The organism is Haematobacter sp., assembly GCF_032102465.1.
Lineage (GTDB): Bacteria > Pseudomonadota > Alphaproteobacteria > Rhodobacterales > Rhodobacteraceae > Haematobacter.
In genome coordinates this window covers 1-56996 of sequence record NZ_DAMDHB010000024.1, presented here as the reverse complement: position 1 = coordinate 56996, position 56996 = coordinate 1, and the positions used below count along the sequence as shown (strand labels likewise).

Annotated in this window: 51 protein-coding genes (1 of these 51 running past the window's edge); 18 read left to right on the top strand and 33 right to left on the bottom strand. The window is 64.1% G+C overall.

The window, feature by feature from the left end; genetic code table 11:
- A protein-coding gene (locus RT513_RS14410) for an MFS transporter (protein WP_290686820.1) crosses the window boundary here: on the bottom strand, positions 1 to 146 show its beginning. Its footprint begins 1273 nt before the window's first position; 146 of the gene's 1419 nt are visible here — the first part of the coding sequence; its start codon is at positions 144 to 146; the stop codon falls past the left edge of the window.
- 214 nt (positions 147 to 360) lie between these two features.
- Positions 361 to 1293 carry a dihydrodipicolinate synthase family protein gene (locus RT513_RS14405; RefSeq protein WP_290686822.1) on the bottom strand — a complete coding sequence of 311 codons (933 nt, stop codon included), beginning with the start codon at positions 1291 to 1293 and terminating at the stop codon, positions 361 to 363.
- Positions 1294 to 1567: 274 nt separating this feature from the next.
- On the opposite strand from RT513_RS14405, the gene RT513_RS14400 reads away from it, so the two are divergent.
- On the top strand, positions 1568 to 2563 hold the full coding sequence (locus RT513_RS14400; RefSeq protein ID WP_290686824.1) for a LacI family DNA-binding transcriptional regulator: 996 nt from the start codon (positions 1568 to 1570) through the stop codon (positions 2561 to 2563).
- A 382-nt stretch (positions 2564 to 2945) separates the two neighbouring features.
- Here RT513_RS14400 and RT513_RS14395 read toward each other — a convergent pair whose 3' ends face one another.
- The gene (locus tag RT513_RS14395) at positions 2946 to 3314 is read right to left on the bottom strand and encodes a hypothetical protein (RefSeq protein WP_290686826.1); all 369 of its coding nucleotides are present in this window, start codon (positions 3312 to 3314) and stop codon (positions 2946 to 2948) included.
- Positions 3315 to 5437: 2123 nt separating this feature from the next.
- Between RT513_RS14395 and RT513_RS14390 the strand changes: the two genes are divergently transcribed.
- On the top strand, positions 5438 to 7021 hold the full coding sequence (locus tag RT513_RS14390) for an SLC13 family permease (RefSeq protein ID WP_290686828.1): 1584 nt from the start codon (positions 5438 to 5440) through the stop codon (positions 7019 to 7021).
- A gap of 23 nt (positions 7022 to 7044) precedes the next feature.
- Here the strand turns inward: RT513_RS14390 and RT513_RS14385 are convergent, their stop codons facing one another.
- Positions 7045 to 7722, bottom strand: coding sequence for an AIM24 family protein (locus RT513_RS14385; RefSeq protein ID WP_088214587.1), 678 nt, complete (start codon positions 7720 to 7722; stop codon positions 7045 to 7047).
- Positions 7723 to 7734: 12 nt separating this feature from the next.
- Complete coding sequence (locus RT513_RS14380; RefSeq protein WP_088214588.1) at positions 7735 to 8535, bottom strand: DUF4239 domain-containing protein; 801 nt, start codon at positions 8533 to 8535, stop codon at positions 7735 to 7737.
- A gap of 131 nt (positions 8536 to 8666) precedes the next feature.
- Between RT513_RS14380 and RT513_RS14375 the strand changes: the two genes are divergently transcribed.
- From RT513_RS14375 to RT513_RS14355, 5 genes are all read left to right on the top strand, one after another.
- A complete protein-coding gene (locus RT513_RS14375) occupies positions 8667 to 9635 on the top strand; it encodes a TAXI family TRAP transporter solute-binding subunit (RefSeq protein WP_290686831.1) in 969 nt (322 codons plus the stop codon).
- 227 nt (positions 9636 to 9862) lie between these two features.
- Positions 9863 to 10681, top strand: coding sequence for a pyrroline-5-carboxylate reductase (locus tag RT513_RS14370; RefSeq protein WP_290686833.1), 819 nt, complete (start codon positions 9863 to 9865; stop codon positions 10679 to 10681).
- Positions 10682 to 10755: 74 nt separating this feature from the next.
- Positions 10756 to 11754, top strand: a complete 999-nt coding sequence (locus RT513_RS14365) for an ABC transporter substrate-binding protein (protein WP_290686835.1) — start codon at positions 10756 to 10758, stop codon at positions 11752 to 11754.
- A 72-nt stretch (positions 11755 to 11826) separates the two neighbouring features.
- Positions 11827 to 12714: a proline/glycine betaine ABC transporter permease gene (locus RT513_RS14360; RefSeq protein WP_290686837.1), complete on the top strand. Its 888-nt coding sequence runs from the start codon at positions 11827 to 11829 to the stop codon at positions 12712 to 12714.
- Entirely contained in the window at positions 12707 to 13729 is a 1023-nt protein-coding gene (locus RT513_RS14355) for a glycine betaine/L-proline ABC transporter ATP-binding protein (protein ID WP_290686842.1), read from the top strand. The genes RT513_RS14360 and RT513_RS14355 overlap by 8 nt, the downstream gene beginning before the upstream one ends.
- Before the next feature lie 18 nt (positions 13730 to 13747).
- On the opposite strand, the gene iolB is transcribed toward RT513_RS14355, so the two are convergent.
- The 10 genes from iolB to iolG form a co-directional block, all read right to left on the bottom strand.
- Positions 13748 to 14545, bottom strand: a complete 798-nt coding sequence (gene iolB / locus RT513_RS14350; protein WP_290686844.1) for a 5-deoxy-glucuronate isomerase — start codon at positions 14543 to 14545, stop codon at positions 13748 to 13750.
- Complete coding sequence (gene iolE / locus RT513_RS14345) at positions 14542 to 15474, bottom strand: myo-inosose-2 dehydratase (RefSeq protein ID WP_313534122.1); 933 nt, start codon at positions 15472 to 15474, stop codon at positions 14542 to 14544. Before iolE ends, iolB begins: the two co-directional genes overlap by 4 nt.
- A 3-nt stretch (positions 15475 to 15477) precedes the next feature.
- On the bottom strand, positions 15478 to 17310 hold the full coding sequence (gene iolD / locus RT513_RS14340) for a 3D-(3,5/4)-trihydroxycyclohexane-1,2-dione acylhydrolase (decyclizing) (protein WP_290686848.1): 1833 nt from the start codon (positions 17308 to 17310) through the stop codon (positions 15478 to 15480).
- Positions 17307 to 19217, bottom strand: coding sequence for a bifunctional 5-dehydro-2-deoxygluconokinase/5-dehydro-2-deoxyphosphogluconate aldolase (gene iolC, locus RT513_RS14335; protein WP_290686850.1), 1911 nt, complete (start codon positions 19215 to 19217; stop codon positions 17307 to 17309). Before iolC ends, iolD begins: the two co-directional genes overlap by 4 nt.
- Positions 19204 to 20322, bottom strand: a complete 1119-nt coding sequence (locus RT513_RS14330) for a Gfo/Idh/MocA family protein (RefSeq protein WP_290686852.1) — start codon at positions 20320 to 20322, stop codon at positions 19204 to 19206. The genes iolC and RT513_RS14330 overlap by 14 nt, the downstream gene beginning before the upstream one ends.
- A complete protein-coding gene (locus RT513_RS14325) occupies positions 20322 to 21101 on the bottom strand; it encodes an ATP-binding cassette domain-containing protein (RefSeq protein WP_290686854.1) in 780 nt (259 codons plus the stop codon). Before RT513_RS14325 ends, RT513_RS14330 begins: the two co-directional genes overlap by 1 nt.
- Complete coding sequence (locus RT513_RS14320; protein WP_088214598.1) at positions 21101 to 22210, bottom strand: ABC transporter permease; 1110 nt, start codon at positions 22208 to 22210, stop codon at positions 21101 to 21103. The genes RT513_RS14325 and RT513_RS14320 overlap by 1 nt, the downstream gene beginning before the upstream one ends.
- 64 nt (positions 22211 to 22274) lie before the next feature.
- Positions 22275 to 23198, bottom strand: coding sequence for a sugar ABC transporter substrate-binding protein (locus tag RT513_RS14315; RefSeq protein WP_290686861.1), 924 nt, complete (start codon positions 23196 to 23198; stop codon positions 22275 to 22277).
- Positions 23199 to 23255: 57 nt separating this feature from the next.
- Entirely contained in the window at positions 23256 to 24113 is an 858-nt protein-coding gene (locus tag RT513_RS14310; RefSeq protein ID WP_290686863.1) for a sugar phosphate isomerase/epimerase, read from the bottom strand.
- Entirely contained in the window at positions 24106 to 25113 is a 1008-nt protein-coding gene (iolG, locus tag RT513_RS14305; RefSeq protein WP_290686865.1) for an inositol 2-dehydrogenase, read from the bottom strand. Before iolG ends, RT513_RS14310 begins: the two co-directional genes overlap by 8 nt.
- 134 nt (positions 25114 to 25247) lie before the next feature.
- Between iolG and RT513_RS14300 the strand changes: the two genes are divergently transcribed.
- Entirely contained in the window at positions 25248 to 26255 is a 1008-nt protein-coding gene (locus tag RT513_RS14300) for a LacI family DNA-binding transcriptional regulator (protein ID WP_290686868.1), read from the top strand.
- Between the two features lie 2 nt (positions 26256 to 26257).
- Here the strand turns inward: RT513_RS14300 and RT513_RS14295 are convergent, their stop codons facing one another.
- The 7 genes from RT513_RS14295 to RT513_RS14265 all read right to left on the bottom strand — a co-directional run bounded on the left by RT513_RS14295 (position 26258) and on the right by RT513_RS14265 (position 34542).
- Positions 26258 to 27067: an IclR family transcriptional regulator gene (locus tag RT513_RS14295; protein ID WP_290686869.1), complete on the bottom strand. Its 810-nt coding sequence runs from the start codon at positions 27065 to 27067 to the stop codon at positions 26258 to 26260.
- 85 nt (positions 27068 to 27152) lie between these two features.
- Complete coding sequence (locus RT513_RS14290; RefSeq protein WP_290686871.1) at positions 27153 to 28001, bottom strand: sugar phosphate isomerase/epimerase family protein; 849 nt, start codon at positions 27999 to 28001, stop codon at positions 27153 to 27155.
- Positions 28002 to 28027: 26 nt separating this feature from the next.
- Complete coding sequence (locus RT513_RS14285; protein WP_290686873.1) at positions 28028 to 29734, bottom strand: FAD-dependent oxidoreductase; 1707 nt, start codon at positions 29732 to 29734, stop codon at positions 28028 to 28030.
- Positions 29724 to 31505, bottom strand: a complete 1782-nt coding sequence (locus RT513_RS14280) for an FAD-dependent oxidoreductase (protein WP_290686875.1) — start codon at positions 31503 to 31505, stop codon at positions 29724 to 29726. The genes RT513_RS14285 and RT513_RS14280 overlap by 11 nt, the downstream gene beginning before the upstream one ends.
- Positions 31506 to 31515: 10 nt before the next feature.
- On the bottom strand, positions 31516 to 32871 hold the full coding sequence (locus RT513_RS14275) for an MFS transporter (RefSeq protein WP_088214606.1): 1356 nt from the start codon (positions 32869 to 32871) through the stop codon (positions 31516 to 31518).
- Between the two features lie 230 nt (positions 32872 to 33101).
- A complete protein-coding gene (locus RT513_RS14270) occupies positions 33102 to 33923 on the bottom strand; it encodes a sugar phosphate isomerase/epimerase (protein ID WP_290686877.1) in 822 nt (273 codons plus the stop codon).
- A 7-nt stretch (positions 33924 to 33930) separates the two neighbouring features.
- The gene (locus tag RT513_RS14265; protein WP_290686879.1) at positions 33931 to 34542 is read right to left on the bottom strand and encodes an NIPSNAP family protein; all 612 of its coding nucleotides are present in this window, start codon (positions 34540 to 34542) and stop codon (positions 33931 to 33933) included.
- 129 nt (positions 34543 to 34671) lie between these two features.
- On the opposite strand from RT513_RS14265, the gene RT513_RS14260 reads away from it, so the two are divergent.
- The 3 genes from RT513_RS14260 to RT513_RS14250 all read left to right on the top strand — a co-directional run bounded on the left by RT513_RS14260 (position 34672) and on the right by RT513_RS14250 (position 38730).
- On the top strand, positions 34672 to 35484 hold the full coding sequence (locus RT513_RS14260) for a shikimate dehydrogenase (RefSeq protein ID WP_290686881.1): 813 nt from the start codon (positions 34672 to 34674) through the stop codon (positions 35482 to 35484).
- Between the two features lie 90 nt (positions 35485 to 35574).
- Positions 35575 to 36504, top strand: a complete 930-nt coding sequence (locus tag RT513_RS14255; protein WP_290686883.1) for a helix-turn-helix domain-containing protein — start codon at positions 35575 to 35577, stop codon at positions 36502 to 36504.
- Positions 36505 to 36552: 48 nt separating this feature from the next.
- The gene (locus RT513_RS14250) at positions 36553 to 38730 is read left to right on the top strand and encodes a TonB-dependent siderophore receptor (protein ID WP_290686885.1); all 2178 of its coding nucleotides are present in this window, start codon (positions 36553 to 36555) and stop codon (positions 38728 to 38730) included.
- Positions 38731 to 38818: 88 nt separating this feature from the next.
- Here the strand turns inward: RT513_RS14250 and RT513_RS14245 are convergent, their stop codons facing one another.
- The 8 genes from RT513_RS14245 to RT513_RS14210 form a co-directional block, all read right to left on the bottom strand.
- Positions 38819 to 40195 carry a PAS domain-containing protein gene (locus tag RT513_RS14245; RefSeq protein WP_313534121.1) on the bottom strand — a complete coding sequence of 459 codons (1377 nt, stop codon included), beginning with the start codon at positions 40193 to 40195 and terminating at the stop codon, positions 38819 to 38821.
- Between the two features lie 212 nt (positions 40196 to 40407).
- The gene (locus RT513_RS14240; protein WP_290686892.1) at positions 40408 to 40707 is read right to left on the bottom strand and encodes a CcdB family protein; all 300 of its coding nucleotides are present in this window, start codon (positions 40705 to 40707) and stop codon (positions 40408 to 40410) included.
- Complete coding sequence (locus RT513_RS14235; RefSeq protein WP_290686894.1) at positions 40707 to 40940, bottom strand: type II toxin-antitoxin system CcdA family antitoxin; 234 nt, start codon at positions 40938 to 40940, stop codon at positions 40707 to 40709. Before RT513_RS14235 ends, RT513_RS14240 begins: the two co-directional genes overlap by 1 nt.
- Positions 40941 to 40999: 59 nt before the next feature.
- A complete protein-coding gene (locus RT513_RS14230) occupies positions 41000 to 42052 on the bottom strand; it encodes a nitronate monooxygenase family protein (RefSeq protein ID WP_290686895.1) in 1053 nt (350 codons plus the stop codon).
- Between the two features lie 59 nt (positions 42053 to 42111).
- The gene (locus RT513_RS14225) at positions 42112 to 43524 is read right to left on the bottom strand and encodes a cryptochrome/photolyase family protein (RefSeq protein WP_290686897.1); all 1413 of its coding nucleotides are present in this window, start codon (positions 43522 to 43524) and stop codon (positions 42112 to 42114) included.
- Entirely contained in the window at positions 43521 to 44690 is a 1170-nt protein-coding gene (locus RT513_RS14220; RefSeq protein WP_290686899.1) for a cyclopropane-fatty-acyl-phospholipid synthase family protein, read from the bottom strand. Before RT513_RS14220 ends, RT513_RS14225 begins: the two co-directional genes overlap by 4 nt.
- Entirely contained in the window at positions 44687 to 45466 is a 780-nt protein-coding gene (locus RT513_RS14215; RefSeq protein ID WP_290686901.1) for a DUF1365 domain-containing protein, read from the bottom strand. The genes RT513_RS14220 and RT513_RS14215 overlap by 4 nt, the downstream gene beginning before the upstream one ends.
- Positions 45466 to 46749, bottom strand: a complete 1284-nt coding sequence (locus RT513_RS14210; RefSeq protein WP_290686903.1) for an NAD(P)/FAD-dependent oxidoreductase — start codon at positions 46747 to 46749, stop codon at positions 45466 to 45468. The genes RT513_RS14215 and RT513_RS14210 overlap by 1 nt, the downstream gene beginning before the upstream one ends.
- 249 nt (positions 46750 to 46998) lie before the next feature.
- Between RT513_RS14210 and RT513_RS14205 the strand changes: the two genes are divergently transcribed.
- Genes RT513_RS14205 through RT513_RS14195 form a run of 3 tightly spaced genes read left to right on the top strand, consistent with a single transcriptional unit; the run spans position 46999 to position 48881 of the window.
- A complete protein-coding gene (locus RT513_RS14205) occupies positions 46999 to 47520 on the top strand; it encodes a sigma-70 family RNA polymerase sigma factor (RefSeq protein WP_088214719.1) in 522 nt (173 codons plus the stop codon).
- A complete protein-coding gene (locus RT513_RS14200; RefSeq protein WP_290686906.1) occupies positions 47517 to 48149 on the top strand; it encodes a ChrR family anti-sigma-E factor in 633 nt (210 codons plus the stop codon). The genes RT513_RS14205 and RT513_RS14200 overlap by 4 nt, the downstream gene beginning before the upstream one ends.
- A gap of 3 nt (positions 48150 to 48152) precedes the next feature.
- Positions 48153 to 48881, top strand: a complete 729-nt coding sequence (locus RT513_RS14195) for an SDR family NAD(P)-dependent oxidoreductase (RefSeq protein ID WP_088214621.1) — start codon at positions 48153 to 48155, stop codon at positions 48879 to 48881.
- Positions 48882 to 48883: 2 nt separating this feature from the next.
- Here the strand turns inward: RT513_RS14195 and RT513_RS14190 are convergent, their stop codons facing one another.
- Positions 48884 to 49285 carry a DUF2177 family protein gene (locus RT513_RS14190; protein WP_290686909.1) on the bottom strand — a complete coding sequence of 134 codons (402 nt, stop codon included), beginning with the start codon at positions 49283 to 49285 and terminating at the stop codon, positions 48884 to 48886.
- 527 nt (positions 49286 to 49812) lie between these two features.
- On the bottom strand, positions 49813 to 50685 hold the full coding sequence (locus RT513_RS14185) for a rhodanese-related sulfurtransferase (protein ID WP_290686911.1): 873 nt from the start codon (positions 50683 to 50685) through the stop codon (positions 49813 to 49815).
- A 109-nt stretch (positions 50686 to 50794) separates the two neighbouring features.
- On the opposite strand from RT513_RS14185, the gene RT513_RS14180 reads away from it, so the two are divergent.
- The 4 genes from RT513_RS14180 to RT513_RS14165 all read left to right on the top strand — a co-directional run bounded on the left by RT513_RS14180 (position 50795) and on the right by RT513_RS14165 (position 55696).
- A complete protein-coding gene (locus tag RT513_RS14180; protein WP_290686913.1) occupies positions 50795 to 52561 on the top strand; it encodes an SLC13 family permease in 1767 nt (588 codons plus the stop codon).
- A 145-nt stretch (positions 52562 to 52706) separates the two neighbouring features.
- Positions 52707 to 53750, top strand: coding sequence for a TRAP transporter substrate-binding protein DctP (gene dctP / locus RT513_RS14175; protein WP_290686915.1), 1044 nt, complete (start codon positions 52707 to 52709; stop codon positions 53748 to 53750).
- A 79-nt stretch (positions 53751 to 53829) separates the two neighbouring features.
- Positions 53830 to 54393, top strand: a complete 564-nt coding sequence (locus tag RT513_RS14170; RefSeq protein WP_290686918.1) for a TRAP transporter small permease subunit — start codon at positions 53830 to 53832, stop codon at positions 54391 to 54393.
- Complete coding sequence (locus tag RT513_RS14165; protein ID WP_290686920.1) at positions 54383 to 55696, top strand: TRAP transporter large permease subunit; 1314 nt, start codon at positions 54383 to 54385, stop codon at positions 55694 to 55696. The genes RT513_RS14170 and RT513_RS14165 overlap by 11 nt, the downstream gene beginning before the upstream one ends.
- 120 nt (positions 55697 to 55816) lie before the next feature.
- On the opposite strand, the gene RT513_RS14160 is transcribed toward RT513_RS14165, so the two are convergent.
- Positions 55817 to 56680 (bottom strand): fumarylacetoacetate hydrolase family protein, encoded by an 864-nt coding sequence (locus RT513_RS14160; protein WP_088214627.1) that lies wholly within the window; start codon positions 56678 to 56680, stop codon positions 55817 to 55819.
- Positions 56681 to 56996 lie beyond the last annotated feature (316 nt).

The window sequence follows — 56996 nt, the reverse complement described above, 5'->3', positions numbered from 1 at the left end:
TTTCGGGTCCAGAATACCCGGCGGGTGATCGGCAGGCGTTCGATCCGCGCCGCAATGTCGGCCTGGGGGTCGGCGGGGGGCGGGGAAGGCGCGCGGGGCGTGACCGGCACCCCCTCCAACGCTTCGACAGACAGATGCGTGACCATGGGTTTCCTCCGGTATTCGATCATGAGCACCCGCAGCCAATATTGCCAGCGGGGTTGACAGGGCCCTGGTCCTGCACTCGCCCTCAGCCGCATCTCCTCCGGGCTGTGACGTAGCGGGGTCGGACCGTGGACTGCGACGCCGTGCGGGTTGATCCGCCAGCGGCATCGCGGGTCCGGTCTGGCCGCCCGGAAAGGCCGGGCGGCTGCTTCAGGCTCAGGCCGGGACTCGGTCGCCCACATAGGTCAGGCCGGAGGCCTTGACGGCCGCCCGGATTTCCTCGTCCGCCCCGTTGCCAAGCGCCTTCAGCGGTTCGCGCACGTTGACGTTGTCGATGAGACCACGGGCGCGCAGCGCATGTTTGAGTGCGACGGAGCCCTCCATATGCGAGCCGCGGTGATAGACGGCGCGGGTGATCGGAAGGAGTTGCTCATGGTATTTGCGGGCCAGCTTGTAGTCTTGGGCCTTGCCGGCCTTCAGGTATTCAATCAGCAGTTCCGGCGCCATGTTGCCATAGCCCACCAGCAGGCCATCCACGTCGAACATCGTCGGCAGCAGCCATTCGTCATGGCAGGACATGATGGCGAGGTTCGGGAACGCCTTCTTCAGCGCCGGGATTTCGTTGTACCAGCGCTTCATGTCGCGCACGCCGTTCTTGGTGGCGGTCACGCCAGGAATGGCGGCGATTTCCAGCTGGGTGTCGAGGTCGTAGTTGGCCTTGGTCACCGCCGGATACTGGAACAGGATGCATTCGAGACCGGATTGCGCGATGGCCTTGTAACGGTCCTGCGGCGCACCCTTCTGGTAGCCGAAGCGCAGCCAGCCATGGTTCGGATAGACGAGCGCGGCAGAGGCGCCGGCGGCGATCTTTTCCTTGGCCTCCAGTTCGGCCACCTTGGTGCCCTCACCCGTGATGCCGGCCACGACCGGAAGGGGCGTCGCATCCTTGTAGACGCGGATCAGTTCCAGTTGCTCGTCATGGGTCAGGAAAGTGCCTTCGCCAGCGTGTCCGAGGATGACAAGCGTTTTCACGCCGTCGATGCCCGCCAGCCATTTCGCCAGCTTGGCGTTGGCGTCGTAGTCGACATCGCCATTGTCCTTGAACAGCGTCACCGGGGCCGGATTTAGGCCCTTCCAGTCGATTGCCATGTGAATTTCTCCTTGCTGACTGAGCATTTCGCGAATTCCGGCCAACCGAACCTAGCGCTTGGTATCGTTGCCGGGAACGTTCCCATAAATACGGGAGTCATTCTCTCACGTCAAGCCTGCCTTGCATTAGATGCTCATCCCGCGATTTTCTGGGAACGTTCCCGCAAATCTTTGCATTGTCGGCGGTTTTGGTGCAATCGTCGGCCTCGCGCATAGCCAGAAGGGACAGCAGGTGACGCAGAAAGAACGAACTCCGGTATCGCGTGTGATTCGCGTGACGTTGAACGACGTCGCCGAGGCGGCCGGTGTGTCGAAATCCACGGTCTCGCGCATTCTCGATGAACGTCTTCCCCGGTCTGAAAGCGAAACTGCGCGGAAGGTGCGCGATGTCGCGGCTCGTATGGGCTATATGCGCGATGTGGCGGCCGCGAGCCTGCGGCGCGGCAAGACCCTGACCATCGGGGTCATCGTGCCCCGGCTGACCGATACCGTCATGGCGATGCTCTACGAGGAACTGGCCGCCGCCTGCGCGCGCACCGGCCGCAGTGCAATCGTGGCCACCAGCGGCGACGACCCCACGGCGGACCGCGCGGCGGCGGAATCGCTGCTTCAACGCGGAGTGGACGGGTTGGTCCTGTCCACCGCCCGCACCGACGACGCCTTTCCCGAGGAGCTGGCCTTCCGTGGTGTGCCCTATGTGCTGGCGCTGCGCACCGACGGGAGGAGCCTTTCCGCGGTCGGGGATGACCGGCTGGGCGGCTATCTGGCGACCCGACATCTCATTGACCTTGGCCATCAGCGGATCGCGATCATTGCCGGCCCCGACTATGCCTCGTCGAGCCGCAAGCGGCTCGACGGCTATCGGGATGCGCTGGCAGAGGCCGGGATCGCAGAGAATCCCGCGCTGATCATGCCCTCAACCTTCGGTATCGATTCCGGCGCAGATGCGGCGGAGCGCCTCCTCGCCTTGCCTGCCAAGCCAACCGCGATCTTCGCGGTGAATGACAACACCGCCATCGGGGCGCTTTCCGCGCTGGTCCGCGCCGGGCTTTCGGTGCCGAAGGATATCTCGCTTGTTGGTTACAACGACATCCCGATCGTCAGCCGCCTTCCGGTGCCGCTGACCACCCTGCGCGTGCCCTTCGACCAGATCGCCGCCGCCGCGCTCGAGCTGCTGGATTCCGAAGCGCACCCCCACACACCGATCCGCCGCATCGCGCCGACCCTCATCCCAAGGCAATCCACCGCACGCCCTCCGTCTGGCACATAGGGCCCCGGCCGGTAAGAGGCGGAGCTGTGTGCAAGGCGCCCGGTCTGCCGGGTCGGCACGCGGCAACCTTCCGCCTTTCTTATCATTCTCTGTTTGAGACGTTTCGGGGTGCCGCTTCTGCAGGAGTTCCGAAGGTGACGTGTCTGTTGAAGATCGCGAGCCGGCCTGATTTCACGCTGATCGTGCTTGGTCGGTCCCGACACAAATGCCGCACGTTCGCGAGACAGATTCCCGACACCGGCATTGGGTGAGAGAATTAAATCCCGGGTGCTTCCGCCGGAAAGGCGTTTCACCGCGGCGCGGCACTGGCCTGCCAAGTATCGCCGAAGATAAACGATAGGGAGTGGAAAATGCGCGTTGAAGGCGGAAAGTCCCTCTTTCCTCAAGAGTCTGGATTATCAACTACGCATCCTATGCCGCGGCACCCGATGTAATTACCTTGGGTATCGAAGTTCGGATTGCCATCGGAATCGAATTGCGGGCGAGTGTCGATGGCATCGCCTCTGCTGCGATCCCGATCCCGATCGGAGCGGCGGTAGGAGCGATCATCGTCACCTGAGAGCTGCCGCTCCCTCTGCCGGTCCATTCGCATCATGCAATCAGCAAATGCATTGGTTCCCTGAACAAATCCGTAGGAGTTGCATTGTGACCTGTCCGAATCTTTGTTTATCCTGTCAATTTCGTCCACGGCACCGCAACCGCTTAATACTGCCAGACAGATACCCAAGGGAATGAATTTCCAGGCAAACATGCTGTTTCCTTTTTCTCGATCACGAAATTCATCAAATCGCAGGTAATATGGACGAAGCCACGACACGTCTTTGCGTGCTCACCCCCCATGGTGATAGTCTCAATATAGTACCTGCAGCTGGCGATACTTTGTCTCAAGCAGCTATACCGATCTTCAACCACGTCAATGCGAAAAGCGGATTTCCGGGACTTTATCCCTAGCGGCATTCTTAACAGGCTGCTGAAGGCGCATTCCAGGGTTGTGCGCGGGCGGACATCTTCCTCACAGCGTTGAAGGGCGCCACGAAAGCCGCAAGCTTTGGCTCGTGAGTGAACCGCTTTTCTGGCTTTCAACGCAAGCCCGGGTAGATGCCCGACTTTCCAGCAGCCTGTTGAATGGCGTCCCAAGCCGCTCGCCCTGACGGGAACCCGCGCCGGAACGGGTGTGTAAAAGGCACACGCGTCGCTCGGTAGACCCGCACGCTTGCCGCTGCGGACCTCAGGCCCTCCGGCTTCAGGACTGCATTCTCACGCCACAGACTCTTCAACACGGCATGCGGATCGACAGGGGCTTCGCTCGGCTCACTGACATCGCGATCATGTCCCCGCGAACCACGTCATTGTAGTGACCCATTGAAAATCTGCTCATGCTGCAAATGAGAACGTTGCAATGAATTTGAACATGGACGATAGCATTAAGCGCCGGACAGCGAAGCGTAAGACCGCGTGCTGGAGTTACGTGCCCGAAAAATACCAGTCCCTGCTGGATGGATAGGATGAGAAATGATCCGGAGCATCCAGCAGGACCTTCTTGCTTAGCAGGCTGCTGAAAAAGTCGTGAAGTGTCATACCTATGTGCCGGAAATCGGAAAATCGGTCCGGAAACGCCGGAAGCATATAGATTTTCCGCTGGATTTCGTCAGATTGCGACCGATTTCCGCTCCAACACAAGACAAAAAGCATTTTGCAGCAGCCTGATATGGTATTGCAGTTCCGCTGACCAAGCTTTGTGTCTGATTTGAGGGTCCCGCACCGGACGGTGTATTACCGGCCAACCAAGGCGGCTCCGAAGGTCGATCAGCGCTTTGCCGAGCCCCTCAAGGCCATGATCGGGCAGGAACCGTCCTTAGGCTACAGAACCGTGGCTTGGCTCCTCGACTTCAATAAGAACACGGATCAGCGGGTTTTTCAGCTCAAGGGCTGGCAGGTACGCAAGCGTCCCATCGCGGCAATCCCGCCCGTAGCGAGTGCCCCGAACAAACGTTGGTCGACCGACATGTGTCGGATTTGGGCAGGGTCGGGATGACTGGGCCAAGCTGGCGCTGGTCATCGATGGCCACACCCGCGAGCTGTTGGGCTGGGATCTGTCGCGCACTGGCAAGGCTTCGAGCGCCGCCAGCGCGTTGGAGCACGCCCTGATCAGCCGCTTCGGCACTCTTGGCCGCGTCAACCGCGAGTTTCTGCTGCGGTCGGACAATGGCCTGGTTTTTACAGGTCGCCACTATCACTATACTGGTCCGCAGCTACGGCCTTCGGCAGGAGTTCATGCGCCACCTTGCCCGCGAGCCGGAACGATAGGGTTGAGCGCGTGATCCGGACGCTGAATGAGAAAAGGGTCCATCGTCAGCGCTTCGACAGCATCCGTGCGCAAACGGGCAATCGGCGACTGGATCAGTTTCTACAATACCCGCCCACGGCATCAGGCGCTTGCCATGCGCACGCCAGCACAGGCATTCAGATTTGCGGCTTAACCTGAGCAGATTCCGCTGGGTCAATACAGCAGCACCGACTACCTGATCCCCGGATCCTCTGCGATCTCCCGTTGCGCCCCGATGCTTGGAGCCAGCCGCACCGCGCCACGCCGAAATCGGGCCCTCCCGGGGTCCGTCCATGTGTCGAGTGCAGACCGCGAGGACTCCTGCTGTAAAGGGTCGTGCCCTGCGCGAAAGGTCGCTGCCTCCTGCCAGTAGCTTCCACCGGTGAAACTAGTCGCGACAGAATGGTCGCAAGCGGCGGTATTGCGTCCATTCGCCACATATTGCTGAGCTTATCGGGACGTTTTGCAACATTGACCGTGCTTGCTGAGCACTATTTCCGTCGGGATCCACGCCGCTCGCGGCGGCAGGTTTTTTACGGGAGGATCATATGGCTGGAGAAAAGCCGGAACTCAGTCATCAGGGTCAGTTCAACGAGCAACGCGGGTGGCGGCAGTATAACGTCTGGATCATGCGCGCGCTCGGTCTGATTGCGGCGCTTGTCGTCTATGCTCTGCTCGGGGGTTCGGAGGGATTGAGCGCGGATGGTCGTGCGGTTGCGGCTATTGCAACGCTCATGGCGATCTGGTGGATGACGGAGGCCATACCGCTGGCCGCCACGTCGCTGATCCCCATCGTGCTGTTTCCAGCGCTTACGGGGCAGAGCGTGTCGCAGGCGACTTCGCCCTATGCAAATCCCATCGTTTTCCTTTTTCTGGGTGGATTTCTCATCGCGATCGCCATGGAGAAATGGAACCTGCACCGGCGTATCGCGCTGCTCACCATCGCGCGCATCGGGGTGGAGCCGCGCCGCATTGTCCTTGGCGTGATGGTCTCCACAGCGTTTCTGTCGATGTGGGTTTCCAACACCGCGACGGCGCTGATGATGCTGCCCATCGGCATGTCGATCCTCGCGCTGTTCACCAGCGGGGGCAAGTCCGCTGGATCGGTCGAGGACATCGGGAACGGCCAGACGATCACGGAAGCGATCCGCGATCCCAACGTGGCGACTTTCGGCGTCTGCCTGATGCTCGGCATCGCATGGTCGGCCTCCATCGGAGGGCTCGGCACGCTGCTCGGAAGCCCGCCCAATGCCATCGTGGCGGGGTATGCGGCGGATACGCTGGGCGCGCCGATCAGCTTCTTCCAGTGGATGATGATCGGCCTGCCGCTCGCCGCAGTGTTCATCCTGCTGGCGTGGTGGGTGATGACCCGGGTCATCTATCGCTTCGAGCTGCCGGAAATCCCCGGGGGCCGCAGCATGATCGACAAGGAGATCGATGCTTTGGGGCCAATGAGCCAAGGGGAAAAGGTGGTGCTCGCCGTGTTCGTGAGTGCGGCCTTCCTGTGGATCGTTCCGGGCTTGCTCGGCAACATTCCGTTCGTCGCTGCCGCTCTGCCCTGGCTGGGCGGTTTCAACGACACCGTCATCGCCATTGCGGCGGGGCTTGCCATGTTCATCCTGCCTGCGGAGGGCAAGACGAAGATGGTCCTGAACTGGAAAGATGCGGAGGACGGGCTGCCGTGGGGCGTTCTGCTGCTGTTCGGGGGTGGCCTGAGTCTCGCCGCTGCCGTGGGGTCGTCCGGGCTGGATGACTGGTTCGGCGCGCAGGTGTCCGGTCTGGGGGCGCTGCCCGCAATCCTGCTCGTCGCTTCGGTCGTCGGTATCATCCTTTTCCTGACGGAGGTGACCTCCAATACCGCGACGGCTGCGACGTTCATTCCGATCCTCGGAGGTGTGGCTCTGGGCCTTGACGTCAATGCGATGATGCTGATCGTGCCCGCGGCGCTGGCGGCGACTTGCGCCTTCATGCTGCCGGTAGGCACGCCCCCGAACGCGATCGTCTTCGGCTCTGGGGCGGTCACGATCGCCCAGATGGCGCGGGGCGGGGCGGTGATGAACCTGATCGGTATCCTGCTCATCACCTGCGCGATCTATGCGATCGGCGGGATGGCGCTCGGGATAGACTTCTGATCTTTCTTCTGCGGCGGAGGGGGTTACTGGACCCCTTCCATTGCGGCCTGTTCGGCGATCGTCCTGTAAAGGCGCTCGTTCCAGTAGGGCACCCAGCAGACCAGCGCGCGGCCCGTCCCATGGAAGGCGCGCAACCGCCTCTGACCGGAGATCAGGCTGCGGGGCCATCTCGCCGGTGCGCGGGATGAAAACTTCAGCCCGCCCGTCCGGCCCAGGACGAGCCGCCCCTGAACCCGGAAGTCGCTGTCATCGACATCGATGGTCTCCACCGGGCCGGGGGCGTTGATGGCGACCTTGCCTGTGCCTGAAACGGTTGTCTTCCATGACAGAAACCCATCGCCCGCCCAGAAGCTGGACCAGGCGGGTTCTCGCGTCATGCCAAGCTGCACCGATCCTTCGGAGGCCCAGTACGCCCCCGGTTCCAGTATCCACCGCTCACCCGGTGTCACATCCAGAAGATGGTAGCCGCCGAGCGTCGGCTGAAGAAGAACGGAGCCGGTTCCCGTGTAAAAGGGCCGGATACGGGCATCCGAGGTAAAGAAGGATCGGAAGATGTCGCGCGGTCCGGGCAGACGGGGCGTCATGACCACGTTGCCCTGCATGGTGGACATTGCGCCATGGCGGGCGCGCACCGTTTCCTCTGCGATATCGATGCGGATCTGGCGCATCCCTTCGACCTCACGGACACTGAATTCCGCCATAACCGTCCCCCTTCAGTAACGCGGCTCGTCCCATGACATCGAACGCTCCCATACCATGATGAGGGATTCCGGCCGCAGCCCGGCTGCCCCCCGCAGCGGTGCGTCCAGCGTGGACATCACGAACAGAATGACGGCAAGAAAGACCGAGGTGACGGCGCCCAGAAAGAACTGCCGCAGCGGCCGCATACGCAGCAGGCAGATCAGCAGAACGCTGATGACCGCGCCGCCGAACACGGCGTACCACATCGCCTGCGGGATCCGTACGAAGACGGCAGCGATGCGCTGCTGCCGGGCGGCGACGAAATCGCGGAACGCGGAGAGCACCTCGGCATGCACGATCTCCTGCCCCGGTGTCTGCGGCTCGAATTCCGCCAGACGCTGGCGCATGGCATTGGAGCGGTTGTTGCCTCCGTCGAGGAAGTCGCCGCGCTGATGTGCGGCCCAGTCCTTGTGGATGGTGAACAACACATAATCGCGCAGCATATCCTTCATGTCGGATCGCAGCGGCTCGGGATACACGTTCACATCGGCATAGAGCGCGGAGATGGAGTTCGCCTCATCCAGCATGGCAGTGCGGACGCGGTCATTGTTCTGATAGGCCGATACGGTGAGAAGGCCGAGCAGCAAGCCGTAGAACAGGCTGAAACCCGAGGTCGCGTAATTGATGGATTCGTTCAGATCCGGGCCGGAGCCGATCAGGACACGCATAACCGGCTTGAATACCAGCATCCCCAGCAACATGCCGATGATCGCCAAGGCGAGGAAGCCGATCGCCAGTTGCTGCTGGGGAATATCGTAGACAAAATCAAACATGAGCACGTGACCGTAGATGTCACCGCGAAGCTATCGCGCGAACGGAGAAGCGCGAAGGGTAAAATGCAAATTGTCGCATGTGGAACGCTCGATTATTCTTCCCTTGCAGATGCTGGTACAGGGCGCTCACTATGATCTCGTTCGTTCGGCTCCTTTTCGCCCTGTCGGCTGTGATCGCCTCCCCGGCGATGGCAGCGGACCAGGCTTCCCCGGATCTGCGATTCTTCTCGATCGGAACGGGGGAGGTGACCGGGAACTACTATGCTGCGGCCAAGGCGATCTGCGGTGCCGTCAACCGTCACTCCGACGGCACGATCCGATGCAGCGCGGAGGCGACCCAAGGAACGATCTACAATCTCGCCGCGCTGAAGTCCGGCGATCTGGACTTTGCAATCGTGCAGTCGGACTGGTTGAGATATGCCTATCAGGGCGCGGGTCTTTTCGAGGCAGAAGGTCCGATGACCGAGCTTCGGACGGTCATGGCGCTCTATCCCGAAACGCTCACCCTCCTTGCCGCGCGCGGCCGTGGGATCGACAGTCTGCTGGCACTGCGGGGCCATCGGATCGATATCGGCGCGCCGGCCTCCGGTCGGCATGCGACGGCTCTCAGCGTGCTCGATGCAGTCGGGTTGAGCAGCAACGACTTTCCCATGGTGCTCGAACTCCCGATCGCGAGCGCCTATGAAGAACTCTGCGCCGGGCGGATCGATGCCTCCATTCTCGTGATGGGTCATCCCAATGCGGGTCTGGCCAGTGCCATTTCACGCTGCAACCTTGAAATCGTGGGGATTTCGGCGCCGACGCGCGAGAGCATTCTCTCCCGGCATCCGGATTTCCGCGCCATTTCCATCCCCGCCTCGGACTATGGCACGGTGGCAGATATCGCGTCCCTCGCCGTCACCGCGACGGTCATCACCTCGGCCGCGCAGCCTGATGATCTGGTGAAGACGCTGGTCGAACAGACGCTTGCGGCCTTGCCCGCCCTGCGGATAGAGGCACCGATTTTCGGCGCGGTCGAAGCATCGCGGATGGAGGAGGGGGCAGAGATCGCGCCGCTTCATCCGGGTGCTGCGGCAGCCTACAAAGCGCTGTCTCCCTGACCATCACGATAATCTGCGACCGCTAACGCCGCTCTACAGCATCGAAATATGCAGTATGGCGGAAATGAGAGATATATGGTCGTAAACCGTACTCCGCCCGACGCGGCTTCCGCCATTTTGGAGGGAGGTTTTGTAGAGGCGTGAAAAGCTGTGAAAGGCGCGGCAGACCGGAAATTAGGCCTTTGTGCGGTTAGGGTTCTCCGTCCGCTTCCCTCCTTGGCGGTAAGATGAGCGGAGCGGCCCCGCGATCGGCGGACATGCGGATCGGTTTGATCGGCGCGACCGGCTGGATCGGCGCGGCGCTGGGGACGCGGCTTTTGACATCGGGGATCGTCAAGCCCTCCGGGCTGGTCGCGATGAACCGCAGCGGCAACCCCGGCCCATACAAGCCATACGCAATCGGCTGGGCCGGCGATCCTGCGGAACTGGTGGCGCGGGTGGATGTGGTCATCGTCGCGGTTCGCCCCGAGACATGGCCGGGGCTCCGGCTGCAAGCCCCAGGCAAGCTGCTCATTTCCCTGATGGCTGGCGTGGGAAGCGGCGATCTTGCCCGTAGCGGGGCGCGCGTCGTGCGCGCAATGCCGAATGCCGCGGCCGAAACCGGCAAATCCTACTCGCCCTTCTGGGCAGGTGCCGATGTGACAAAGGCGGATCGTACTACGGTTCACCGTATTCTGGGCGCGATCGGCACCTTTGATGAGCTGCCGAAGGAGCGACAAATCGACATGATGACCGCCGTTTCCGGCTCTGGCGCGGCCTATCCCTCCCTGATGATGGTTGCGATGGTTGACGTGATGAAGCGACACGGGATCCCGGACGGCATCGCATGGCACGCCGCGAAAGCTGCCGTCTGCGATGGTGCTGCCCTGCTGGCCGGGCACCCGCAGCGGGCGCAGAGTTTCCTCACTGCCTATCAGGACTACGCAGGCACTACCGCGACCGGATTGGACGCGGCGGAAAGAGGAGGGTTTTCCACCGCGCTGCGAACAGCGCTTGAAGCCGCTGCGGAAAGGGCACGGACTATGGCCGGTGCAGGCGCCGTCTAACGTATCTCAAGGTGCCCGACGTGCAAAAGCGGCAGCTCGCGGGCAGATCACAAAAGCCGCAACAGGGAATGGAAATGAAAAAGCTAGCGTGTCTCATCGCGGTTGCCCTTCCGGCGGCAGCGTTTTCGACGGCTGCCAGCGCAGCTTGCGGCAGCTTCACCATCGCGAGCATGAACTGGCAGAGCGCCGAGGTGCTGGCGAGCCTCGACCAGTTCATTCTGAATAAGGGCTATGGCTGCAGTGCAGAGATCACCACCAGCGACACGGTGCCGGCCATCACCTCTCTGGTAGAGAAGGGCAAGCCCGAGGTGGTGCCGGAATCCTGGGTCGATCTCATGCCCGAGGTGGTCGCGGGCGGCCTGAAGGATGGCAAGATCGTCGAACTGTCCCGCTCGCTTTCCGATGGTGGGCAGCAGGGCTGGTTTATCCCGCGCTACATGCTCGACGAGCATCCCAACCTCAACAAGATCGAGGAGATCCTTGCCCATCCCGAACTCTTCCCGGCACCGGAGGATAAGTCGAAAGGTGCCGTTTACAACGGCCCGCAGGGCTGGGGTGGAACGGTGGTGACGACACAGCTCGCCAAGGCCTTCGATATCGAAAGCAAGGGCTTCACCCTTGTCGATACAGGCTCCGCCGCAGGGCTCGACGGCTCCATGGCCAAGGCCTATGAACAGAAGGCGCCATGGCTCGGCTTCTACTGGTCGCCCACGTCGATGCTGGGCAAATACGATATGGTCGCCGTGGATTTCGGCATTCCGAATGACCCTGCGGAATGGAAGCGCTGCACCTCTTCGGCCGATTGCGCCGATCCAAAGCCCAATGCCTTCCCCCGGGACAATGTCTTTACGCTCGTGTCGAAGAAATTCGCGGACGAGACCGATCCCGCGGTCATCGACTATCTGAAGAAGCGCAGCTGGACCAACGATACCGTGAACCAGCTCATGGCCTGGATGACGGACAATCAGGCGACGGGAGAGGATGGCGCGCGGCAGTTCCTGAAGGAACATCCCGATATGTGGAGTGCGTGGGTCAGCCCCGAAGCGGCCGAGCGCATCAAGGCGGCACTCTGATCCGCTGGCGGAGCCGCCCCTGCGGCTTCGCCGCCTCCCGCATGTCATAGCCCATCCGATCAGGAGGTCGCCATGGCCTGGTTCGACAGGTTCCCACAGCTCGATGACTCGACCCTCCGTGATCTCAAGAAGGTCATCGATGAGGGCTTTCGCACCTTCACACGCTCCTACGGCGATGCGATTGAAGGCTTTTTCGAGCCGCTCCGGCAGTTTCTGGTGTGGTCGGAGGCGCTGTTGACGAGCACGCCCTGGCCCATCATCCTTGCGGCCATTGCCGCTCTTGCATGGTTCGCCAGCCGCAGCCTGCGCATCGTGATCGCCAGCGTGGCGACCCTCGTGCTGATCGGGGCGTTCGGGATGTGGGACGATACGATGAAGACGATCTCCATGATCCTGACATCGACACTTCTTGCCATCGTCATCGGCTTGCCCATCGGCATTTTCATGTCGCGCTCCGACCGGGTTCAGTCTTTCGTTAACCCCGTGCTCGACGTGATGCAGACCATGCCATCCTTCGTGTATCTGATCCCGGTTGTCATGCTGCTGGGCATCGGCAAGGTGCCGGGCCTCATCGCGGTGGTGATCTATGCCATTCCGCCCATGATCCGGCTGACGAACCTTGGTATCCGCGAGGTGGATGGCGAGGTGCTGGAGGCGGCGGATGCCTTCGGTTCTTCCCGCTGGCAACGGCTGGTGAAGGCGGAGCTTCCACTCGCGCTGCCGACGATCATGGCGGGCATCAACCAGACGATCATGATGGCGCTGGCGATGGTCGTCATCGCGTCGATGATCGGCGTGCAGGGCCTGGGCCAGCCGGTGCTGAAGGCGATTTCCAACCAGTATTTCACGCTGGGCCTGTTCAACGGGCTGGCCATCGTCGGTATCGCCATCGTCTTTGACCGGATAAGTCAGGCTTGGGGCTTCCGGCTTCAGAAGCATCGCGGCGGTCGTCGTGTCTGATCCCATCAGCATCGAAATCCGCCATCTCTTCAAGATCTTCGGCCCTCGCCCTGCCGACTACATAAAAGCGGTTCAACGCGGCCTGTCGAAGCAGGAGCTCAACGAGCGGTATCGCCATGTCCTCGGGCTGCGCGATATCAACATTTCCATCGCCCCGGGCGGCATACAGGTGGTGATGGGCCTGTCCGGCTCGGGGAAATCCACGCTGATCCGCCATATCAACCGGCTTATCGAGCCGACTGCCGGAGAGATACTCGTGGAGGGGGAGGATGTGGTGAGGATGTCTCCCACTGCTCTCCGCGACTTCCGGCGCCACCGGACGGCGATGGTATTCCAGAAGTTCGGCCTGCTTCCGCATCGAACCGTGCTCGACAATGTGGGTTATGGGCTGGAGGTGCAGGGCATGGACGCCGCCGAACGGAACCGCATCTCTGCCCGCTGGATCGACAGGGTGGGTCTCGCCGGGTTCGAACGGAAATATCCCGCCCAGTTGTCGGGCGGGATGCAGCAACGGGTGGGTCTGGCCCGTGCGCTGGCCAATGATGCGCCGATCCTGCTGATGGACGAGGCCTATTCCGCGCTGGACCCGCTGATCCGCTACGACATGCAGACGGTGCTGCTCGATCTTCAGAAGGAGGTCCGCAAGACCATCGTGTTCATTACGCATGACCTTGACGAAGCCCTGCGCCTCGGGGATCGCATTGCGCTGCTCAGGGACGGTGCGGTCATCCAGCAGGGGACGGGGCAGGAAATCGTGCTGCACCCTGCCGACGACTACGTCGCGAATTTCGTGCAGCATGTGGACCGTGGCAAGGTGGTGCGGGTCGCCTCCGTTATGGAAGCGGCAGGGCCTGACACTGCGGGCCCGACCGTGACGGTGGAAACCACCCTGACCGATGCCCTTCGCGAGATGATGGGGCACGGCGTCCAGTGCCTCGCTGTGTGCGACGGGGCGGGCAGGACGGTGGGGCGGCTGTCGTTGCAGCGTGCCATTGCGGTTTCGGCGGGAGTCTGACGGGCGAGAACGCGCGATTTATCTTGTGAGGCTCTCCATTTCCGGCGCGACGATGAAGCGCCAGTTCCGCCGCGGCCCTGCCATGACGTTGAGATAGTAGAGTTCGAAACCGAAGGGGGCGCCGCAGGGATGATGGCCGCGCGGCACAAGTACGACATCGCCATCCCGAACTGTCATGGTTTCGTTCAGGGCCCCGTCATCTGTATAGACGCGCTGCACCGCCCAGCCCTCCGCCGGGCGAAGTCGATGGTAGTAGGTTTCTTCCAGATAGGTGATCCGCGGGAAGTCGTCTTCGTCATGCCGGTGGGAGGGGTAGGACGACCAGTGGCCCGCGGGGGTAAAGACCTCCGTCACCAGCAGGCTGTCGCAGAAATCTTGCGCTTCCATGGCGATATTGTTGATGTAGCGGGTGTTGGTTCCGTCGCCGCGCGGGGTAAGCTCGATCCCGTCGGGCCCGATGCGCCGCGGCGGATGGCCACCCTTGCCCGGTGCCGTGCAGAGTGCGATCGTGCAGCCCGTCACCGCCTCCGCCGCCCAGTCCGATCCGTTCGGCAGGTAGAGAGAATGCGGCGGTGTGCGGTCGAAAACGTCCATCCGATCGCCGAGCACCCCCCAGTCCTGCCCCGCGGCCCGGAACGCGGCCTTGCCCTCCACCATGACGAAGATCGCCTCCCGGTCTCCCGTCGCACCGGAAATACGGTCGCCGGGGCGCAGGCGGTGGAGCGTGAAGCCCACGTAACGCCATCCGGCGTTTTCGGGTGTGATGCAATGGACCTCGCCATGATGACCGAAGGGACGGCGGAGAAGGGCGCTCATGGCCGCGTCTCTGCAGCGACGGCCCGGTCCAGCCCCGCCTCCCGCGTAGCGGCGCGCAGAGAGTCGAGACCGAGGGTCTGGTAGATGAGCGGATCGTAGCGGTCGGGATCCTGCTCCGCTTCAATGACCAGCCAGCCCTGATAGCCTGCCGTCGCGAGTATCCGCAGCAGCGGCAGGAAGTCGATCGCTCCCTCCGGGTCGCCCGGCACGGTGAAGGCCCCCGCCAGAACGCCCTGAAGGAAGGAGAGGTTCTCCATCCGCACGCGCTCCGTCACCCCGCGGCGGATATTCTTGGCATGGACATGCGCCACGCGCGCGACATGGCGCGCCAGCACCGTCTCCGGGTCACCGCCTCCAAAGGCGCAATGGCCCGCGTCGAACAGCAGATGTGTCGCAGGCCCTGTCGCGGCCATGAAGGCGTCGATATCCTCGGGGCTTTCGACAACCGTGCCCATGTGGTGATGATAGGCGAGCGTCACGCCCTCATCCGCCAGATAGCGGGCGAATTCCTCCACTCGCGCGCCGAAGGCCGTCATCTCCGCCGCTGTCAGTCGGGGCCGATCGTTCACGGGCGCCAGAGGATCGCCATGCACGGTGTTGGAGCATTCGCACACGATGCAGACCTTGCAGCCGTTCACCTTGAGCTTCGCGAGATGGGGCTGAGCGGCACGGATTTCCTCATCCACACCGCGGGTGAGCAGGGCCATGGAATACCAGCCCGAGATGAAGCGAAGGCCATAGCGCGCCAGCAATGCCTTCAGCGCCTCGGGGTCTTCGGGCCAGCGATGGCCATTCTCGATTCCGTCGAAGCCGATGACTTCGCCCGCTTCGTGCAGAATGCGGTCCGTCGGAATGTCAGCGCCGATGGAGCGGTCGTCGTCATTGGCCCAGGCGATAGGGTTGGTGCCGTAAAGGATCATCTTTGCCATCCGTCAGTTGACCAGGTTCTGCCGCGCCAGCGCCTCGAGATAGCGGGCGCGGGCCTGCTGGAGTTTCTCGCCGTCGCCGGTGTCCGGGACGGCCACGTCCCACCAATGTCCCGCCTCGCCGAAACCGGGGCCATGGCTGGGGTCGGTCTCGATCACGATGACGGTGGGCAGATTGCGGAGACGCGCGGCAGCGACCTGCGCCTCCAGATCGGCGATGTCCGCGGCTTTGACCGCATGGGCGCCCATGCTGCGGGCATGGGCAACGAAGTCGATCTCCGGCTGTGCTTCGACCGCGCAATCGGCATAAAGGTTGTTGAAGGCTTCGCCCCCCGTGCCCTGCTGGAGACGGTTGATACATCCATATCCGCGATTGTCCGTCAGGATGACCGTGAAGGGGATGCGCCGCATCACAGCGGTGGCGAGTTCGGAGTTGGCCATCATGTAACTGCCATCGCCGACAAAGCAGAGCACCTCCCGCTCCGGCTGCGCGAGCTTCAGGCCCATGGCGCCGGCGATCTCGTAGCCCATGCAGGAATAGCCGTATTCCATGTGATACCCGCCCTGAGAGGCCTGCCACAGCAGTTTCAGCGCTCCGGGCATGGTGCCCGCGGCAGACATGGCGATGCTGGCCTCTGTCGCGGCACGCTGCACGGCGCCGATGACCTGCGCATCGGTGGGCAACAGGTTGGTGTTCCGGGGGCGCGCGCAATGCGCCTCCACCGCCGACAGCCAGCGGCTGCGCGCCGCCGCATCGGCATTCGTGGCGCGATAGGTCCCGAGCAGACCTCCCAGCCGGTCGAGCGCGACACGCGCATCGGCCAGCAGCCCGACGGCGCCATGCTTGTCGGCGTCATACCCTTGGGTGTTGATGCTGACGAGCCGTCGCCCCGGACGCGCGAAGAGCGACCATGAGCCCGTCGTGAAATCCTGAAAGCGGGTGCCGATGCCGATGACCAGATCCGCCTTGCCCGCCATGGCATTGGCTGCCGCCGATCCATCCACCCCGGCCGCGCCGTAATTCAACGGATGCGCTTGCGGGAGCGCGGATTTCCCGGCCTGCGTCTCCACCACCGGGATGGCGTGGCGGGCGGCGAAATCGGCCAGCGCCCTCTCCGCGCCCGAATAGATCACGCCGCCGCCGCAGACGATGACCGGTGCGGTTGCCTCCCGGATCAGGCGCGCGACCTCTGCAAGATCGGCGGCATCCGGTTCGGGGCGGCGGATACGCCAGATGCGCGGCGCAAAGAACGCCTCGGGCCAGTCATGCGCTTCCGTCTGCACGTCCTGACAGAAGGCCAGCGTGACCGGGCCGCATGTTGCGGGGTCGGTCATCACTCGCATCGCACGGGGCAGGGCCGTCAGCAGGTGCTCCGGCCGGGTGATACGGTCGAAGTAGCGGCTGACGGGGCGGAAACAATCGTTGGCGCTGACCGTTCCGTCCTCGAAGTCCTCGATCTGCTGCAGGACCGGATCCGGCCGGCGGTTGCCAAAGACGTCTCCGGGAATGAGGAGAAGCGGCAACCGGTTCACATGCGCCACGGCGGCGACGGTCACCATGTTGGTAGCCCCCGGCCCGATCGAGCTTGTCACGGCCTGCGCCCGCCGACGGGCATTCCCCTTGGCATAGGCGACGGCAGCATGGGCCATGGTCTGTTCGTTCTGTCCTCGCCATGTCGGCAAATCGGCGCCCACCCCGTGCAGCGCCTCGCCCAAACCGGCCACGTTGCCATGACCGAAAATCGCCCATACGCCTTCGATGAACCGCTCGCCCGCTTCGTTTTGCTGTTGCGAGAGCCAGCGCACCATGGCCTGTGCGGCCGTCAATCTGAGCGTCATGCCGCCTCCCTCCGCGCGCAGGCGCGCGCCTTGTCCCAAAGATCGCAGAGACGGCGATAGCGCGCTGCCATCTCCGCCACTGCCGCGGCATCGTCCGTGCGCCCGGCGAACCATTGCCGCGCCGCTTCCGCAAAGATCGTTCGCCCGACCGCGAAGCCCCGCACCAGCGGAAAGGCCGCCGCGATACGGAAGCTTTCTCCCAGCACCGCCTCGGGCGCGTCCAGCCCCAGCACGACGATGCCGCGGGTGTGGCGGTCATGCGATTCAATGGCGGCGATGGCCGCTTCCCATGCGGCCGGCGTTGTCATCGGCTCCAGCTTCCACCAGTCCGGGCGCACGCCGATTTCGTAGAACTGCCGGATGAGCACGGCGGTGGTGGTGTCATCTACGGGGCCGACACGCGAAGGAATGATCTCCAGCAGAAATTCCAGCCCGTTACGGCGCGCCGCTGTGAACAGGCGGAGCACCGTCTCCTCCTGCGCGGTCCTCATGTCGGGCGGGTCGGCGGGGTGGCAGAAGCAGAGCACCTTCACCACATTCTCCCTTGCCCACTCCTGCAAGCCGCCGCAATCGGGCCCCAGTTCCGGCTCCAGCGCGAGGGGGCGGGAGCCCGGCCATTCCGCAGGGCGGCCTATCCACAGTCCGCTGCCCGAGGCCGCGTGGAGCGCGCGCCGCCCGATCCGGCTGTCGCAGAGAATGCCGTAGCCCGTCCGCCCGCCCTGCACCTCGCGCGCGGCCCGGAGGCAGAGGTCCTTGAAGGCCGCGCCCTTCGCGGGGCTGTATCCCGCCATCTCCTCCAGTTGCGCGCGATGGTCGAAGGCGAAGATGCGGCAGTCCTCCCAGCCCGCGGTTCGGGTCGTTGACCAGTGTATCTGCTCAAGCTCCCGATCATTGCGCAGATCGGGGCGACGGAGGCCGCGCGACAGGAAGAAGCGCAACTCCTCAAGGCTCGGATAGGCAGGCGTGCAGCCATGACGACTGACGGCAAAGGCCCCGCAGGCATTGGCGTATTCGAGCGCACGCGGCCAGCTTTCGCCGTCCAGCCAGCCCTTCAGGAGGCCGGAGAAAAACCCGTCGCCCGCGCCCAGCACATTGAAGACCTCAATGGGAAAGCCCGGCCCGCTCTCCCCCGCATCGATACTGTCGGGAATCGGGCCGGCAAAGGCGACGGCCCCCGCAGCGCCCCGCTTGCAGACCAGCACGGCGCCCGAGACTTTCCGCACCGCACGGAGCGCGTCGAGCGTATCGGTGCTGCCGCCAGCGATATGGAACTCCTCCTCCGTGCCGACGATCAGGTCGAAGAGCGGCAGCGTTTTCTGAAGGCGGGCGGTCACCGCGGCGCTTTCCACGAACCGGCTCTCGCCCTCCCCATGCCCCGCCACGCCCCAGAGGTTCGGGCGATAGTCGATGTCGAGCGCCGTCCGTGCCCCGTGCCGCCGCGCGAGGTCGAGCGCTTTCAGAACGGCGGCTTCCGTCCGGGGATGGCTGAGATGCGTGCCCGTCGCGAGAACCGAGCGGGCCTCCGCGATGAGGTCTTCGTCGATATCGTCGGGCGAGAGCGCCATGTCGGCACAGTTCTCCCGGTAGAAGATCAGGGGAAAGCTATCCTCATCGCGGATGCCCAGCAGAACGAGCGCGGTGAGCCGCTCCGGGTCGGTGAGAACACCGCGCGTATCGACCCCCTCGCGCGTCAACTGCTCGCGGATGAACCGGCCCATGTGCTCATCTCCGACTTTCGTGATCACAGCCGACCGGAGGCCCAGCCGCGCGGCACCGCAGGCGACGTTGGTGGGGCTGCCGCCGATATATTTCGCGAAGGAGGCCATGTCCTCCAGACGGCCCCCGATCTGTTGGCCATAGAGATCGACCGAGGATCGGCCAATCGTGATCACATCAAGCGTCTTCATGCGCTGTCTCCTCGATGCGGACGGGGCGGCCCTCGGAGGCGGCCATGGCATGGATCACGCGCTCGATCGCGAGCCCCTGCGCGAAATCAGGCCCGCGGGAAGGTGCGCCGCCGATTGCCGCAATGATATCCCGGCATTCCACCACCTTCTGTTCGTTGAAGCCGAAGTTGTGGCCGGGCGCGGGGCAGAAGGCGGCAAAGTCGGGCTGCTCAGGGCCGGTGAGGTGACGTGTGAACCCGGCCTCTCCCCTGCGGTGGAGCCACAGTTCGTTCATGTTCTCCTGATCGAAGACCATGGTGCCATCGCTTCCCTGCACTTCCCATTGCAGGCGGCACTTGCGCCCCCGCGCCACCCGGGAGGTCGCGAAGGAGCCAAGCGCGCCCGAGGCAAAACGGACGAGGGCGAGCGCGCTGTCCTCGTTCTCCACCGCGCGCGGTCCATCGGGGGAGGGCCGTTCGGGAACCGTGATCTGGGTCAGCGCCGTGACCTCGGCAACCGGCCCCATGAGCGTGACCATCTGGCTCACGAGATGGCATCCCAGATCGCCGAGTGCCCCCAACCCTCCCTCCGCCTTCGTCATCCGCCACGTCCAAGGAAGCGCGGGATCGGCGGAATAATCCTCGTCATAGACACCGCGGAAAGCATGCGGGCGGCCTATCGCCCCTTCGGCCACCATTTTCGCCGCTGCCTGAAACGCCGGGCTCCGCAGATAGTTGTAGCCGAGCAGCGTGACCTGAGCAGGATGGCGGGCAGCGAGCGCCGCCATCGCCTCCGCATCCGGGAGCGTCAGAGCCATCGGCTTTTCAAGCCAGACATGCTTGCCCGCCCGCAGCGCGGCTTCCGCCATCCGGCGATGAAGTGCGTTGGGGGTGGTGATGGACACGACATCCACCAAGGGATCCTGCACCACCGCCTGCCAGTCATCGCTGCTCCGGGCGAAACCGAAACGGAACGCCAGAGCGGCAGCCCTGTCTCCGGGAGTATCGCAGAGCATCTCCAGCCGGGGGGGAGGGCCGCCAAAGACGGTCGCCACATTGCGCCACGCCATTGCGTGACATTTGCCCATGAAGCCCGTGCCGATCAGCGCCACGCCCAGCCCGGCCATCAGATCGTTCCTCCGAGGCTGCCTTCCAGTTGCGCGATTTCCTGCCCGCCGGCCATCATGTCCTGCAGGGCGGAGGCATCGATCTCTCCCTTGCGCGCGGTGCCAAGCGTCTGGCCGCGGTTCAGGACCGTGAACCGGTCTCCTACCGCCAGGGCGTGACGGACGTTGTGGCTGATGAAGACTACGCCCACGCCCTGCGCCCTGACCCGTGCGATGGTCGCCAGGACGTTCGAGGTCTGCCGGACGCCAAGGGCGCTCGTCGGCTCATCGAGGATCAGCACCTTGGCCCCGAAATAGACCGCCCGCGCGATGGCGACGGTCTGCCGCTCCCCCCCTGACAACGTGCCGACGGCCTGATCCGGCGCACGCAGGTTGATGCCCATGCGCTGCATCTCCTCCATGGTAACGGCATTCGCCCTTTCGATGTCGAAGCGCTTGAAGGGGCCGCGTCCGCGCGTCGGCTCCCGTCCCATGAAGAAGTTACGGGTGACGCTCATCAGCGGGATCATGGCAAGATCCTGAAACACCGTGGCGATCCCGGCCTCCATCGCGTCGCGCGGGCTTTGAAAGCTCATCGGCCTGCCTTCAAAGGCGATGGTGCCGGAGGTGGGTTTGTGCACCCCCGACATGGTTTTGATGAAGGTCGATTTTCCCGCGCCGTTGTCACCCAGCAGACAGTGACATTCTCCCGGCTGCACATCGAAGGTCACGCCATTCAGTGCGATGACATTACCGAAATGCTTGCGGATGTTTTCCATCTGGATGATGGGTTCGGGCATCACCGCTCTCCCGTCACGCGCTTGCGTATCACGTTGTTGAAGATCACCGCGAGCAGGAGCATTCCGCCAAGGAACACCTGGAACCAGTCCTGATCGAAGCTGGTATAGGTCAGGCCGATGGTGACCATGCCGAAGATGATTGCGCCGAAGAAGGCCCCGATGGCGGAGCCGTAACCCCCGGTGAGCAGACAGCCCCCTATCACGGCTGCGATGATGGCCTCGAACTCCTTCATGAAGCCCCGGCGCGCATCCGTGGAGCCGGAGTCGATCACGGTGATGATGGCGACAAGGGCGGCGGCACAGGCCGTCAGCATGAACAGCGCGATCTTGACCCGCCGCACCGGCACGCCGGAGTTCTCGGCGGCATTCCTGTCGCCGCCCGTCGCGAAGATCCAGTTGCCCCATGGAGTGCGCAGCAGCACGAAGGTGGCGATCAGCGCAAAACCCACAAACCACAGGATTTCCACCGGCACGCCCGGCACGCTCGGTGTGCCGGAGCGGAGCGTGGCGATCCAGCCTTGCCCGGCCATCCAGCGGAACAACCCGCCGAAAGCATCGCCGGAGAAAAGTGGGGCCAGCCAATCGCCCTCCACCGCTTCCCGCACGCCGCGAAGCTGCGTGGAGCCATTGGTGAACAGCTTCAGCCCCACCAGCGACGCGCCGCGCAGAATGAACAGGAAGGCGAGGGTCACGATGAAGCTGGGCAGCCCGGTGCGGAGCACGATCACCCCGTTGAGCGCGCCGATCCCCGCGGCGAAAGCCATGGTGAGCGGAATTGCGAGGATCAGCGGCAGGCCCATGTTGACGACAAGGACACCGAAGATCAGCCCTGCAAAGGCGATCATGGACCCGATGGACAGGTCGAACTCTCCGCCGATCATCAGCATCGCGGCCGCGATGCCCAGGATACCAAGTTGCGCCGCCGGGGTCATGAAGTTCATGACGCCCTGTGGCGTGAACATCGCAGGGCTGGCGGTGACGAGAAAGAAGACGGTGACGAGCACGAGACCGCCGATTGCGCCGAGCTCCGGCCGTTTCATCAACCGCGTGACGAGGCTTTCCGACCGGATCCGCTCATCCGCGGAAAGGGTCGTCGTATCCGATGCCATGGGTATTTCCCCCTGTTCGGTTCGGGTTCAGCCGGGCGCACTGCGCCCGGCGGCTGTGGCCCGGTCAGCGGATGCCCTTGGCGGACAGGTCGATGGCTTGTGAAGCGGCGGCCTTTTCCACGAGGTTCGGCCCGGAGGCCACGTCGCCCGCCGGCATCAGCCCGTATTTGGCGTTGAGCGCGAGGAAGCTCACCGGCAGATAGCCCTGAAGGTATTGCTGCTGGTCAATGGCGAAGGCTGCCTTGCCGTCCGCCACGTCCTGCAGGAAACCCGCAGAAAGGTCGAAGCTTGCCACCCTGACCTTGTCGGTCTCTCCAAGGGCCTCGACCGCGGCGACGGCCGGCTCGCCCACAAGTGCCGCCCCAAGCGTCAGGACGCTGTCGATCTCCGGGTCTGCCTCCAGCGCCGCGCGGACCTTGGACTGAACCTCCGCGGGGTCCATCTGGGTGGGGATCACGGCGACTGCATGGCCGAAGCCTTCGGCAAATCCGGCGCAGCGTTGGTCGAGGGAGACGTTGCCGACCTCATGGTTGACGCAGATCCCCTTCTTGCCGCCCATTTCCGCCAGCCGCGCACCCGCTGCCTTGCCCGCGTCGAATTCCGACTGCCCGACGTGGAGCCTGACGCCGAGATCATGGGCGACATCCCCACCGGAGTTCATCGAGATCACCGGGATCCCCGCCTCCACCGCGCGCCGGATGGACGGCCCAAGCGCATCGCCATCCGGGATGGACACGACAAGCCCGTCCGGGTTCTGATTGACCGCCGCGTCGATGAGCTGCGCCATGCGCACCATGTCGAAGGTCTCGGGCGAACGGAAATCTACAGTGACCCCCGCTTCCTTCCCGGCCGCGGCAGCGCCGTTCTTGACCACGGACCAGAACGGGTCCGCCGCCTGCCCATGCGCGACGATGACGATGTTCTGCGCCGCGACGGGCGCGGCGAGCGCCACTGCAATCGCCGCCACCGTGAGTTTCAGTCTGTTCATCTTTTCCTCCCCTGCTTCGATTGTGGTCTGACCGGGCCTCCCGTCCCGGCAGGATCATCAGGCAGGCAGGCTGTCCCGCTCCTGCGTGATCTCTTGAATTGTCCGAAGTCGCGCGGCGGAGGCGGTAATCATCGCCTCCAGCCGGTCGCGGAAGCCGTTCCCCTTGTCGGCGCGGAACGGGTCCGGCCCGGGGGCGGCAGGCTCCAGAATGATCGGGCCGCGATAGCCGATGGCGTCGAGCGCCGCGACATGGGCTGCGAAATCCGTATGGCCTTCGCCTATACCCTGCCGGTTGGAATCAGCCGCGTGATACAGGCCGATTGCGCCGCCGGCAGCGCGAAGCGCCGCCGGTGGATCGGCTTCCTCGATATTCATGTGATAGGCGTCGGGCAGCAGCGACAGGTTGGGGGCTGCCACCCGCTCGATGAGAGTCAGGCCCTGCGCCACGGTATTCACCTGATGGCTCTCATAGCGATTGAGCAACTCGAAGACGACGGGAAGACCCGCTGTCGCGGCAACCGTGGTGGTGTGCTGAACACTTTCCACAAGAAATCCCCACTCCGCCGCTTCATCCGCCAGCGGGCGGATGCGCCCGACCTGCCCGTGGACGGAGAGCCGCACCCCGGGATGATCCAGCCGCACCACCCACTCTATCAGCCGCGCGTAATAGGTGACTGCCGCCTGCCGCCGTATCGGGTCCGGGTGGCTGATATCGGCATCGCCCGGAGTGACGGAAAAGATTTGCAGACCCGCTTCGGCCAGCAACCGCCCTGACCGGGCAGGGTCCAGTCCGCCTATGTCACCGTGCAGTTCGACCCCGTTCAATTTCGCCCGACAGGCCCGCATGGAAATGCGCGACAGGTCTTCGCCCGCGAAAATCCAGGTGCAGCAGCCGATCGGGCGCATGTCAGGCATCCGCCATTTCGGGCGAAAAGCTGACGGCTCTGCCCGTCGCGGCGGATCGGGCTGCCAGTTCCGCGCAGGCGAGGGCGGTCACGCCATCCTGCAAGCTGACGGGCATCGGCCTGCCCTCCTGCAGCGCCTCCACGAACGCCGCCCATTCCCGCTCATAGGCCCGCATGTAGCGTTCGAGAAAGAAATGGACCGGCTTGGCCGATAGCGCGCCTGCCGCAGTGATTTTCTCCACCGTGTTTTCGAGCACGTTCTGGGCCGACAGAAGCCCTTCGGATCCCAGAAGCTCTATCCGCTGATCATACCCATAGCCCGCGCGGCGAGAATTGCGGATGACGGCGATCCGCCCATCCGCCCAAGTCATCGTGACAACCGCCGTATCCACATCGCCCGCGGCGCCGATCTCCGGGTCCACCAGCGCGCTGCCGGTGGCAAAGATCGTCTTCGGAGGGCCGTCGAACAACCAGCAGGCCATGTCGAAATCGTGGATCATCATGTCGCGGAACAATCCGCCTGACACCTTTACGTAGGCGACGGGCGGGGGCGCCGGATCGAAGGAGGTTATGGACAGCAATTCCCCTCTCCCTATCTCCCCCCCGTCATAGGCTGCCTTTAGAGCGGCAAAATTCGGGTCGAAGCGGCGATTGAAGCCGATCATCACAGGCCTGCCGGTATCGCTCGCCTTCTTCAGTGCCCGCTCTGCCCGCTCCAGCGAAAGATCGACCGGCTTTTCGCACAGCACGGCTTTCCCGGCGGCTGTCGCCCGTTCGATCAGCTCGGAATGTGTGTCGGTGGAAGTGGCGATCAGCACCGCGTCAATGGCGGGATCTGCGAGAATCTCCTCAATCTGCCGGACCTCTGCACCCACCTCGGCCGCCACGTCAGCCGCGGCTTCGGCATTTGCATCGGCTACCGCAACGACGCGGCTGGCCTGCGTGGCGGACATGGATCTGGCATGGACGCGGCCGATGCGCCCCGCCCCGATCAGGGCAACCCTGAGCATTCGTTTCCCCCCCGAATCGCGTCTGCGATCTCATGTTAGCGCTAGAATGACGACCACTGCACGCGCGTGCAACATAAACTGCACGCGCGTGCAAATATCTTTCCTCCCCGGGTGCCGCGGGGTAGAAAGGGCAGATGGACAAGCTCCCCGATCCCGAAGTCAGCGTTACCGCCGATGACGTGGCCGCCGCTGCGGGTGTGTCCCGCTGGACCGTGGCCCGCGCTTTCAAAAAGGATGCTTCGATCTCCCCCAAAAGCCGGGATCGCGTGCTTACCGCCGCCCGGCGGCTGGGATACGCGCCTGATCTGCTGGCGGCATCGCTGGCATCCGACCGTTCCAATCTGGTCGCGCTCATCACCAATGACTTCAACAACCCCCACAAGCTCGTGCTGCTGGAACGATTGACGCGGATCCTGTCCAGTCACGGCTGGGCGACGCTGCTTATCCACATGTCGGACAGCGATGACGCATCGGCTGCGTTGCTGGCGGCGAGCCAACGGCGCGTAGATGCTGCGGTTCTGATCGGGACGCGGTTCGATGACAGCGTGCTGGACACTGCGCTTGGGGCAAGGCGGGTCAAGAAACTCGTCGTCTTTGCCCGCTATAGCCAGAACCCGAACACACTGACAATCGCTTGCGACGATATCTTCGCCATGGGACGGATCGCGGATCATCTGGTTGAGGGTGGCTACCGGCGGCCCGCGTTTCTGGCCGGCCCGGACACGCAATCGGCCAAGCTCCACCGCAAGAGCGCCTTCATCGACCATTGGCGGAGCCGGACAGGGGGCGATGTGGCGACCGTTCACGCCGAGGCGTATGACTTCGGTGCGGCAATCGAGGCGGTCAGTCTGCTGTTCACCGGAGCGATGGACAACCGGCCGGACGTGCTTGTCTGCGAAAACGACATCCTCGCCATCGGCGCCATGGATGCGCTGCGCTATCGACTGGGGCTGAAAGTCCCGCAGGATGTTGCGGTCACGGGGTTCGACGACATTCCGCTGTCCCTGTCACCCGCCTACCGCCTCACGACCTATCGGCAGCCGATCACCCAGATGGCGGAGGCGCTGTTCGAGGTGCTGGAGGGCAAGCGGGAAGGGGATGTCCTGCTGCCCGGCCAGTTCATTCCCCGTGACACCGCTTGACTTCAGGCGACCTTCGGGCCCGCTCTTCGGGCGGGAAGCGCGAAATATTCCGAGGCGGGCGCGGCCATCCCCAATTCTGTCGCCGCCGACTGCAACAGCGGCGCCAGTTCCGCCATGCGGGTATCCGTCATCCGTACTGATGGCCCCGCGATTGACAGGCAGCCGAGTACTCGGTCCGTATCGGCATACCGCACCGTCACGGCCATCGCGGCCATGCCAAGAATATATGTGCTGACGGCCACGGAATAGCCGCGCGCGCGGGTTTCCTTGAGAATCGCCAGCAGCTCCGGGATGCCGATGGGTTTCGCCGGACCGTCGTCCCGGCCAAAGCCCTGCGCGCTGACGTGCTCCAGCGCCTCCTCGTCCCGCATCGCCGCGAGCCACGCCCGCCCGCCTGCAGAGGAGGCGAGGTGGACCACAACGCCCTGTTCCTGCCCAGGATCGTAGCGCAGCCCCGTGGTTGCCCCTTGCGCAACGGCAACCCAGGTGAGCGCGCTGTTATCGATGACCGAGAGGCGGATGAGTTCGCCTGATTCCGCGGCCAGCCGGTCCAGGATCGGCTGAACCACGTCATTGATCCCGGCGCGCCGCATGAAGCCAAGGCCGAGTGCCGCCAGCTTGATCGAGAGCGTGTAATCGCCCCCGTCCGCGATCTGACGCACATAGCCCAACCGGATCAACTCATGGAGAGTGCGGTGGACACCGCTGACGGGTTGACCGGTCATCCCCGCGATATGGGAGACCGACAACCCCTCAGGATGCTCGGCCAGCCCCTCGATGATGGCCAGTGACTTCTCGACGACGCTGCTCACGGTTTCACCTCGCTTCCGCTGATGTCAAAAAGACGTTCAACAGCGGAAAGGTCAACCGATGAACTCAGAAACCCTGCGTCGCGGCTCACGCCGCTTGTGCGAAAGGTCCCTGACGCGCGATCTTCCAGCCGAGGGGAGAGAGCCTGTCCACCGCCTCCATGACCGCCCGGTCTGCATCGACGTTCAGGATTTCGACGACGGAGAGGCCCTTGAATCCGGCCGCCTGCAACGCGCTTGCGGCAGCGGCGAAGTTGACGCTGCCGGTGCCGATCGCATCGTGGCGCCACTGCTGCTGACCGGTATCCGACATGTGAAGGAGGTCGAGATAGGGCACGACCAGCGGCAGCGCTTCGCTCAGGTCCTCATGGATGAAATGGGCATTCGCAAGGTCATAGCAGATGCGGAGCGCCGGGCTGTCAAACCGCTCCACGCAGGCCACCATGCTCCGCGCATCCGGCAGGACGCCCATGGGAACGTTTTCGAGAAAGACCTTCACCCCCGCGCGCTCCGCATGGGAGATGGTCTTTTCCAGCGCCCCGAAGAACCATCCCTCAAGCTGTTCTCGCGGTGGAGCATTCAAAGCGTTGTATCGGCCCGAGACCGAGACGAACCCCTGCGCCCCGAGTTCGTAGCATGCGTTCAGCATCTTCCGGTTGAAGCCTACCGTCATCTCGCGGATCTCCTCCCGCGGGGAGGCGAGGTTGTGGTCGAGGCTCTGCGCGGTCAGCGCATGGATCGTCAGCCCCTCGCGCTCCAAAAGCTTGCGGATACGGGCATAGTCGCGCGGCATCATGTTCTCGATATCCAGATGCGCCGGGCTGACCATCACGTCGAACTGGCGAAAACCCAGCTTCGACAGGCGGATCAGACTTTCTTCCAGCGGGATCGTCCAGGTGTCGCTGATCGTGTTCACGCCAAGCGGTAAATCGGTCATGTTTCTGCTCCTCTCAGATGTGGTCATCAGACAGCGCGGGCAACAGGCAGCGGCTCCGCGCACAATTCGCCCGCCGCATGTTTGGCGATACGCCAGCCGAAGACGATGGCCGGCCCGATGGTGGTACCCGGACCGGGGTAGGTGCCGCGAAAGATGGAGGCCAGGTCGTTGCCGCAGGCATAGAGCCCGGATATGGGCTGGTCGCTCCGGTTCAGGACACGGCCGAATTCGTCCCCCTTCAACCCGGCGCTGGATGCGAGGTCTGCCGGTTTAACGGCAACGGCGTAGAATGGACCCTCGCCCAACGGTTTGAGGCAGGGGTTGGCGCCGGCTGCCGGATCGCCGTTGAAACGATTCATTACCGATGTGCCGCGACCAAAGGCGTCGTCCCGACCGGTGGCGGCAAAGCGGTTGTACTCCTCTACCGTGCGTTGCAGTCCGACCGGATCGCACCCGATCCTGCGGGCGAGGGCGGCGATGCTTCCGGCCTCGGTCACGTAACCGGCCTTCAGCATCGCAGGCAGATTGCGGGCGCCGGGCAGGACCATCCCCAGCCCGTATTTCTGCATGAAATCCGCATCACAGACCAGATGGGCCGGGAACGCCCCCGCCTTGATCTGCGCGACGGAGAAGTCGTGGTAGGAATCGGATTCGTTCACGAACCGCTCCCCGCGCGCATTGATCGCAAGCAGGCCGGGCTTGGCCCGGTCGAGGATGATATGCGGCCAGACCGCCAGCGTCCCATCCGCGCGCCGGTAGGAGGAGCATGGCATCCATAGCGCGGGGCTGTCTCCGCCGTCATCAAACCCCGCGCCGATGGCCGTCGCAAGGTCCGCGCCGTCGCCGGTATTCGTCACCGGCCCGAGAGCATAGGCGCGCGTCGGTTCGGGGAACAGCCGGGCGCGGATGTCCTTGTTCCAGCAGAGACCTCCGGTCGCCAGAACCACGCCGCGGCGTGCGCGGATCTCGCGCCCATTCACCCGGGCTCCGGTGACGCGGCCCTGCTCCACCAGCAGCGCGTCGGTCGTGGCGTCGAACAGGATCGGCACCCCGGTTTTGCGCAGGCTGTAGACCAGCCGCGCGACCAGCGCATTGCCCATGAGCAGCCTCGTCCCCCGCCGGTATCGCAGCCGGTCCAGCGCGTAACGGCCGACGATTCCAACCGTCGTGCGAAGGTTGGTCAGCGAGGCAAAGGGGGAGAGCAGGGCTGACAGCTCGTTCCGCCCCACCATCATGCCACCCAACCCCATGAACTCCCGCCGGGGAGGGCGGACCCGGTCGAAGTCCGCACCCAGAAGCCGCCCGTCGAAGGGCAGGGGACCAAGCGCCCGCCCGCCAAACGCCTGCCCCGGCGCATCGATGTAATCGGGATGTGCAGTGGCGGCGGCGAACTTGACCTCCGTGTGGCGCTCAAGGTCCGCGACCGCCTCGGGACCCGAGCGGAGGAAGGCCGCCCGCAAATGGTCGCCACCCCGCTGTCCGACGATGGTGCGGAGGAACAGCTCGGCTTCCTCCACACGGTCCGGCACACCCGCGGCATCGGAAAGGTGGGTTCCGGGTATCCAGGTCGTGCCGCCTGATGTCGCCGTGGTGCCGCCGACCTGACCGGTCTTTTCGACGAGCAGCACGCTCAGCCCCGCGAGGGCGGCGACGAGGGCGGTGGTCATCCCTCCGGCGCCCGCGCCGATGACCAGCAGATCGACCTCGGTCAGCATTTCGGGATCAACGGGCATGGGTTTTCCTCCTCCCATTCGTGGCCGCGGCGGTTCCGGCTGCGGCCGTCTCTGCGGCCAGAAAGCCGAATGTCATTGCGGGGCCGAGCGTGATGCCGCCGCTCGGATAGCTTCCGCCCATGATGGAATTCATGTCGTTTCCCACCGCGTAGAGGCCGGGAATCGGCATGCCGTCGGCATCCAGGGCGCGCGCCCGCTCATCTGTGACGACGCCGGCAAAGGTGCCGAGGCTGCCGGGCGCGATCTCCACCGCGTAGAAGGGGCCCTTCCGAATGGGAGCGACCGCGGGGTTGGGGCCGTGATCGGGATCCCCCTGCACACGCCCGTATGCCGTTTCTCCCCGATGGAACTCTGGATCGCGCCCGTCTTCCGCGTGGCGGTTGTAATGCGCGACGGTGGTTTCCAGCCCCTCCGGCGAGATGCCGCAAACCTGCGCCAGATCGGTGAGCGTCCGGCCCCTTTTCAGATAACCGTTGCGTAGCCAGCGCCCGTACGGAAGGGGCGACGGCTTCACCGCTCCAAGTCCATAGCGGCGAAGGAAGCGGTGATCGCAGATGAGCCAGGACCGGACCCGTTCCCCCTGCGGAGTAGCCGCGATCATCTCGCGCACGAAATCGTGGTAGGGACCGCCCTCATCGGTAAAGCGGGCGCCGTTTGCCAACACCGCGATGAGGCCCGGCTTGCCCCGCTCCACCAGATGCGGAAAGCGACCCATGCTGCCGTCCGTCCGTGGTACCAGCGACACGGGGGCGTAGGCGGCGGCGTGGGTCTGTGTCCTGCTCACCTGGCCTCCCGCTGTCTCGGCAAGGCGCAGCCCGTCTCCGGTATTCGTTTCGGGTGCGGCGGAAACGTGCGGTGTGCCTGCCTCCACATGTGGCAGCAACTCTCGCAGGCGTTCCTCCGCGTGGGGAAAGCCGCCGGTCGCCAGCACCACGCCGCTCCGCACCGTGACGGCCACGGCGCCGTCCGCCGTCTCCAGCATCGCGCCGACAACCCGGGTCCCGTCCCGCAGCAGCGACCGCGCGCTCGCTCCGGTAAGAAGGGTGACGCCCAGATCCTCTGCGGAGCGCAGCAACCGCGCGGCAAGCGCATTGCCGTTCACCAGTTGCATCGCCCGCCCGTGTACGGCCAGATCGCGCAGATGCCGCAGCACCCGCCCCGTGACATGGCCGAAGGCGCGGGGACTGCGCAGGGCAGTCAGGAACATGCGCAGGTCCAGACCTGAGGCGATGCCCATGCCGAGCAGCGTGGTTTCCGGAATGGGCTCGCGCAGCTGCGCGATCAGCCCACCCAGCCGGCGCCCGTCATAGGGCGCGGCCACCACCGAACGCCAGCCTTCCGCCGCACCCGGGAGAGTGCCGTGAAAATCCGGCACGCCGGAGCCCGGCAGGAAGCGGACCTCTGTCCGTTGCTCGAAGAAGGCGAGCATTCGCGGTGCATCGCGCAGATAGGCCTCGATAAGGACGGGGTCGTAACGGTCGCCGATGACGGCGCGCAGATAGGCCCGCACCGCCGCCGGATCCTCCTCCTTGCCCGCTGCCTGTGCGTGGGGCGCGTCGGGGATCCACAGCCAGCCGCCCGAAATGGCGGTGGTGCCGCCGACCAGATTGGCCTTCTCGGCCACGATGACGGTGAGGCCAAGCGCCGCGGCGGTGGTTGCCGCCGCAAGCCCCCCCGCGCCGGAACCGATCACGAGCAGGTCGCAGGTCATCCGCTGATGAAGCACGACCGGTCCGTTACCGGGGGCGCTGGAGGGAGATGTCATGGGCATGGGAGCTTCCTTAATGCCGGCTGAGGATCGCTGCGATTGCGGCAATGACCAGGGGAATGGCGAAGACGATCATGACGGTGGAAAGGCTCGCCCCCGCACCGATCAGCATGCCGCCGAAGGTCGGCCCGACCACTGCGCCGAACCGTCCGACACCCATGGCCCAGCCGATGCCCGTGCTGCGAACGGCGGCGGGATAGAGGCTCGCGGCCAGGCCGTAGAACGCGTTGAACCCGCCGTAGATCGCCACCCCCATCAGGAAGGCGTTGATGAGCACCACGGGAAGCGGCATGGCGACCGTGCCGAAGACCACCAGCATTGCGGCGGCGACGATCAGGAAAATGGCGCCGACGCGGGACTGCGGGAAGACGGTGGAGAGCTTGCCCATCGCGATTGTACCGAGGCAGGCACCGAAGTTCAGGATCGCGCCGACATAGATCGCCTTGTCGAGCGACAATCCCGCGCCGGAGGCCAGCTTGGTGATCCACGAGATCACGAAGTAAAGCGACATGAAGCCCATGAAGATGCCGATCCAGAGCGCGATGGTCGCGCGGATGCGGCCGGGGGCGAAAATCTGACCGATGTTGAGGTTTCCGGCCTTGGCGGGGCGGGGAGGCAGTGCCGCGATGGGGGCATGGTTGAGGCGCGTCAGCACGCCGTTCACCCTTGTCAGGGCATTTCGCGGCTGGCGGCGGATGAGGAAGTCAATGGACTCGGGCAGCACCAGCCATACGATCGGCAGCGCGATGAGAGAGATGATACCCGCGCCGAGCAGCATCATGTGCCAGCCGAACTGAGGCAGCAGCGGCGCCATCGCAAGCCCCGTCAGCATGGCTCCCAGAGGATAACCCGCCGTCATGATCGACACGGCCAGCGCCCGCTCCTTCACGGGGGCGAATTCCGCCGCGATTGCCGCCATGGAGGCGAGGATCGCCCCGACGCCCACACCGATGACCAGGCGCAGCACCAGAAGCTCCGCCACGTTCCGGGCAAAGCCGCTCGCGATCATGCAACCGGTGATGATGGTGAGCGAGGCCAGGATCAGTGGCCGGCGTCCCCAGTGGTCCGCCAGCGGGGCCACGAAGAAGCACCCCACCACCATGCCGGCGAGGCTCGCGGAGAACACGATGCCCAGCCGTTCCGGCGAGAGCTGCCAATCCGTCGTCAGAACCGGCGCGATGTAGGAGAGGATCACTACATCCATTCCGTCGATCGCATTGAGCAGGAAACAGAGGCCGACAATCATGATCCGCAGCCCGGACCATTGATCGCTCGCGCCGATGTCCATGGCGGGCGCACCTTGCCGATAGGGCGCGGCAGTCTTTGTACCATGCGGTCCAAGGCGATCCGCGGTCGTTATATCGCTCATATTTCCTCCTCCAACGATGACATGCGAGCCCGGCGGTGTCTGTCCGGTCTCACCAGACAGCCTGCCCCGCTCCCCAAGGCGTGTAATCTCCCGTCGAAGATGATACTTTAAATGGAAACCGATTCAACAATTATATGAGATTCGATTTAGTGGACGAGGTAAAGAAAATGCCCGTGGCCAACGGACCCGGGCATCACCTTTTTAATTTGTATTATCAGAAACTTATTTCATCATAGACGACCGATGCCCCGCAGAATGCCTCGCGTGGCGGCCATTGCCATTTCCGCCCTTGCCCGGGCATCGACCTTCGATGCGAGCGCGCGATGAGGAACTTCGACGCTGATTGTCACATCCTGGGGAATCGCGCGGGCAAGCCCCGTCACGTCCACGCCGCCCAGGCCGGGCATGAGGCGTTCGCCCCGTGCAACCCGGATCAGCCCCTCGTCGGAGGGATCATAGGGCACTGGGCCGTCGCAGAACTGCACGTAGTTCATCCGGGCGCGAGGTAACCCTGCAACCTCTGCCGTGCTGCTGGAGGAACGGTCGAGATGAAGCGCATCTATCAGCACCCCGCCGTTGGGCTGCCCTGCCGCGGCGACGATCACGGCAGCCGAGGCGAGATCGGGTACTGCCGTCCACGGCATGAACTCCAGATCGGCCGTCTGCCCATGGCGCGCCGCGATCTCGCAGAGCCGCGCGAAGTTTGCCGTCAGCCGCCCTGTATCCGGGTCATCGCCCGCGACAAGGATATGCCGCGCGTCCAGCGCCTCGCAGCGCGCGCAGAACCGCTCTATCAACGGCCAATCGGTTTCCGGCTTCAGACGGATGATCTCGACGTCGCCCACGCGGATGCCATGATCCGAGAGCGCAGTCTTCATGTCGGCGAGCAGAGCGTCATCCGTCAGCAGGGGATAGTCCTGCTCGCCACTGGCCGCGGCCGGAAGCAGGCGTACGCCGAGCATATCATAGCCCGCCGCTGCCGCGACACGGACCGCCTCGACCGGGCCGATGTCGAAGACCGTGAGAAATGCGAGAGAAATGGCGTGGCTCATCGTCGCCTCACTGCAGGGGGGAGAAGGGAAGCGGCAGCGCGATCTGGCTCGTCATGTCGGGAAGCAGCCAATCCGGGCCTCCCTTGGGGGGCCAGACTCCATCTGCCACCGACTTCGCGCGCGCCGAACTGCGATCGGCAAGATTTGCATAAGGCCAAATCTGAGTGAGCCGGGGCGCGCCGTCCAAGCCGTACATCGCGACTGTCAGCTTGGAATACGCCTCCCGCGCCGGGACGGCGGTCCGCCATTTCTCCATCGTGGGGCGGATGCCGTTGATCTTTGTCTTGTAGGTGCGGAATTCATAGATCGGCCCAAAGTTTCCCGCTGCGACGGGCGGCAGGAAATCCAGCCCCCGGTAGCTTTCCATAGTCAGGCCGACCAGATGGTCGGCGCAACCGAAGGGATCAGCGTGGAGCAACGCGCGCCCCCGTTCGGCAAAGACCCCGCCCAGATCATCGAACGCGCGCAGAATGAAGATGCGGTTCAGCGCGCCGATGTCAGTAGCCCACGCACCGCAGAACCGCCCGGCGCCTTCCGTCACCCAACGCTCGAGTCCCGCTCCCGCCTTGCCGGCGCCGAAGATCACCGTGTCGAGTGTCGCAAGTTCATAAAACGTCATCAAAGCTCTCCTTGTTCGTCGGCTGACCCAGGTGAGTCAAAACATCCATGCGTATCCGTATTATAATTTAATACTTGAACCAAGTTCCATTTTATGAAAATTCACTTTCGATCAGTCGGAGGAAAGCGCATGGGACAGGTCCTGAAACTGGATGGAGAGACGATGATCTTTCCCGTCGTGGCTCATCCGGTGGGGCAGGTGAAATCACCCGGCGCGCTCAGCCAGATCATGGCTGAGCGAGGCTTCAATGGACTGGTGGTGCCGTTTCATGTGCAGCCGGAAGGGCTTCCCGCCTGGCTTGAGGGCGTGAAAGTCATGCGGAACTGCGGCGGCATCGTCGTGACGGTCCCGCACAAGATCGCCTGTCTCGACTTCTGCAGCCGGGTTTCTGACCGCGCACGCGCCTCTGGTGCGGTGAACATCGCCATCAGGGACGGCGATGACTGGATCGGCGACGCCACGGACGGGCATGGTTACATGGACGGGATCGCCGCAGAAGGGTTCGATGTCGGGGGCACGCCCGCGCTGCTGATCGGAGCGGGTGGCGCCGGGGCTGCGATTGCGTATGAAATCCTTGCCCGCGGCGCGAGCGAACTGGCGGTTCATGATATCGATATCGCGCGCCGCGACAGCCTGATCGCGCGGCTGGAGCAGCGGTTCCCGGGCAAGCTCCGTATTGGCGGAACCGATCCGCGGGGCTTTGCGCTCATTGCCCATGCGACGCCGCTTGGAATGAAGGAAAGCGATCCCTTGCCGGTAGATGTCTCTCGCCTTGGTGCAGATCAGTTCGTGGCGGATGTGGTGACCCGCCCGGCCGTTTCACCGCTGATCGCCGCGGCGCGGGCCACCGGTTGCAGGACGATGCCGGGAAGCGGCATGTTCGAGGCGCAGGCGTTTCTTCTGGCGGAGCTTCTGATGGGGGTTCGCCGTATCGCCTCCTGACGGCCGGAATTGACCGGTTGGGCTGCGGGTGATAGTTTTGGATGAGCCAGCCCGTGGGCGAGCCAGCCCCTTCACCCGCTGGATAATCCCGTGACATTCCGCCCGAACATGACGAGCCAGATCGAAGGCATCAGCCTTTGTGACACCCTCTCATGGCGGGGCTGGGACGGCGTGGTCGCGGATGTCTGGCATGCGCGGGGCGCCAAAGGGGCAGGTGGCACATACCTGTCCCCGGACCCACGCATCGTCGTGCTGCTTGAGGGGGCGGAGGCGTTGGCCCTTTCCCCTGTCGCAGGACGGGGGTTCCGGCCTGCCGGGCGGGTCTTCTATGTCCCTGCCGGGATGAGGGTGTGGAGCCGCGTCGATCACTCCCATTCCTTTCGCCATCTCGATCTTCATCTGGACAGTGCGCGGATGGAGGAGCGGCTGGGCGGGGCGATTGCCGGCGAGTGCTGGTCACGGCCGATCCTTCAGGGCGGCAGCGCGGCTCTTGTCACGCTTGCGGGCCTTATCGCGCGGGAATGCACGGAACCGGAGCGCCATGATCTGGCGGGGGAAGGGCTGATACAGGCATTCCTCGCCGAGCTTTTCGCCCTCCCTCCGGCGGCTGCGGCAAAGGGCGGTCTCACGCGCCGTCAACTCGCGCGTGTCCGCGAGCATGTGGAAGCCAATCTTGGCGGGCGCATCGCGATCACGGACCTTGCTCAGGTGGCGGGTCTTTCCGAAAGCTGGTTCACGCGCGCCTTCAAGCAGGCGACCGGACTGCCTCCGCATCAATGGGTGTTGCGGCGGAGACTGGCGAGAGCACAGGGATTGCTTGAGGCCTCCGACCTGCCCTTGGCGGAAATTGCCTGTGCGGTGGGCTTTGCGGATCAGGCGCATCTGACGCGGAGTTTCCGCAGCGCCATCGGGATCACACCGGGAAACTGGCGGCGGGAGCGCGATACTACACGGCGCGGCAGGATCCGACAAATTCCGACAGAAACGATCAAGACAGATGGAGCGCTTCCCCCTAGGTGAGGTCGGCCCAGCACCCCTCCATCCGTCTAACGCCTTCAGGGAGTCCCCATGTTCCGCACGCCGCGCGCCCGCCTCGCCTCCACCACCGCCTGTCTGACGCTGCTCGCGGCGCTGCCCGTTGCGGCCCAGCAGGCCACCCTCTCCCCGGTCTATCTTGACGGTCAGGCCACAGGAACCGGCCCCGTCGGAGCGGATGCCAACCCTGTCACCCTGGTGGGAACCAAAAGCGCCACGCCGATCACGGAGATCCCGCAGTCGGTGAGCGTCATCGGCCGGGAAGTGTTCAACGTCCTCCAACCCACCAAGGTCGATGAGATCCTCGGCTATACAGCGGGTGTGAGCCCTGCGCCCTTTGGCTTCGACACCGATACCAACTGGATCAACATCCGCGGCTTCGAGGCGACACAGACCGGTATGTTTCTTGACGGTCTGGCGCAATATGCCTTCGGCTTCGGGGGGTTCTATACCGATCCCTTCCTGCTGGAGCGGGTGGAGGTGTTGAAGGGGCCAGCGTCCGTGCTCTATGGCGGCTCCAATCCCGGCGCTATCGTCAACATGGTTTCCAAACGCCCGACGGGAACGCCGGGCGGTATGGTTGAGGCTGGCGTCGGCACCGACAGCCGCCGTTGGATCGCGACCGATGTGAACGGCACGGCGGGTGGCTACGACTGGCGCTTTCTTGGCAAGATCAACACGGAAAAGTCGAACGGCGCATTCGATGACGGGCTGACAGGCCTGATCGCGCCCTCCGTCACCTTCGATCTGGGCGAGGCGACGGAGATGACGCTTTCCGCCACGCTCTACCGGGTGGATGAAACGCATGTCGGCGGCTCCTGGCTGCCCTATGTCGGCACGGTGAGGGGGGCGGACTTCGGCTTCATTCCGCGCGACTTCAACACCTCCGACCCGCGGCTGGACTGGTATGAACGGGATCAGGCCACGCTTTCCTCCGAGATACGCCATCGGTTCGACAACGGCTGGGTGCTGAGCCAGGGGATACGCCTTGCATGGTCGGATATCGACGAAAGCGCGCCTTATGCCTACGGGTATGGCTACGGCGACACGTGGAACGAGACATTCTCCAACCATTTCGCGATGCTTCCGCAGGATCCTAAGGCGAACCTGTCCCGCATCCTCTTCCAGCAGCAGACCACATCGCGGAGCGCGCTGGCCGATACCCGGCTCGAAGGAACCGTCGAAACCGGCGCGGTCCAGCACCGGCTGACCTTCGGGCTTGATCTTCGCATCTTCAAGATGGACCAGGTACAGGCGTCCTCGTCCTCGCCGTCTGCACCGACGATATCCGTGCTCGATCCGGTTCGGGGTGCGGTCTTCCCGCCTGCCGTTCCCTATATCGATCAGGATATTACCATGCGTCAGGCGGGCCTCTACGCGCAGGACCAGCTCCGCTGGGGCAACTGGATTGCCACGGCGAACGCGCGTTACGACTGGGTGGAGACCTCATCCGGCCGGAACGAGGCCACGGGCGCCGAGGGCGTGGATCGCTCGGACGGGGAGTTCACGGGGCGGCTGGGCCTTGCCTATGCCTTTGCCAATGGGGTGACCCCGTATGCCTCCTATGCGACCTATTTCACGCCGCAGATCGTCAACGATGCGGCGGGCAACAAGGTAGAGCCTGAAACCGGTCGCCAATGGGAGGCGGGCGTGAAATGGGCTCCGTCCCAACGTACCTTGCTGACACTGTCCGCCTTCGATCTGGAGCGGGAGAATGTGTCGATCAGCGCCTGGGGCGGGGCGGGTTACGAGTATTTCCAGGTCGGCAAGATCCGCTCCCGCGGGGTTGAGCTGGAGGCGCGGGGCGAGATCATGACGGGCCTCACCCTCACCGGTGCGCTGACATCCATGGATATCGAGGTGCGTGAGGATGTGAACCCGGCCCTCGTCGGCAAGACACCCAAGGCGACGCCGGAAAACTTCGCCTCGCTCCGGCTCGACTGGCAGGTGGCGCAGGTGGAGGGTTTGAGCGTCATGGCGGGTGTGCGGCGGCTCGGGTCCTCATGGGCGGACGACCTCAATCAGTACAAGGTCGATGGAGCGACGCTCTACGATCTGGGCGCGAGCTATGCCTTTGGCGAGGGTTGGCTGGTGGCTGCCTCGGTGACCAACCTCACCGACCGGGACTATGTTTCCTCCTGTGACGGCGCGCTGTCCTGTTTCTATGGCGATGGGCGGCGCGCCTCGCTTTCGCTGCGCAAGAGCTGGTGAAAGGGCGGGTGGCGTTTACGGCTCGCGGAACGCCGCCATCACCGTCGCCAACCTTGGGGATCATGGCGATAGCGGCCGATCGGAGGGATCAGGTGGACTTTGTGTCGCCTGTCTGCATGGCCGCAAGGTCTGTCACCAACTGAAAGCGTACTCCGTCGGGCAGATATTCCACCTGCGCCGTGCCATCGACAGAGGCCGACAGGGCGTATTCGATCATCGTCGAGCCGAAGCCCGTCCGCTCGGGTAGCATGACGGTCGGGCCGCCGGTCTCGATCCAGCGGAGTTCGAAGCGCTTGCCCTCTATGAACCACTCCACCCGGACCCGCCCTTCTTCGCCCGAGAGCGCGCCATACTTGACGGCATTCGTCGCCAGTTCGTGCAGCGCCATGGTCAGTGCACTGCTCGCCCGGTGGGAGATGTCCAGATCGGGGCCAAAGTAGTGAATCCGGCGCTCGCCGTTAAATGGCAGCACGGCCTTCTCCACTGTCTGCCGCAGAGCGGCGATATCCCAGTCCTTGCCGGTGAGGACGTCATGCGCGCCGCTCAGCGCATTGATGCGACGCAGCAGAACATCCCGCATATCGGGGAGCGGCGCCTCGGCACGAAGGGATTGCCGGACGATGGATCGAACCGTCGACAGGATATTCTTGATCCTGTGCCCCATTTCCCGGTTCATCAGGTCACGATAGGCTTCGGCCGCCCTCCGCGCGGTGATGTCGATGGAGACCCCGCTCATCAACACGGGCCGATGGTCGTCGTCAAAGCGTGTTTCCGCCCGGATCTCGATCCAATGAACGGATCCATCCGGCCAGATTACGCGATATTCAACGTGGAGATCACCACCGGCGGCGAGCGCGGCTGCCACCGCTGAATACCAGCGCTCTACATCATCGGGATGGATGGCGGTCTTCAGATCGGCATAGCTGAAGCTTTCTGCCGGGGCGCGACCGAAATTCGCCTTGCAGATCGCAGAAGCGACGAGTCTTTCGCTCGCCACGTCGAGCGTCCATGTCCCCAGCCCGCCCGCCTTCAGGGTGAAGTTCAGCCGCTCCTCGCTCGCCGTCAGATCGGCGATACGCTGCTGCATCCCGCGTTCCATTTCGTTGCGGTCGCTGGAGAAACCCGCCGTCCGCTCCCATGTCACGTCAAGTTGCGAGGCAAAGAAATAGGTCAGTTCCCCCTCGTCGAACACGGGGGAGACGAGCAGCCGGTTCCAGAAGATCGTGCCGTCCTTGCGGTAATTGAGCAGATCGATCTCGAGCGGTTCACGGTCCCGGATGGCGTGACGAAGCCGTCCCACATCTTCCACATTCGTGCCCGGCCCCTGAAGAAACCGGCAGTTGCGCCCCAGAACCTCCTCCCTCCCATAGCAGGTAAGCTTCAGAAAGGCGTCGTTCGCAAAGACGATGGGATTGTCCGGCTGCCGGGGGTCGGTGATGATCATCGGCATCCGCGTGGCGCGCATGGCAGCGGCAAACGGGTCTGACCCTGGCTTTCGGCGGTGTATCTCGCGGTCGATGCGGAGTTCTTCCAGAGGATTGCTCATTATGCTCTACGCTCGCCGTCGCCCGCGGGATCGAGGGCCCGTGGGAAGTGGTGTTCCATCTATGTTCATGGCACATTGCCGCCACCAAGTCCAACCGGCAGCGACGTGTCCGTCAACCACAATCTTGTGGATCAAATACCTGACAGAAGCATGTCGAGGGCATTCGTGATCTCGGTATCCCGAGCGATCAGCGAGGCAACGGGCCGGCCAAGCACGGTAAGCGGAACTGCGGCCATGAACTGCGTCACCATCACATGCGGCATTTCCGCGATGTCAAAGAGCGGGTTCAGGCGTCGCGCGGGCAGGGGGGCGGCGTTCGGCGGGAGCAGGGGCACGACGACGCGGGTGTTCAGGCCGTCCAGCAGGTCTGCCTGCACATCCAGAAGATATCCCGCTCCGCCGGGGTTGGGATACACGTCGTAGCGCGCCATCAGAACTGCCGGAAACCGTCCAGCGGCAGTCCGTTTTCCACCACCCAGTCGTTGGAGCTTTCGATGGCCCGGCGATTTTCCGCCCGCCACGCCTCTGCCCGTGCCTGAGAGACGGCGGATCGCAGCCCCGCCTCTGCTGCCTGGGACAGGTTGACGCCGAACGACCGCGCCTCTGCCAGCAGGGCCGTGTCGATCGTCAGGTTGGTGGCTTTGCGGGCTGCGGAAATGGGCATGATATACCTCATGGCTCATGCGCATGATATATGCGCGCCCGCCTGAAAGGCAAGCGGGTCTATAACCCGCCCGCCCCTGTAACGAGCGCGCGCATTACTTCGGCGGCGTCCCCTTTCATGCCCCGTCCCGCTCCGGTTCCGGCCCATTGCGCGCCATAACCGGTCTCACCCCTCGCTTTGGCAGCGGCGTTGAGAGCTTTGCCCAGATCGTAGGCACGGGGATAGGCGGGCACGTCCGTTTCGGGAAAAGCTTGACCCCAGCTGGTAAACCGGTTGGTGAGACAGCGCGCGGGTCTGCCCGATATCACGCGGGTCATCTCCGTCTCTCCTCCTTTCGCAAGACGCTCACGATAGGCCTGATCGGCCGCGGATTCCGTGCATCCGACAAAGGCCGTGCCAAGTTGCGCCGCAGTCGCGCCCATGTCGAGCATCCGGCGAATGTCCTGCCCATCCATCAGCCCGCCCGCAGCGATCACCGGAAGGCCTGCTTCCCGCACCAGAAGACGCGTCAGATCATCGGTGGACAGGCGCTCATCAGGGCCATCGGGCTCGAACATCCCCCGATGCCCGCCGGCCTCCCAGCCTTGGGCGATCACCGCATGGAAGCCCGCATCGGCGATCATCCGCGCTTCGGAGAGCGACGTGGCGCTGGCGATCAGGACGAGGCCCGCATTTCGCAACGCTGCGATCTGATGCGGACGGGGCAGGCCGAAGTGGAAGCTGACGACCGCCGGGCGCAATTCCAGAACGACGCGCAGGAGATCATCTGTCTCGCGGAAGCTGATGTAGATCTCCTCCAGCGTGGACGGGGGAGTGGCGCCGAAGTTGGCAAAAAGCGGCGAAGCGGTATGGATCCATGCCGTCTCCACCGGTTCATTCCGGGGGACAGGACGGTGGCAGAAGAAATTGACGTTGATCGGTTTCTTCGTCAGGGCCTGCGTATCGGTGATGGCCTGACGGGCGGCGGTGGCGGAGGATGCTCCCAGCCCGAGCGCTCCGAGACCTCCCGCCTCCGATACCGCCGCGGCAAGCGCCGGGGTGGAGACGCCTGCCATCGGTGCCTGAAAGATCGGCAAGACGATGGTCATCTGGTTGAGTATGGATTGTGTCATCGGGGTCCTCCGCGGCGGGAGGATGCCTCGGCGCCGGAGCGCCCGCAATATCCGACGTCTCAGGAGAGGCGCCGGAATGCCTGATAGCTTTCCAGCGCGTGTTTCCGCCCCTCTGACACCGCATCATCCTCCCGCGGCCGCCAGAGCGGCGGTACAGTCCAGCCGGGGGGCAGAGTGTCATAATAGGCTTCCGCCTCAGCCGTCGGTTGCCTCGGTCCCGGTAGCCAGCGGGCGCGGTAGGCTCCCTTGGGATCGAAGCGTTCGGCCTGCGTTTCGGGATTGAAAATACGGAAGAAGGGCGACGCATCCGGCCCACAGCCAGCAACCCACTGCCAGTTCATCGCATTGGACGCGGGATCCCAGTCGGTCAGGCTTTCCTCGAAATGTCGCAACCCCAGTCGCCAGTCGGTGAGCATATGCTTGGTCAGCCAGCTTGCCACGACCATGCGGACCCGGTTGTGCATCCGGCCTGTCACGCGCATTTCGCGGAGGCCCGCATCCACCAATGCGATGCCGGTCTCCGCCCGCTCCCATCGGCGCAGTTCCGGCCCCTCGCCCTGCCACGGAAATCCACGCCATTCCGGTCTCCACGGAATTTGCGCCATATCTGGAAAGGCGATGAGCAGATGCCATGCGAAGTCGCGCCAGATCACCTCCGTCAGAAACTTCTCCACCTCGCCAGAGATCGCGGGATTCGACTCCGCTCGAAGCTCAGCGGCAGCCCAGACGGTGCGCGGACTGATCTCGCCAAGGGCCAGATGTTCGGAAAGCTCCGATGTCGCGGCTCTGTCAGGCCTGTCACGGCCTTCCGCATAACCGGAAAGGCGGTCGAGGAAGCCGTCCAGCCTTTCGCGCGCCCGATCCTCTCCGGCGGGCAAGGCGAAGCGATCCAGCACCGCTCGCCCGCGATGGAGGTCGGGCGCGAGATCGAGCCTTGCGATATCAATCCCCCTGACCGGCGGGTCAGCGGCGCCGAACCGCTGCGGAGCCTCCGGTTGTGGCACATCCGGCCCGAAACGGCAAAGGGCGCGGGCAAAGGGCGTGAAAACGCGGTAGCTCCCGCCCCCTGCCGTGCGAATGGCCGCGGGCTGTGCGAGCAGGTGCCCCGGATGAAGAACAAGTTCCACCTGCGGGGGAAGTGCTGCGCGGAGCCGGTCTTGCGTGGCGCGCGTCGCGGCGGTTGGGAAATCGCCCTGATGCACTCTGCGCGCTCCGGTCTGCTGGACAATGTCGGGCAGCAGGCGATCCGGCTCTCCCTCAAGGATCAGCACGCCCCGCCCGGACCGGTGTCGCAAGGCGCTGTCATAGCACCGCAAGGCCCGTTCCAGACGCCAGCGGCTGGCAGCCCCCTGCTTGCACAATGCGCGGTCGATGAAGAACACGACAAGAAGCGGCCCGTCCCCGATCGCCGCGAGGAGCGCGGAATTGTCCGTAAAGCGGAAGTCGCGGGTAAGCCACAAAAAGCCCGTCACGCCGGTCCCTCGGCATGGGTGAGCTCGACTTGAACCACGTCCGTGCGGCCCGTGGCAAACGTCGCGGCGCAGCCTTCCAGATAGAACTGCCAACTTCGCAGAAAGGCGTCGTCGTACCCGAAGCGGAGGATGCGTGGCCGCTCAGCCATCATGCGCCCGGCCCAGAGGCGGCAGGTTCGAGCATAATCCTGTCCGAAGGCAAAGCTGTCCGAAAGCGTCAACCCCGCCCGGGCAGCCTGCGCCGCAATCGCTGCCCGACAGGGCAGCATGCCACCCGGAAAGGCGTGCTGCCGGATGAAGTCGGACCGCTTCCGATAGGCCGGGAAGCTCGCGTCAGGCACGGTGATGGCCTGCAAGATGGCGCGCCCGTCGTCGGCCAGACGTGCCTTCAGGGTGGCGAAATAGGTCGGCCAGTAGCGCTCGCCCACCGCCTCGATCATCTCCACCGAGACGATGTTGTCGAAGCGACCAGCGGTGTGCCGGTAATCCTGCAATCTGATTTCGGCGCGCCCGTCCAGCCTCGCGTCGGCATAGGCGCTCTGGCTGGGAGATATGGTGATCGCCTTCACCCGCCGCCCGCGCATTGCAGCGGCCTCGGCGAAACTTCCCCAGCCGCAGCCGATCTCCAGCACCGTCTCACCAGCCGTCAGACGTGACAGAATACGGTCGTTCTTCCGGGTCTGCGCGCGCTCCAGATCATCGTCGCCCGGCGCAAAGAGCGCGCTGGAATAGCTCATGCCACGGTCGAGCCAGAGCTGGTAGAATTCATTGCCCACATCGTAATGCGCGCGGATATTGCGCGCCGAACCGCCGAGACTGTTCATGCGGGAAACACGGTCGGAAAACCGCATGGCCCAGCCGGGCAGCCGACCGGCCTTTGCCCAGGGCGCAAGGTGATCCATATTCTTCAGGGCCAGCGCAAGGACGTTTTCAAGCGACGCAGTTTCCCATTGCCGGTCTATCCAGCTTTCGCCCAGACCAACGTCGCCCCGTCTTGCGAGCCGCGGAAGAAAGCTCCAGTCCCGTACCTCCAGATCGGCCTCCGGCCCGGCGCTGCCGAAGCGAAGCACCGCTCCCTCCGGCGTGGTAAGGGTCAGACGACCGTGCGAAATGCCTTCGAGAGAGGAGAGGAACCGATTTTTCAGCAGGCCTGTCGCGAAGGTCATCGGCTGATCTCCTTCTCCGGCGCAGAGGGAGGGGGGCGGTAGCGGGCGCCTTTCCGCTTCAGGCGCAGCGCATGCCAGTAGATCAGTGCTAGAACCCGCAAGCCACCGCCCGGCCTGTGGAGCGCAACCCACATGACCGCCCGGTTGGTGAGCGGTGAAAGCGGGCCCGCCATAGCAGCCTCCAGCCCTTCGGCGCCGTCGATCTGCCGGATGCGGATCGCCAGCCTGTCCGGCAGCCCCCCGAAGCGGAAGCGGTATTCGCCGGCAACATCCTGAAAGGGAGACACGTGAAATGCCTTGGCCGCGCGGATCTCATCGTCGGGAGAAATGCTCGCGCCGAGGGGCAGGCAAAGATAGCTGTGACGCTGGCCGAAGGTATTGTTCACCTCGGCGATCGCAGCCAGCAGGTCATTTCCCCGCAAAAGAAGCCAGAAGCTCACGGGCGTGAACCAGTGACCGAGAAATCTCGGCTGGGTAAGCAGCGCAAGCACCATGCCCGGCCTGCGGTCGATACCCGCCGCTGCCAGTTGTTCCCATGCCCATGGGGCGCCCCGGCCCGCACCGCGTGGCCCCCCGTGATCGCGGTCGTAGAATGCCATCAGGTTGAAACCGTTGTGCGACAGGAGGCGCGGCCCCGCCATCGTTTCGGGCGCCATCAGAACGTAGTCCACCCGATAGGCGAAGGCATGGCGCGTGACACCACGGCGGGCATGGGTCACTCCTGCGCGCAGATGCAGCACCTCGCCCGAGAGCAGCCTGTCGGCCAGTGGCTCCATCAGACCTCCTCCGGCAGCAACTGGCGCGCGACCCTCAGGGCGCTGGCAAAGCCGTCTTCATGGAAGCCGTTGCGCAGCCACGCCCCCGCGAACCAGCTTCGCCGCTTGCCCTGAAGCCCTGCGATCGCCCCCTGCGCCGCAAGGGCTGCGCGATCGAACAGCGGGTGGTGAAAGACCGCCTCGTCATAAATGACACTGTCGGGCAGTTGCACCTGCGGGTTGAGCGTCACGAACAGGGGATCGCTTTCGGGAATGTTCTGGAGCCGGTTCATCCAATAGCTCACGCTGACGTTCTGTTGGGGGGTAACGCCAGCCTCCGTCCGATGGGTCCATGAACTCCAGCATCTGCGGCGATGCGGCATCACCCGTGGATCGCGATGCAACACCATCCTGTTCGGCTGGAAGCGGATGGACGAAAACGCTGCGATCTCCGCCGGATCCGCGTCGGCTAGAAGGGCCATGGTCTGGTCCGCGTGGCATGCGAAAATCACGTGATCGTAGGTTTCGGAAAGCGCACCCTCGCCCCTCACCGTCACGGCATCCTGCCCCCGTGTGACCGAGCGAACAGGTGTCCCGGGCCGCATTTCAACGCCATGGCTCCGCAGGCTTTCGATCAGTCGCGAGAGATACTCGGTGCTGCCCCCTGAGACGGTCCACCACTGATGCTGTCCGCGCGGGGCCATCAACGCGTGATTACGCAGAAACCGCAGCAGCGCTTCTGCCGGGAACGCATCGATTCCAGCCGGTGGAGTGGACCAGATGGCACCGCAGAGCGGATAGAGGTAATGCTCCCGGAAGCGCCGCCCGAGCCGAAGACGCGCCAGCAACTCACCTATCGTCATATCGGCTGTGACGGGAAGATCTGCCGCCTGCCGGTTGAAACGGAGAATGTCCCGGAGCATACCGTGGAACCCCGGATCAACCAGGTTGGACCGCTGTCCAAAAATCGCGTTGCCGGAGCGGAGTGCGTATTCCAGCCGCCCGCCCTGCAACGATACGCCGAAGCTCATGTCGCTCTTCTCGACCGGCACGTTCAGATCACGAAACATGGCGGTCAGGTGCGGATAGGTCGCATAGTTGAAGACGATGAATCCGGTATCAACCGCTCTGTCGCCCCGTGCACCCGCCAGCACCGTCCGCGCATGGCCGCCGAAACGCCTCTCCGCCTCGTAAAGCGTCACGCGGTGATGCCGGCAGAGTGCCCAGCCACAGGCAAGGCCCGCGATCCCGCCGCCTATGATCGCGATGTTCGCCGGGGCGCCGCGGGTCAGGTCAAAAGGCATCGGAATCTCCTCTTCGCCGCAAGTTCTACGTGATGCGGGCGGGATCGGATCACCCCTTCCAAAGGAAATTTGCGGCGTATGATCCGAATGCTTGTCCTGCGCGTATCCAGCGGCATGACAATCGAAATTCCCATACCGATCCTCCGAGACACGAAAGGCTTGCAAGGCGCGGCTTTGTCGGGCCAGATCGTATGGAGAAGGAGGGGCGTGCATTTGGCAGGCGGACAATCCCCCGATCGGTCGGCGGAGATGACGCGGCTGCTGCTTGCCGTGCGCGACCGGCAGGACCGGCAGGCGTTCGGCGAATTGTTCGATCACTTTGCTCCACGGCTGAAGGCCATGCTGATCCGCAGCGGCCTGACCGACGGCAGCGCGGAAGACGTCGTGCAGGATGTCCTCCTCACCGTCTGGCACAAGGCCGCCCAGTTCGACCCGGGCCGGGCGGAGGCGGCGGGCTGGATATACCGTATCGCCCGCAACCGTCAGATCGACGTGCTCCGTCGCAGGCGCATCCCCATGCCGGATGAGCTGGGTCCCCCCGCCGACGACGCGGCACAGAGCGTGGCGCTTGCACAGGAGGCGCGGTTGCTCCGGGCCGCCCTCTCGCGGCTTTCTGCCGAGCAGCAGGAGGCGCTGGCGCAGGCCTACATGGATGATCTGCCGCAGAGCGAGATCAGCCATCGGACGGGCCTGCCGCTCGGGACGGTGAAATCGCGCATCAGGCTCGGACTGGAGCGGCTGCGGCATGAACTACGGGACCTGAAGCCATGACGCGGCAGATCACGCATCACATTCCGCTCGACCTGCTGCGTGACTGGGCGGCGGGGCGGCTCGCCGCCGCCTTCGCCACGGTCATCGCGGCCCATGTCGCGCTTTGTGATGACTGTCGCGCGGCATGGGAGGCCGAGGATCTGCTTGCCGGGGAGTTGCTGGACAGGCTGCCGCCCGTGCCGGTTAGCCTCGCCGCTCGCGAAAGGGTGTTTGCGGCGCTGGATCATGCCGTGCCTGTGCTGCCTCGGGAGGCGAAAGGGGTGCTGCCCGCGCCAGTGGTGGAGCTTACGGTGGCCGCTCCGCGGTGGCAGTCTCTCGGCGGCGGCATCCGGCAGCAAATCCTCCTGCCGGGGCCGGACGCATCGCTTCGGCTTCTGCATATTCCATCCGGGCGCAAGGTGCCGGAACATGGTCACGGCGGGCTGGAACTGACATTGGTACTGGAGGGCAGCTTCTCCGACAGCGAAGGGCGGTTCGGCCGGGGCGATGTGGAGTGCGCCGGCAACGACACAAACCATCAGCCGGTCGCAGGGGACGATGGGCCTTGTCTCTGCCTCGCGGCGACCGATGCGCCGCTGCGGTTCCGCGGATGGGTTCCCCGCCTTCTGCAACCGCTGTTCGGGATCTGAGCGATGACTTTCAGGGGCAAGCGCATCTGGGTGATCGGGGCAAGTGCCGGTATCGGGGCGGCGCTCGCCCGTGCGTTTGCGGCGGAGGGCGCGCGCCTTGTGCTTTCCGCCCGCGACGGTCCGGCCCTGAGCACGCTGGCCGAAGAAATTGGGGGGGCGCAAGTCCTCCCCCTCGACCTCGCCGCGCGGGAAATGCTGCCCGCCGCGATTGCCGCGCAGCGGGAGCTGTTCGACGCGATCATCTGCACGGCCGCCCTCTACGATCCCGCAAAAGTCGCGGCGCTGGACCCGGCACGGACGGAGATGCTTGTCCGGGTGAACCTGCTCGGAACGCTCGATGTTGCGAGGCTGACCCCGCCGCTCCTGCGAGACGGCGGGCAGCTGGTGCTCTTCGGCTCGGTTGCGGGTTATTTCGGTCTTCCCGGCGGGCAGGCCTATTCGGCGACCAAGGCGGCGATCAACAATCTGGCGGAGAGTCTGCGGGCAGAGCTTGCGCCCCGCGTGGATGTGCGTCTGGTTTGTCCGGGTTTTGTCCGGTCCCGTCTGACAGCGAAGAACGATTTCCACATGCCTGCTCTCATGGAGCCGGAGGAAGCGGCGCGAAGGGTGCTGCGCGGGCTCCGCGGCAGGGCTTTCGAGATTCATTTTCCCAGACGGTTCACCCTCGCGGTGAAGTTGCTTCGGGTGCTGCCCTATCCGATCGCCTTCCGCCTCACACGACGGATCGGGTGAGATCAGGCGAGCCGCTGGCTCATGATCGCGACACCCGCCCAGGCGGAGAAGCCGGTCAGGAACGTGCCCCACAGGCCGTCGATCACTACCTGTCGAACGGACCAATCCGCCAACGTTGCATAATTGGTCATCTCATAGGTGCCGTAGCAGAGGAACCCCAGGATCATCCCGCCCCAAAGCGCCTGCAGCGGCGCCTCCTGCCGCAGCGCCGGCAGCGAAACGAACCACAGAAGCCCGGCCACATAGGCCATGTAGAACAGCGCTGCCGGGACCAGCCTGAGCGGTTGGGCAAGAAGATGCCCCACATGCTGCTCGAACACCGGCCGGATGAGGAACCGGATGCCGAGGCTGTCCAGCCCGAGAAAGACGATGACGGTAATGACATAGAGGATGAGGGTTTGCATCGCACCGGCTCCCGAAGGTTCAGCACAAGCCATACGGCGCGCGGCCTGCGGCGGATCAATCGAGGCGCACCGATTAGTCCAACGCAGCGGTATCGGGATGACCCCAGTTGCCGCGGCATCCGCGAGAGCGGCGGAATGCGGTAAGGCGGTAATACTACCGGTCAAGCCCGCTTCAGAACGCATCTTCACAACAGGGGGTGCAGAATGGAATTCCCTCCCACGGCCAGTTTCTGGCGATCAGCGCGCGCGGATGAGGTCAGTTGTTAAGGAGGAGAGCGATGTTCGCCGGATGTCGATGGGACCGGTTTTTGACATACTCTCATCCCGTGCAGTCGCGACTTTCGGCCACCGGAATAACGACACCCGCGCAATCAGAAGCGCCGAACACCAAGATGCCGTCAGATCAGGTGATACAGGTTCAGCCGATGATCAGCAGATGTTTGCTGTCCCGATAAGAGCCATGTCGATCTGGGGGCAGCGGGCAATCATCAGGCCATCGCATCAGGCTGCCACGGCGCGTGCCGCAATCATCCCACCATCTGCCTCTGGCGATCGCGGAACCGGGCGCGGTCGGCTGCCGAATAATGGTCCCGACATTGCGGGCAGCTTACCCCATCCTCGAAGTCGGGATGCGCGCGGCCCTCTGCCGTCACCGGCCAGCCGCAGGCACGGCAGAGGGTGTGATCTCCGGGCGCAAGACCATGACCGACAGACACGCGCTCGTCAAAGACAAAACAAGCGCCTTGCCAGCGGCTGTTCTCTGCCGGAACCTCCTCCAGATACTTCAGGATGCCGCCCTTCAGGTGGTAAACCTCCGGCGCGCCTTCCTGCTTCAGCCAGCTTGTCGATTTCTCGCAGCGGATGCCGCCGGTGCAGAACATGGCCAGGGTCTTGCCCGCGAACTTCGCCTTGTTCGCCTGCCACCAGCCGGGGAAATCGCGAAAGGTGTCGATGCAGGGATCGACTGCACCGGCAAAGGTGCCGATCGCGGTTTCGTAGGCGTTGCGGGTGTCAATGACCACCACATCCTCCCGCGCGATCAGATCGTTCCATGCCTCGGGGGAAACATAGGTTCCGACGCTCGCCGTCGGGTCAACACCCGGCTGGCCCATCGTCACGATCTCCCGCTTGATGCGGACCTTCATGCGGCGGAAGGGCATGATCGCGGCGATGCTCTCCTTCCACTCCAGCGCGGCGCAACCGGGTATGGCACGGATATGGGCGATCACCCGATCTATCCCGTCGCGGGGCCCGGCGATTGTCCCGTTGATGCCCTCGTCCGCGAGCAACAGGGTGCCACGGATCCCCTCCGCCTCGCAGAGCGTGGCGAGCGCAGAGCGCAGCTCGGGCAGGGCTTCGAGACGGGTGAAATGGTAAAGGGCGGCGACGATCTGGGACATGCGGCTCTGTAAAGCTGCAACGCTTCGCGGGCAAGAGCAGCGGCGCAGTGACAGCACTGGAACCGGAAGCTATCCCTGCCCATTGAGCGGAACCGCCGCAGGAGAGATGATGACCCAGCCCCAGATACTCGCGTTCCTCATCCTCGGCGGCATGATGATCCTCTTCATCTGGGGCAGGCTCCGATATGACGTTGTGGCGATGCTGGCGCTGGTCGCATCGCTGGTTGCAGGCACGGTACGCCCGGATGAGGCGTTCCGCGGATTTTCCGACGATATCGTCATCATCGTCGGCAGTGCGCTCGTGGTGAGCGCGGGCATCGCCCGGTCGGGTGTGGTGGAGGTGGCACTCCAGTGGGTGGGGCGGCGGGTGACTTCGCTTCGCTGGCAACTGACGGTGCTGGTCGGATCCGTGACGCTGCTGTCCGCCATCGTCAAGAACATCGGCGCGCTGGCCATGCTGATGCCCGCCGCATTCGGCATGGCCAAGCGGTCGGGGGCATCGCCTTCGGTATTCCTGATGCCCATGGCCTTCGCGTCGCTGCTCGGCGGACTCATCACGCTTGTCGGCACGTCACCGAACATCATCGTTTCCCGGGTGCGGGAGCAGATGACGGGAACACCTTTTGGCATGTTCGACTACGCCCCCGTCGGTCTGGGGCTGTCGCTGGTGGGACTGATCTTCCTGCGCTTCGGCTACCGGCTGCTCCCGAGCGACCGGCGTGCGGCCGCGCGCGGATTGGGCGAGGCGGTATTCGTCAGCGATTACAACACCGAGGCGCGGGTGCTGGAGACTTCGCGCGCGGCGGGCGTGACTGTGTATGACTTCCTCTCGGACATAGACGGGGCACTGGCGGTCACAGGCATTATCCGCGATGGGAAGCGGCGCGCTACTGTCTTACCTGATACGAAGATCCTCGTGGATGACCTGCTGCTTCTGCGGGGCGCGCCGGATGCGCTGGAGGCGGCGATCACGCGCGGTCGGCTCGCGCTCGCCCGTCAGGAAGCGGGTCGCGTTTCGGCGGGCGTGGCTCTGGTGGAGACGGTCGTCGTCCCTGAATCGCTTTTGGTCGGGCAGAGTGCGGGGGGCATGGCGCTTCATGATCGGCACGGTTTGAACCTCATCGCCATATCGCGGGCCGGTCACCGGATGAGCGAGCGTCTTGGCGACACTTCGATTGCCGCAGGGGATGTTCTGCTGGTGCAGGGGCCGGAGGCGGAAATGCCGGAGCAGATGCGCGCGCTTGGCCTGCTGCCGCTGGCGCAACGCAAGCTCGGGCTTGGCAGTGTACGAAAGGCGCTGCTGCCCCTGCTGATCCTCGGCTCCGCCATGGCGCTGACCGCGACGGGGGCGGTGCCTGTCGCGGTCGCCTTCTTCGGGGCGGCGACAGCGATGATCGCCAGCGGCGCTCTCCCGGCGCGGGAGGCGACAGAGGCCGTGGAATGGCCGATCCTTGTCATGCTGGGGGCGCTCATACCGGTGAGCGAGGCGCTGCAGACGACGGGAGCCACGGAGCTCATCGGGACGCTGCTTTCGGACATCGCGACGGGGCTGCCGGTCTGGGGCGCGCTGACACTCATCATGGTGGCGGCGATGGCGGTCACGCCGTTCCTCAACAACGCGGCGACAGTGCTGGTCATGGCCCCGATCGCCGCTACCTTCGCCACCGATCTGGGCTATCGCCCCGAAGCGTTCCTGATGGCCGTGGCAGTGGGTGCGGGCAGCGATTTCCTCACCCCCATCGGGCATCAGTCGAATACTCTGGTCCTGGGGCCGGGGGGCTATCGCTTCGGCGATTACGCCCGTCTCGGCGCGCCCCTGTCGGTTCTGGTGGTGTTGGTCGGCGTGCCCCTTATCCTTGCCGTCTGGCCGGTCTGAGGGGCGGAGCGGCTGTGGCAATTTGTCTGCTCTGCCACGTATAAAAACAACGGTCTTGATTGGATGACAATTGTCAGGAATTATGGCCCGGACCTCGGCGGGGTGGGGGAGACATGCCCGTCAGCAGGTTTAAAGGGAGGGTCACATGACCGAGAACCGGGTTCTTCTGAACCGCAGGACACTGATGCGGGGCACGGCTGTCGGACTGCTTGCCGCCCCGGCGCTGGTCGGCAAGGGGCTGGCGCAGGGTGCCGTGACATGGCGTGTGCAGTCGCACTGGCCAAAGGCGTCGAGTTCGTTCAACGACAGCCTCGGCATGTTCGCCAAGGAGGTGGAGCGCCGGACGGATGGTGCTTTCAAGATGACCCTTCTGGGCGATGGGGAATTCGCCAAGGGCACCGATATCTACAATATCGTGCGGCGCGGTGTGGTGCCGATGGGGACGATCAGCCCCTCCTATATTCAGGACAATGCGCAGGCGGCGTCTTTCCTCTACGGCATTCCCGGGACGCTCAGGGAAAGTTGGGAGATGCAGCATGTCGTCAAGAACCTTGGTATCGAAGCCTTGGTGAATGAGGACCTGGCAAAAGAAGGCACGATGGCGCTTGCCGAAAAGGTGCTGCCGACGGAACTGACGCTCACCAAGAATGTGACCAGCGTCAGTGATTTTCAGGGGCTGAAGATCCGCTCATCCGGCACGATGATGGACTTCCTGTCGATGGCCGGTGCCGCGCCGCAATATGTTCCGGGATCGGAGCTTTATCAGGCGCTGTCTTCCGGGGTCGTGGATGGCGCGCATTGGGGGGCGGCAGTCGGCGCGCAGTCCATGTCGCTGTGGGAGGTCTGCAAGTATCACGTCAAGCCGCCCATCGCCCAGACCACGGATGCCTATGTCGTCAACCTCAAGGCGCTCGAGGCTCTGGACGACGAGATGCGGACCGCCTTCATGGACGCGGCCGAAACGAGGTTCTATCGCCGCTCCATCGAATACGTCCATGCCGAGGCCGTAGCGCTTTCGGAGGGGCAACGGGACAACAACCTTCAGGTCATCCACCTGCCCGACGAAGTGATGTCGATGATGGCGGAGGCCTCCAGAAAGGTCATGGACAAGGAGGCCGAGCGGGGTGAACGCGCGGCCAAGGCCGCCGATATCTACCGCGGTCTGATGACGGACATGGGCTACATCTGAGCCCTTTCAGGGCCGGATCCCGTCGAACGGGCGCAGCCGCCGCTGCGCCTGACCCCCCTTCACATCATGAGGTCACGTTATGCGGAAGGTCGCCCGTGCCGTCACGCAGCTCAATCTCTTCATCGGTCGCTGGGCCTCGCTCGCGATCTTCATCATCTTTGCGCTTTTGCTGGCGGACGTTGTCATGCGCTACATGGTCGGGCGCCCTGCGATCTGGACTGCAGAACTCGCGACACTGATTTTCGGCGTCTATGCGATCATCGCGGGTGGCAGCCTTCTGGCGCAGCGTGGCCATGTCAATGTGGATATCTTCTACGGCCGCCTCTCACCCCGCCGGAAGGCGCTGGTCGATATCGTGACATGGCCGCTCTTCTTGCTGTTCGTCTTCGTGCTGCTTTGGCAGGGCTACGACATGGCATCTGAATCCATCGCGGATATGGAGAGGTCTAACTCCGTCTGGAAAGCGCCGCTCTGGCCCACCAAGACCTTCATCCCGATCGCGGCCTTTTTGCTCTTTCTTCAGGGTCTTGTACGGTTGTGGTCCGACATTCTCGTTCTTCGTGGCCTGCCGGTCGACGAGGAAACATTCGGGGTGCCCGCGCCCCTGGGGCATGACGCGACGGAGGTGACCCATGAGCGTTGAACTTCTCACCTTCCTGTTCTTCGGCTCGCTCCTGCTCTTCGTGCTGATCGGCACGCCGCTCGTCTTTGTGCTGGGCGGGGTATCGGTGCTCTTTCTCTACTTCGAGATGGGGAGCGTCGGTTTCTACCTCCTCTCCTCCAAGATGTGGGAGACGATGTCCAACGCCACGCTCATGGCGATCCCGCTCTTTGTCTTCATGGCGACGATGCTGGAGAAGTGGGGCGTCGCCGGCGACCTTTACGACATGATGCACAAATGGTGGGGCGGCGTGCGCGGCGGCCTTGCCATCGGCACGGTGATGATCTGCGTGATCTTTGCGGCCATGTCCGGCATTTCCGGCGCAGCCGTGGTGACGATGGGGACCATCGCGCTGCCTAAGATGCTGGAGCGGGGGTATGACAAGAAGCTCGCCCTTGGCGCGATCAATGCGGGCGGTGGCTGGGGCATCCTGATCCCGCCGTCCATCCTCATGGTGCTCTACTCGCTCCTGACGGAAGTTTCTGCGGGGCGCCTGTTCGCCGCAGGGATTGGACCCGGGCTTTTGCTGTTCGTGCTCGTCAGCATCTATATCCTCGTCCGCTGCCTGATCCAGCCGCAGATGGGTCCGTCGCTTCCGAAGGAGCAGCGTGCGGACTGGGGCGAAAAGTTCCGATCGCTCCGCTCGGTCATCCTGCCGATCCTGATCGTGGTGAGCGTTCTGGGCGCGATCTTCGGCGGCTTTGCCACGCCGACGGAAGCTGCGGCCATAGGTGTGTTCGGTTCGCTCGTGGCAACGGCGGTCAACGGAAAGTTCACCCGCAGCGTTCTCTGGGACAGCGCCATTTCCACCCTGCGGTTGACGACGATGATCATGTGGATCCTGTTCGCCGCACATGCTTTCTCGACCGCCTATACCGCGCTCGGGGCCCAGACGCTGATCGAGCATCTGATGTCGTTCATTCCGGGCGGCAAATGGGGATCGCTCGCCTTCATGCTGGGCGTGCTGTTCATCCTAGGGATGGTGCTTGACCCGGTGGGCATCATGCTCATCACCCTGCCGGTGTTCCTGCCCGTGGTGCAAAGCTACGGCTTCGATCCGATCTGGTTCGGCATCCTCTTCATCATCATGATGGAGGTGGGCTACATGACGCCGCCGTTCGGTTTCAACCTGTTCTATCTCAGGGGCGTCGCGCCGCCGGAGGTGACGATGGGAGACATCTACAATTCTGTCATCCCCTATGTGCTGGTGACGCTGCTCGGTGTTCTTCTCATCATCCTGATCCCGGACATCGCGCTTTATCTGCCCCGGCTGTTCTACGGTTGATACATTTTCTGCGGCTTCCCTTCCGGGGCGCCGCGTTCCTTCGTTCGTCGCCGCGATGACACCTTCGGACCTATGCAAATCGGCAAACGCCCCCATAACGGGGCGTTTGCTGTTTGATCGTCAGGGCTCCGCGATAACGGTGTTTTCGATGGCGCCGATCTCTTCGATCTCGCAGCGCACGATGTCGCCAACGCTGAGGTACTTCGGCGGGTTGAAGCCGAAACCGACCCCGCCGGGCGTGCCGGTAAAGATCAGGTCGCCGGGCTGAAGCGTCATGGCCTTGGACAACTCCGCAATCTGATCCCAGACCTTGAACACCAGATGCTTCACATTGGAGTTCTGTCGCAACTCGCCGTTCACATAGGCGCGGATGGCCAGCCGATGCGGGTCGCCGATCTCATCTGCCGTCACGATGCACGGGCCGACCGGCGCATGCGTGTCGAAGGATTTCCCCAGCATCCATTGCGGAGTGCGCGTTTGCCAGTCGCGAACGCTCACATCATTGCCGATGGTATAACCGAACACGTGCTCAGGCGCGTCCGTCGCGCTGATGTGCCGGCCACCCCGGCCAATCACCGCCACGAGTTCCACCTCATAGTCCAGCTTGTCAGAGACCTTCGGCATCTCGATCCCGGCGAACGGACCGTTGAGCGCGCTTGGCTGCTTGCAGAACCACACCTGCTCGGTCGGGATCTGCAGGCCGATGCTTTTCGCCTCCTCGATATGGTCGGCATAGTTCAGTCCGATGGCCAGCAGCTTCTGCGGCCTGTCCACCGGGGAAAGAAGGGTTACGTCGCCCAGCGGAATGGAGCGCGCCTCCGCCACATGCTTAAGACGCGGGGCGATAGCGTCCCATTGGGTGATCAGTTCCACAACACTGGCGGGCGCTTCGGGCAGCACCTCATCCAGCGGAACGATGCGCTGGTCAAACAGCACCCCGATCCTTGGTCTCTCACTGTTTTGGGTGAAACGGACCAACCGCATGATGCGTCCTTTCAGTCTATCGCAATACAGATCACGCACCGCGACCGATCCTGAGAAACCAAGCCAAGGTGCTCCCGGCGAGACTTGCACATATCCTGCGGTGGAAGAAAGGCGTCCCGTCGCGCTCGCCCGCCCGTGGCGCTGATCTGACGCCATCCTCGCGATCAGGCGTTCGGGAACATTCAGCGCGGAAGGGGGTGTGCCAGCCATTCGCAATCACCGGGGTGATCGGGCGCAGCTCTTCTGGATCCTGCCGACGGGTTGTTGGTTTCCCCGCGGAACTGAGCCGGTTTTTCCCCCGGGAAGTGAGCCACCT

What these genes read in the sequence shown, in the direction of transcription:
- RT513_RS14405 (WP_290686822.1), bottom strand. Translation starts at nt 1,293, where the DNA reads ATGGCAATCGACTGGAAGGGCCTAAATCCGGCCCCGGTGACGCTGTTC.
- RT513_RS14395 (WP_290686826.1), bottom strand. Translation starts at nt 3,314, where the DNA reads ATGTTTGCCTGGAAATTCATTCCCTTGGGTATCTGTCTGGCAGTATTA.
- RT513_RS14390 (WP_290686828.1), top strand. Translation starts at nt 5,438, where the DNA reads ATGGCTGGAGAAAAGCCGGAACTCAGTCATCAGGGTCAGTTCAACGAG.
- RT513_RS14385 (WP_088214587.1), bottom strand. Translation starts at nt 7,722, where the DNA reads ATGGCGGAATTCAGTGTCCGTGAGGTCGAAGGGATGCGCCAGATCCGC.
- RT513_RS14380 (WP_088214588.1), bottom strand. Translation starts at nt 8,535, where the DNA reads ATGTTTGATTTTGTCTACGATATTCCCCAGCAGCAACTGGCGATCGGC.
- RT513_RS14375 (WP_290686831.1), top strand. Translation starts at nt 8,667, where the DNA reads ATGATCTCGTTCGTTCGGCTCCTTTTCGCCCTGTCGGCTGTGATCGCC.
- RT513_RS14370 (WP_290686833.1), top strand. Translation starts at nt 9,863, where the DNA reads ATGAGCGGAGCGGCCCCGCGATCGGCGGACATGCGGATCGGTTTGATC.
- RT513_RS14365 (WP_290686835.1), top strand. Translation starts at nt 10,756, where the DNA reads ATGAAAAAGCTAGCGTGTCTCATCGCGGTTGCCCTTCCGGCGGCAGCG.
- RT513_RS14360 (WP_290686837.1), top strand. Translation starts at nt 11,827, where the DNA reads ATGGCCTGGTTCGACAGGTTCCCACAGCTCGATGACTCGACCCTCCGT.
- iolB (WP_290686844.1), bottom strand. Translation starts at nt 14,545, where the DNA reads ATGAGCGCCCTTCTCCGCCGTCCCTTCGGTCATCATGGCGAGGTCCAT.
- iolE (WP_313534122.1), bottom strand. Translation starts at nt 15,474, where the DNA reads ATGGCAAAGATGATCCTTTACGGCACCAACCCTATCGCCTGGGCCAAT.
- iolD (WP_290686848.1), bottom strand. Translation starts at nt 17,310, where the DNA reads ATGACGCTCAGATTGACGGCCGCACAGGCCATGGTGCGCTGGCTCTCG.
- iolC (WP_290686850.1), bottom strand. Translation starts at nt 19,217, where the DNA reads ATGAAGACGCTTGATGTGATCACGATTGGCCGATCCTCGGTCGATCTC.
- RT513_RS14330 (WP_290686852.1), bottom strand. Translation starts at nt 20,322, where the DNA reads ATGGCCGGGCTGGGCGTGGCGCTGATCGGCACGGGCTTCATGGGCAAA.
- RT513_RS14325 (WP_290686854.1), bottom strand. Translation starts at nt 21,101, where the DNA reads ATGCCCGAACCCATCATCCAGATGGAAAACATCCGCAAGCATTTCGGT.
- RT513_RS14320 (WP_088214598.1), bottom strand. Translation starts at nt 22,210, where the DNA reads ATGGCATCGGATACGACGACCCTTTCCGCGGATGAGCGGATCCGGTCG.
- RT513_RS14315 (WP_290686861.1), bottom strand. Translation starts at nt 23,198, where the DNA reads ATGAACAGACTGAAACTCACGGTGGCGGCGATTGCAGTGGCGCTCGCC.
- RT513_RS14310 (WP_290686863.1), bottom strand. Translation starts at nt 24,113, where the DNA reads ATGCCTGACATGCGCCCGATCGGCTGCTGCACCTGGATTTTCGCGGGC.
- iolG (WP_290686865.1), bottom strand. Translation starts at nt 25,113, where the DNA reads ATGCTCAGGGTTGCCCTGATCGGGGCGGGGCGCATCGGCCGCGTCCAT.
- RT513_RS14300 (WP_290686868.1), top strand. Translation starts at nt 25,248, where the DNA reads ATGGACAAGCTCCCCGATCCCGAAGTCAGCGTTACCGCCGATGACGTG.
- RT513_RS14290 (WP_290686871.1), bottom strand. Translation starts at nt 28,001, where the DNA reads ATGACCGATTTACCGCTTGGCGTGAACACGATCAGCGACACCTGGACG.
- RT513_RS14285 (WP_290686873.1), bottom strand. Translation starts at nt 29,734, where the DNA reads ATGCCCGTTGATCCCGAAATGCTGACCGAGGTCGATCTGCTGGTCATC.
- RT513_RS14280 (WP_290686875.1), bottom strand. Translation starts at nt 31,505, where the DNA reads ATGCCCATGACATCTCCCTCCAGCGCCCCCGGTAACGGACCGGTCGTG.
- RT513_RS14275 (WP_088214606.1), bottom strand. Translation starts at nt 32,871, where the DNA reads ATGAGCGATATAACGACCGCGGATCGCCTTGGACCGCATGGTACAAAG.
- RT513_RS14270 (WP_290686877.1), bottom strand. Translation starts at nt 33,923, where the DNA reads ATGAGCCACGCCATTTCTCTCGCATTTCTCACGGTCTTCGACATCGGC.
- RT513_RS14265 (WP_290686879.1), bottom strand. Translation starts at nt 34,542, where the DNA reads ATGACGTTTTATGAACTTGCGACACTCGACACGGTGATCTTCGGCGCC.
- RT513_RS14260 (WP_290686881.1), top strand. Translation starts at nt 34,672, where the DNA reads ATGGGACAGGTCCTGAAACTGGATGGAGAGACGATGATCTTTCCCGTC.
- RT513_RS14250 (WP_290686885.1), top strand. Translation starts at nt 36,553, where the DNA reads ATGTTCCGCACGCCGCGCGCCCGCCTCGCCTCCACCACCGCCTGTCTG.
- RT513_RS14245 (WP_313534121.1), bottom strand. Translation starts at nt 40,195, where the DNA reads ATGCGCGCCACGCGGATGCCGATGATCATCACCGACCCCCGGCAGCCG.
- RT513_RS14240 (WP_290686892.1), bottom strand. Translation starts at nt 40,707, where the DNA reads ATGGCGCGCTACGACGTGTATCCCAACCCCGGCGGAGCGGGATATCTT.
- RT513_RS14235 (WP_290686894.1), bottom strand. Translation starts at nt 40,940, where the DNA reads ATGCCCATTTCCGCAGCCCGCAAAGCCACCAACCTGACGATCGACACG.
- RT513_RS14230 (WP_290686895.1), bottom strand. Translation starts at nt 42,052, where the DNA reads ATGACACAATCCATACTCAACCAGATGACCATCGTCTTGCCGATCTTT.
- RT513_RS14220 (WP_290686899.1), bottom strand. Translation starts at nt 44,690, where the DNA reads ATGACCTTCGCGACAGGCCTGCTGAAAAATCGGTTCCTCTCCTCTCTC.
- RT513_RS14215 (WP_290686901.1), bottom strand. Translation starts at nt 45,466, where the DNA reads ATGGAGCCACTGGCCGACAGGCTGCTCTCGGGCGAGGTGCTGCATCTG.
- RT513_RS14210 (WP_290686903.1), bottom strand. Translation starts at nt 46,749, where the DNA reads ATGCCTTTTGACCTGACCCGCGGCGCCCCGGCGAACATCGCGATCATA.
- RT513_RS14205 (WP_088214719.1), top strand. Translation starts at nt 46,999, where the DNA reads ATGACGCGGCTGCTGCTTGCCGTGCGCGACCGGCAGGACCGGCAGGCG.
- RT513_RS14200 (WP_290686906.1), top strand. Translation starts at nt 47,517, where the DNA reads ATGACGCGGCAGATCACGCATCACATTCCGCTCGACCTGCTGCGTGAC.
- RT513_RS14195 (WP_088214621.1), top strand. Translation starts at nt 48,153, where the DNA reads ATGACTTTCAGGGGCAAGCGCATCTGGGTGATCGGGGCAAGTGCCGGT.
- RT513_RS14190 (WP_290686909.1), bottom strand. Translation starts at nt 49,285, where the DNA reads ATGCAAACCCTCATCCTCTATGTCATTACCGTCATCGTCTTTCTCGGG.
- RT513_RS14185 (WP_290686911.1), bottom strand. Translation starts at nt 50,685, where the DNA reads ATGTCCCAGATCGTCGCCGCCCTTTACCATTTCACCCGTCTCGAAGCC.
- RT513_RS14180 (WP_290686913.1), top strand. Translation starts at nt 50,795, where the DNA reads ATGACCCAGCCCCAGATACTCGCGTTCCTCATCCTCGGCGGCATGATG.
- dctP (WP_290686915.1), top strand. Translation starts at nt 52,707, where the DNA reads ATGACCGAGAACCGGGTTCTTCTGAACCGCAGGACACTGATGCGGGGC.
- RT513_RS14170 (WP_290686918.1), top strand. Translation starts at nt 53,830, where the DNA reads ATGCGGAAGGTCGCCCGTGCCGTCACGCAGCTCAATCTCTTCATCGGT.
- RT513_RS14165 (WP_290686920.1), top strand. Translation starts at nt 54,383, where the DNA reads ATGAGCGTTGAACTTCTCACCTTCCTGTTCTTCGGCTCGCTCCTGCTC.
- RT513_RS14160 (WP_088214627.1), bottom strand. Translation starts at nt 56,680, where the DNA reads ATGCGGTTGGTCCGTTTCACCCAAAACAGTGAGAGACCAAGGATCGGG.